Here is a 57671-nt window from a genome sequence, read left to right on the forward strand (position 1 = left end):
CGCGATCGCACTGCACACCTTCGATCCCGTACCGCCCGCGGTACCGGACTACGACAGCACGATCCGGTTCTTCGCCAACCCGAACGCGGCCCAGACGAGCGCGCACTACGTGATCCGGTCCAGAGACGGTGATATCACGCAGATGGTGCAGAATCAGGATCGAGCCAATCATTTGCGCGGTCATAACGGCAACACGATCGGCATCGAGCACGAGGCGACCAGCCGCGAGGAGAAGTGGTACACCGACATCATGATGCGTTCGTCGGCCGCTTTGGTGCGCGATCTTTGTGAACGTTATCTGATTCCGAGAACAGGCAGTTCCGACCCGGACGAGCAGAGCGGCGGGATCAGAGGGCACAACCAGTTCTCCGGCCACGAGGGCAACTCCGATCCCGGCAAGTTCTGGTACGAACGGCACGAGGCTTATCTGCAGAAGGTCCGCGGGGGCAAGCGGGACGCGGCCGTGCCGTTCGGCGGGCAGTACCAGATCTTCCAGCGTCAGCGGGACCACAGTGTCCATCAACGGGTATGGGACGGTTCGGCGTGGCGTGGCTGGGCCGACCTCGGTGGGTCGTTCGCGGGCGAGCCGGCCGCTGTCGCGTTCGGGCGGCAGATGCACGTCTTCGGTATCGACAGGGAGACCCGTCAGCTGCGTACCCGATACTGGGATCCGTCCGGGGGCTGGTCGAACTGGGCGGAGCCTGGTGGAACACCGGCCCGGCTGCGGGGCAACCCGTCCGCGGTCGTGATCGGCCAGAACCTCCACGTCTTCGCCCGTGGCGAGAACAACCAGGTCTACGAGGCACGGTGGTCCGGTGGCGCGTGGCGGTGGACGAACCTCGGGGGCACGGTCGTCGGCGATCCGGCCGCACTCGATTTCGGCGGGCAGGCCCAGGTGTACGCGCTCGGCTCCGACCAGCGGCTGTACAGCAACGTACTCGGTGGCTCGGGATGGGGTGGCTGGTCGAAGAGCGGAGAGCCCGGTGCGCGGTTGACCGGTACGCCTTCGGTGATTCGTTTCGGAGATCAGGCGCAGGCGTTCGTGCAGGGCCTCAACGGCAATGTGTATCAGGCCGTGTGGAACCGGGAAGGTGGTTGGAGGTGGCACAACCTGGGCGGCGCGATCTTCGGTGACCCGTCCGCCACGGTCGTCGGATCCACGGTCCGGGTGGCGGCACTGGGCACCGACAGCCAGCTCTGGACCGCTTCCTGGTCGGCGAACGGCTGGACCGGCTGGCAAAAGGCGGCAGGCGGGCCGTCGGGCGGGCTCACCGGGACGCCGACCGCGATGGCCTTCGGGAATCAGCTCCAGGTCACCGTGCAGGGCCTGAACGGGCGGGCTCACCAAGCCGCCTGGCAGCCCGGAAGTAACTGGTGGTGGGCCGATCTGGGCGGTACGGCGGCGAACTAGCGGGCGAGGGGTGCAGGCCTGTTTGATCCGATTGGCGGGTTTTCCGTACTGCACATCGACAACATCATGGAAACGGTGCGACAAGGCGCTGCGGGCAAGCAACCGCAGGGGGGAGCCAGGGTGCTGCGGATTCACTTCACCGACGCGGATATCTCTCGGATCACCATCGCGGAGGACGTCGACGCCTCATGGGAGACGCTGTTCAGTCTCCATCTTTTACAAGAACCGGACGAAATCCTCACTTTCGATCATTGGCGGCGCCGGATCAGGGCGGAACTTCCCGCCTGGATTCCGCTTCTGCTGGAGTTGGCGCCGCCCCGCGGCTATTCCGCGGACTTTCTCACTCCGGGGCGTGGAGAAGCCGACTCGGATACGGTGATCGATCGGATAATGTCCACTCCACGCCGTCGGTTGCGGGACGACGTGGCCTGTCTCGCGGATCGACGGCCACCGACGCCGTGGACGCGCAAGCTGGCGGACGGCGATGTCACCGCCGTGCGGCAACTCGGTACCGCTCTGGACCGGTACTACCAGCATGCGGTCGCGCCATATCGGGGGCGGTTGCGCGCGCATGTCGAAGCCGACCGATCGCGGCGCGGCAAGGCGTTGCTGACCGGTGGGGTCGATCGGCTGCTCTCCACCCTTCATCCGCGGGTCGACTGGCGGCCACCGGTGTTGCAGGTGCACGACTACGTCGACCAGGACCTCCATCTGCACGGCAGAGGCCTGGTGCTCCTTCCGTCGCATTTCTGCCGCCACCATCCGGTCACCCTGAAAGACGCCGATCTGCCCCCGGTGCTCGCCTATCCGGTGAGCTCCGGGTTCGCCTGGCTCACGCCGGACAGGTCGGCCGCGCAGGATCCGGTGACCACCCTGTTGGGCCGCACCCGCGCCGCCACACTCCGCGCCAGCACCACAGCGGTCACCACGACGGACCTGGCCCGCCGGATCGGGCTGTCCCCTCCCAGCGCGAGCAAGCACGCCAGGGTGCTGCGGGAGGCCGGCCTGATCACCACCCAGCGCGATGGCGGCGCCGTCGTCCATCAGGTGTCCGGCCTTGGCGTGGCGGTTCTCAACGGCGAGTTGCCTGCCTGATATCGCGTTCCCCACGGACCGATACGCGAGGCTTCATGGGGCGAGTGGGGATTCACACGCCGTCCGCGGAATGGCGGCAACGGGTCGGGGGGCTCCGCCAATGGTAGGAATGCCTGGTGACCGAACCGAATTTGATCGAAGCAGCAGCCGAAGAGGCAGTCACCCTCACCAGTGAACTGATCCGCATCGACACCACCAACACCGGTGACCCCGACACGCTGGTCGGTGAACGCGCCGCGGCGGAGTACGTCGCCGAGAAGCTCACCGACGCGGGCTACGAGATCACCTATGTCGAGTCCGGTGGCAAGAACCGCCACAACGTGATCGTCCGGCTGCCGGGCGCCGACCCCTCGCGCGGCGCGCTCCTGATCCACGGTCATCTCGACGCCGTCCCCGCCGACGCCTCGGAGTGGTCGGTGCACCCGTTCTCCGGCGCGATCCAGGACGACTACGTCTGGGGCCGCGGCGCGGTGGACATGAAAAACGTGGTTGCGATGGCGCTCGCTTTGGCCCGTCACTACAAGATCAACGGCATCGTTCCGCCGCGTGACCTCGTCTTCGCCTTCCTGGCCGATGAAGAGGCGGGCGGCAAGTACGGCGCACAGTGGCTGGTCGAGAACCGGCCGGAGCTGTTCGAAGGTGTCACCGAGGCGATCAGCGAGGTCGGCGGCTTCTCGATCACGCTGAAGGACAACGTCCGCGCGTATCTCATCGAGACGGCGGAAAAGGGCATCCGCTGGATGAAGCTGCGGGTGCGCGGCACGGCAGGCCACGGCTCGATGATCCACCGCGACAACGCCGTCACCAAGCTGTCCGAGGCCGTCGCCCGGCTCGGCAACCACCGCTTCCCGCTGGTCATGACCGACTCCGTCCGCGAGTTCCTGGACGGCGTCACCGAGATCACCGGCTGGGACTTCCCCGAGGACGACATCGAGGGGTCCGTCGCGAAACTGGGCAACATCTCCCGGATGATCGGCGCGACCCTGCGCGACACGGCGAATCCGACCATGCTCACCGCGGGGTACAAGTCGAACGTCATCCCCTCGGTCGCGGAGGCGTCGGTCGACTGCCGGATCCTCCCCGGCCGTCTCGAGGCGTTCAACGCCGAACTGGAGGAGATCCTCGGCCCGGACATCGAGAAGGAGTGGATGGAGCTGCCGCCGGTCGAGACGACCTTCGACGGCGCCCTGGTCGATGCCATGACCAGCGCGGTGCTCGCCGAGGACCCGGGCGCCCGCACGCTGCCGTACATGCTCTCCGGCGGCACCGACGCGAAGTCCTTCCAGTCGCTCGGCATCCGCAACTTCGGGTTCGCACCGCTGCAGCTGCCCGCGGACCTCGATTTCTCGGCGCTGTTCCACGGAGTCGACGAGCGTGTCCCGGTCGAGGCGCTGAAGTTCGGCGTGCGCGTGCTCGACCGCTTCCTCCGCTCGGCCTGATGCCTGGTCTGCTGGCCGCCGACGGGACACCCCTGCACTTCGAGCGCTGGGGTGATCCGTCGGCGCCGGTGACCGTCGTCCTCCTCCACGGATACGCCCTCGACAGGCGGAGCTGGCGCGCCATCGCGCCGGTGCTGGCGGAAGCGGCGGAGCAACCGGTCGCGGTGCTCGCCTACGACCAGCGCGGCCACGGCGAATCCGGTGAGGTCCGGGCCGCGTCGGCGACCATGGGACAGCTCGCCGACGATCTGGCCGAGGTGCTGGAGAAGGTGATTCCCGGCGGCAAGGTCGTCCTGGTCGGCCACGACATGGGCGGGCTCGCGATCCTGTCGCTCGCTCAGCGCCACCCGGACGCTTTCGCGGCGAGGGTGGCGGGAATCGGGTTCCTCGCCATGTCGGCGGGCGGTGTCACCCCGGACGCGATCTGGCCGAACGCGCTCGGCAAGCTCGGCCGTGACCTGGAGATGGTCTTCGGGGCCAAACTGATCGGCCTCGTGCGGGAGCACACGAGCAAGGCGGTGACCGCCGGGCTGCGGTGGTGGCTCTTCGGGGACGACCCGGTGCCCGCCGACGTCGAACTGACGGTGCGGATGATCCGCGGCAACTGGCCGCAGACGGTGTCGGCGTTCCGTCCGGCCTTGGACGCCTACACGCGGGAATCCGCGTTGTCGCAGGTGGGCGCGGTGCCGGTGATCGCGATCGTGGGGGAGCGCGACAAGCTCGTGCCCACGGCGGACGTCGAGGAGCTGGCGGGCGCGGTGGAGAACGGGACGTCCGTGGTGCTGCCCGGGGTCGGGCACGTCGTCCCGCTCGAGGCGGCCCCGCAGGTGGTGCCTCGCCTGCTGGCCCTGGCGAACCGGGCTCACCGACAAGACTGACATCCTTGACAAAAACTCTTTTCGGTGACACCTTCGTGTCATGTTCTCCGTTGCGGTGATCGAGGACGCGGAAGCGGCCGAAGTGTCGCTGGATCCGGTCCGGGCCAGGCTGCTCGCCGAACTCGCCGAACCGGCGTCGGCCACGATGCTGGCCGCGCGGGTGGACCTGCCGAGACAGAAGGTGAACTACCACCTTCGCGCGCTGGAGAAGCACGGGCTGGTCGAGCTCGTCGAGGAGCGGCGGAAGGGCAACGTCACCGAGCGCATGATGCGCGCGACGGCGTCCTCGTACGTCATCTCGCCGACGGCGCTCTCGGCGGTAGAGCCTGATCCGGCGCAGTCACCGGACCGCCTGTCCGCGCGCTGGCTGCTCGCGGTGGCGGGCAGGCTGGTACGCGACGTCGGCCTGCTGATCACCGGTGCGACCAAGGCGCGCAAGCGGGTCGCGACCTTCGCGATCGACGGCGAGGTGCGGTTCTCGTCCGCCGCGGACAGGTCCGCGTTCGCCGAAGAGCTCACCATCGCGATCACGAATCTGGTGAGCAAATACCACGACGAAGGCGCCGAACAGGGTCGCGATCACCGGATCGTCGTCGCCGTCCATCCGAGCGTCAAAACCGAGCCCGAGGAGCGCTGAGTGGGTCACGAGTTCGAGATCACCGACCGCCTCGAGGTCGACGCGACGCCCGAACAGGTCTGGGACGCCATCGCGACCGGACCGGGGATCACGTCGTGGTTCATGGGACGTAACGAAGTCGAAGGCGGTGTCGGCGGAACCGTGAAGACCGCGTTCGGCGCCTACGAACCCACGTCGGCGATCACCTCGTGGGACCCGCTGGAGCGGCTCGTCTACGGCACGGAACCCGCGCCGGACGGACGGTTCGTCGCCTACGAGTTCCTCATCGAGGGCCGCTCCGGCGGCAGCACCGTGCTACGGACCGTGACCAGCGGCTTCCTGCCCGGCGACGACTGGGAAGACGAGTTCGAGGCGATGACCGCCGGTGGTGAGCTGTTCCTCCGCACCCTCGTCGAGTACCTCAACCGGTTCGCCGGCCGGAAGGCCGTGCCGGTGACGGTGTTCGGGCCGATGATCGGGGACTGGGACAGCGCGTGGCTGACGCTGGGCCGGGAGCTGGGCCTGGCGGGGCGGCCGGAGACGGGGGACCGGGTCCGGCTTTCCACCGACTCCGTGTCCACCGTGGACGGCGAGGTCTATCTCGCGAACGCGCAGACGGTCGGGATCCGCACCGCGGACGCGTTCCTGCGCTTCGTGCGCGGGTTCGCCGGGCCGATGGTCGCGATGCACCACCTGTTCGGCGACGTCGATCCCGCGGAACAGGACGGGCTCTGGGCGGACTGGCTCGGCCGGGTGTTCAAGAGCTGAAGGGGCCTTACGCGCGGCTTTCGTCCTCAGTTCGTGTCCGTGAAGACATCCTTGAGGGACTTGTCTTTGTTCACCCACCAACGTGTTCGGCGGACGAGTGCCCCCAATGTGGCATTGGGGACGCTGAGCGTCTCCGATGCCACATTGGGGGCGCCGACTGGGGGCCTGCGTTGTCTCGGCGCCGGATGGAGCAGCGACTCTGGGCAGGCTGGTAGTAGGTAAGTAAATGAAGGCCTCCTTGAGGGACTCTGGGTCCCTCAAGGAGGCCTTCACAGCCTTGCTGGTCGCCACATGCGACCCACCTGCACCGGCAGTCACGCACGGCACGTGTGACTGCTGTGGTGGCTGGTGTACCTGGGGTGAGTGTGGCTCATCGTGTCCGTGAAGGCCTCCTTCGCTACCTTCAAGGTAGGCAAGGAGGCCTTCACGGACCTGCATGCAATCAGCCGCAGGAAATCCAGTAGGTACTTAGAAGCCGTCGGCCCTAACGACCCCCGGCGAGAACCGTACGTGGCACCGACCAGCGCTTACACGACTTTGCCGGGCCCCTGGTGCCAGACGCAAGGAAGGGGCCGTCATGTGCTGCAGGCGAGCACGGACGCTGGCACGGAGCCGGTCGGAACGGCTCAGGTGATGAGGCCGGGCAGGGGTGTGGCGGTGCGCTTGCGGCGCAACCACACCCTCCGGGTCCCATCCGAGTAGAGCCGGACGGTCGAAAGCTCCCAGCCGGCGAACTCGGCGTGGATCGACAGCTGCGTCGCCGCCGCCCGCCGGGAAACACCGGGAGGCAGCTGCAGCCGCCGGTACTCCCAATCCCCTTCGACCACCGCCTCGTCCACCACTGTCATGGCGTGATCACCTGGATCCCTTCTCCGATGGCCGAGCCGACGACCACACGGCCGCCCTGCTCGTCGACGGTGACCGAATCTGGCTGCCGCACGGTGGGGAACCGGTACTTCTCAATCGGCTCTCCACCGCGGACGTCGAAACCGACGACCTCGTTGCGTTCGGTGAGCGTGACCCAGGCGAGGCCGCGGGTGCGGTCGTAGGCGATGCCGTACGCCCCGCCGGGAACGGGATAGCGCTGGCGCAGCAGCAGCGGTGTGGTGGAGAACGCCAGCAGGGCGCCCGCGCGCGCGTCCGTGACGAAGACGCGGCCGAGATCGTCGGTGACCGCGTTGGCCGCGCCGTCGCCGGCGCGCAGGCCCTCGCCGATCTTGCCCTCGGTGAGGTCGACGGCGAACAGGGCGGTGCGGAGCTTGTCGAGCACGACCACGCCGTCACCGGTGCTCAGCACGTCGTCGGCGCTGTAGATCTGCCCGGTGATGGTCCTCGGTCCCGCGTTCTTCGACAGCACCTCGACGGCCTTGCGGTCCCGGACGGAGACCAGCGTCGCCTCGCCGTCGGCGAGACCGGCCGACGGCTGCCCTGCGACCGGGACCGTCTCCAGCGCGCCACCGGGCAGGGAGACCTTCGCCAGCAGGCTCTTGCCGGGAACGCTGGCGAGCACCTGGGAACCCGAGACCGTGAGCCGCTCGGCCGGTCCTGGCAAGGCCACCGTCTTCTTCGGGGCGTCCAGGACGGCGAGATCGTAGATGCGCAGCGACGGCGGCTCCGAAACGGCGACGACCAGCGATTTGCTCGCCTCGTCGGTCACCAGCGCCGTCACCCCCGGCACCGCGAACACCGAACCGGCAGGCTTGACGGTCACGGCGGGGGAGACCGCCGCGGTCGCCGCGACGGGGTTCTGCACGATCTGCAAGGAGTCGTTAGGCGTGTCGTCCGTACTACAGGACGAGAGCACCAGGACACCGGCGAGCGGGATCGCGATCCGGGAAACGGCGGACAGCCGACCCACCTTGGTGCCTCCACCTGCTACTCGTCGAACGGACTTGTCCAGCATCCTCCTGGAACTCCACCACGTCACGTCAGCGTCACCCAACAGTCACCTAATCCAGTATTCGAGACGGCTCAGAGGCCGCGTTCCGGGTACCCGACCTCGATCGCGCTGACGTCGTCGAGCGCCGAGCGGATGGCGGGCGGGAGCGTGATCTCCTCCGCCGTGAGCGAACCGGTCAGCTGACCGGTGTCACGGGCTCCGACCACGGGCGCGACCACTCCGGGCCGGTCGCGGACCCAGGCCAGCGCGACGGCCAGCGGCGACGTGCCGAGGCCGTCCGCGGCCGTCGCGACCGCCTGCACGATCCGGGCCGCGCGATCGGTCCGGTGATGTTCGACATAGCCCGCGAAAACACTCGAAGCGCCGCGCGAATCGGCGGGGGTACCGGTGCGGTACTTGCCGGTCAGCACACCCCGGCCGAGCGGCGCCCACGGCAGGAGTCCGATGCCGTGGTGTTCCGCCGCCGGGACGACTTCGCGATCGACCCCGCGCTCCAGCAGCGAGTACTCGACCTGCGTCGAGACCAGCGGGGCGACGGCGGAACTGCGGGCCGCGGCAGTCGCCAGCTGCCAGCCCGAGTAGTTGGAGACGCCGACGTAGCGGGCCTTTCCGCTGGTCACGGCGTATTCGAGGGCGGCGAGGGTCTCGTCGACCGGCACGGTGGTGTCCCAGGCGTGCAGCTGCCACAGATCGATGTGGTCGGTGCCGAGCCGCCGCAGCGAGCCTTCGAGCGCGCTCAGCAGGGCACCGCGCGAGGCTCCGCCCCCGAACGGGCCGTCGGTGCGGCGGGCGACGGCCTTGGTGGCGAGCACGATGTCGTCACGGGGGACCAGGTCGCCGAGCAACGCGCCGAGGACGCGTTCGCTCTCTCCCTCGCCGTAGATGTCGGCGGTGTCGACCAGGGTGCCCCCGGCGTCGACGAACGCGACCAGCTGGCTGGCCGCCTCCTCCGAGTCGGTGTCGCCACCCCACGTCATGGTCCCGAGGGCCATCCGCGAGACCCGAAGTCCCGACCGGCCGAGCTGTCGCTTTTCCACGACGGGCGAGCCTAGCCGGAAGGCAAGTGCGGGTCGCGGAGCAGGTGAGCGTGTCGTGATCGAGTACCACCGTGCGGGTCATCGGCTGTCAACACCCTGAACGGAGGAGTGACACTCCGATGGATACATTCACGCCGTGCGACTCGGACTGAACTTGGGCTATTGGGGCGCGGGGAACGACGCGGCCAACCTGGCATTGGCGAAGAAGGCGGACGAACTGGACTACGCGGTCGTCTGGGCCGCGGAGGCCTACGGTTCGGACGCGCCGACGGTGCTCTCATGGGTGGCGGCGCAGACCTCACGGATCGACGTGGGCAGCGCGGTGTTGCAGATCCCCGCGCGGACACCGGCGATGACCGCGATGACCGCCGCGACCCTGGACACGCTTTCCGGCGGCCGGTTCCGCCTCGGCCTCGGTGTTTCCGGCCCGCAGGTGTCCGAGGGCTGGCATGGCGTGAAGTTCGCGTCGCCGCTCGGCCGCACTCGTGAATACGTCGAGATCGTTCGCAAGGCGCTGAGCCGCGACCGGGTCCGGTACGACGGCGACCACTTCCAGCTGCCGCTGCCCGGCGGGCCCGGCAAGGCGCTGACCCTGACCGTGCACCCCGTGCGCGACGAGATCCCCGTGTACCTGGCCGCCATCGGCCCGAAGAACCTCGAACTGACCGGTGAGATCGCGAACGGCTGGCTGCCGGTGTTCTACTCGCCGGAGCACGCCGGTGAGCAGCTGAAGCTGATCCAGGCCGGGGCGGACCGGGCCGAGCGCTCCCTCGACGGCTTCGACGTCGTCCCCACCGTCCCACTCGTGGTCGGTGACGACTGGAAGGCGTGCGCCGACGCGGTCCGCGGGTACGCGGCGCTGTACATCGGCGGGATGGGCAGCCGGGAGAAGAACTTCTACAACCAGCTCGCCTGCCGGATGGGCTTCGAGCGCGAAGCGGCCGACGTACAGCAGAAGTACCTGGGTAAGGACTACGAGGGAGCCATGGCGGCCGTCCCGTTGGAGTTCATCGACGCGACGTCACTGCTGGGACCCAAGGAGCGCATCGCCGAGCGGATGCAGGCCTTCGCGGGGTCCGGCGTCACGACGCTGACCGTCGCACCCGCCATGCCGGATTCCGAGGGCTCCGCACACGCCCTCGAAGTCGCCGCCGAAGCGATCGAATCGGCCGGTGTCGCCTGATGGGATGGTTCGAAGCACTGGTCCTCGGGCTCGTCCAGGGCCTCACGGAGTTCCTGCCGATCTCGTCCAGCGCGCACCTGCGGATCACCGCGGCGCTCGCCGGCTGGGACGACCCCGGCGCCGCGTTCACCGCGGTGACCCAGATCGGCACCGAACTCGCGGTCATCCTGTACTTCTCGGCGAAGATCGGACGGATCCTCCGCGCCTGGTTCTTCTCGATCTACAAGAAGGACTGGCGGCAAGACCCCGACGCCCGGCTGGGCTGGCTGATCATCGTCGGCTCGATGCCGATCGTGGTGCTCGGCCTGCTGTTGCAGGACGCCATCGACGAAACCTTCCGTGACCTGCGGATCACCGCGACCACGCTGATCGTGTTCGGCCTGATCCTCCTGGTGGCCGACCGCATCGGGAAGCAGCAGCGCACCCTCGACCACCTGACCGTGCCGCACGGCCTCGGCTTCGGGTTCGCGCAGGCGCTGGCGCTGATCCCGGGTGTCTCGCGCTCCGGTGGCACCACCAGCGCCGGGCTGCTGCTCGGCTACACCCGCGCCGAGGCGGCGGAATACTCCTTCTTGCTGGCGCTGCCCGCGGTGTTCGGCTCGGGCCTGTACAAGCTGACCGACATCGGCAAGGACGGCGCTCCCGCGCAGTGGGGGCCGACGATCCTGGCGACGCTGGTCGCGTTCGGCGTCGGGTACGCGGTCATCGCGTGGCTGATGTCCTACATCAAGACCAAGAGCTTCGTGCCGTTCGTGATCTACCGGCTCGTCCTCGGCGCGCTGCTCTTCGTCCTGATCTTCGCCGGTGTCCTGGACCCGCAGGCGGGACCGCACCTGTAATCCCGCGCATCCAGAGGACGAAACGCGGGAGCGGGCAAAGCACGGCACGTAGGGTGGGCCACGTGAGTACTGTGATCCTCCTGCGCCACGGCAAGTCCACGGCGAACGGTTCGGGTGTCCTGGCCGGGCGCACGCCCAAGATCGGCCTGGATGACACCGGCCGGGCGCAGGCGGCCGCGCTCGTCGACCGGCTGGCGCCGGTCCCGCTCGCCGAGCTGGTGGTCTCGCCGATGCTCCGTTGCCGCCAGACGGTCGCGAAACTGGCCGAGGCACGCGGTCTGGACAAGGTCAAAGAGCCCGGTTTGTCCGAAGTGGACTACGGCGAATGGACCGGGCGCGCGCTCAAGGATCTGTTCTCCGAACCCCTCTGGCGGGTCGTGCAGGCGCATCCGTCGGCCGCGGTCTTCCCCGGCGGGGAAGGGCTCGCCGAGATGCAGGCCCGGTCGGTCGCGGCGGTCCGGGCGCACGACGCGCGGATCACCGCGAAGTACGGCGAGAACGCGGTTTGGCTCCTCTGCAGCCACGGCGACGTGATCAAGGCGATCCTCGCCGATGCGCTCGGCCAGCACCTGGACGCGTTCCAGCGGATCGTGGTCGACCCGGCGTCGATCTCGGTCGTCCGCTACACCGAGACTCGTCCGTTCGTGTTGCGCGTCAACGACAACGGCGGCGATCTCGCCGGTATCACCCCGCCGCCGCCCAAGGCCAAAACCAAGCGTGGCAAGGGAAAACAGAGCTCCGACGCGGTGGTGGGCGGTACCACCGGAGCGTGACCATCCCTTGTCCGCGGTGTCACGCCACGGACGGCATCCACCGGCCCCTCACTGCCCGTAAGGTGGCCTGAACAGCAGATTCGACGACCCGGGAGCAACACCGATGATTTCGCAGGACAACCCGTTCGCCGCGCCGAGTGAGCTGCCCTACGCCCTTCCGCCGTTCGACCGGATCGCCGACGAACACTTCCTTCCCGCCTTCGAGGCGGGCCTCGCCGAGCACGCCGCCGAAATCGAGAAGATCGCCGGCTCGGCCGAGCCGCCGACCTTCGAGAACACCATCGTCGCGCTCGAGAAGTCCGGCAGGTTGCTGTCCCGCGTCTCCAGCGTGTTCTTCAACCTCGCCGGATCGAACGCGAACGACGAGATCCAGCGCGTGCAGGCCGAGATGGCGCCGCGGCTGGCCGCGCACGCCGACGCCATCAACCTGAACCCGGCGTTGTTCGCCAGGATCAACTCCTTGTTCGAGCGCAAGGACGAACTCGGTCTCGACGGCGAGTCGCTGCGCCTCCTGGAGCGTCACCACACCGACGTGCGCCGGGCCGGCGCCGGGTTGGCCGAGGCCGACCAGAAGCGCCTGCGCGAGCTGAACGAGCAGCTGTCGACGCTGTCGACCCGCTTCCAGCAGAACCTGCTCAAGGACACCAACGAGCTCGCCGTCGTGGTCGACGACGTCGCGGAACTCGCGGGACTGGGCGAAGACGAGATCGCCACGGCAGCCGAAACCGCCGGCGAAGAAGGCAAATACGTTCTGAAGCTGACCTTGCCCACGGCACAGGCCGCGTTGGCCTCGCTGGAGGACCGCGCGTTGCGCGAGCGGATCTTCACCGCGTCGGTCTCCCGTGGCAACCGGGGCAACGAGTCCGACAACAACGAGATCGTGGCCGAACTGGTCCGCCTGCGGGCCGAGCGGGCCGCCGTGCTCGGCTTCCCCGACCATGCTTCGTACGTCATCGAGGACGAGACCGCGAAGACCGCACAGGCCGCTGTCGGGCTCCTGGAACGTCTCGCGCCGGTCGCGGTCGCCAACGCCAAGGCGGAGGCCGACGAACTGCAGCGCTACCTCGAAGCCGACATCCCCGGCGCGATCCTGCGGCCGTGGGACTGGGCGTTCTACGCCGAGCGCGTGCGCAAGGACCGGTTCGAGGTCGACACCGCGGCGCTGCGCCCGTACTTCGAGCTGAACCGGGTGCTGACCGACGGCGTCTTCTTCGCCGCGTCGAAGCTGTACGGCCTGAGCTTCACCGAGCGGGAGGACCTGCCGAAGTACCACCCCGAGGTCCGGATCTTCGAGGTCTTCGACGCCGACGGCTCCGAACTCGGCCTGTTCCTGCTCGACTACTACGCCCGCGACTCCAAGCGCGGCGGCGCCTGGATGAACAACTTCGTCGACCAGACGAAGCTCCTGGGCACCAAGACGGTCGTGGTGAACGTGCTCAACGTCGCCAAGCCGCCGGCGGGCGAGCCGACCCTGCTGACCTTCGACGAGGTCGTCACCGCGTTCCACGAGTTCGGGCACGCGCTGCACTCGCTGCTTTCCGACGTCGAGTATCCGATGTTCTCCGGTACCAACGTCCCGCGTGACTTCGTCGAATATCCCTCGCAGGTCAACGAGATGTGGATGCTGTGGCCCGAGGTGCTGGCGAACTACGCGAAGCACCACGTGACCGGCGAGCCGCTGCCGCAGGAGCAGATCGACAAGCTTCTGGCCTCCCAGCAGTACGGCGAGGGTTTCTCGACCACCGAGTACCTCGCGGCGACCCTCCTCGACCAGGCGTGGCACGCGCTGGGCACCGAGGACAACGTCGACGACGTCCAGCGGTTCGAGGCCGAGGCGCTGACCAAGGCCGGTGTCGCGCTGGAGGCCGTGCCGCCGCGCTACCGCACCACCTACTTCGCGCACATCTTCAGCGGCGGCTACAGCGCCGGGTACTACTCGTACATCTGGAGCGAGGTCCTCGACGCCGACACCGTCCAGTGGTTCCGCGAGAACGGCGGGCTCACCAGGGAGAACGGCGACCACTTCCGCCGCGAGCTGCTCGGGCGGGGCGGCAGCGTCGACCCGATGGCCGCCTTCCGCGCGTTCCGCGGCCGCGACCCGGAGATCGAGCCGCTGCTGAAGCGCCGCGGCCTCGCCGGGGCCTGACCCTCCTGACGGTCTCCCCGCCCGGACACCCCCAGTGCCCAGGCGGGGAGACCGCGCTCAGGCGGCGAGTTCGGCGACGGCCGCCGCCACGTCGTCCACTTCCCGCTCGGTGTTGTAGTAATGCGGGCTCAGCCGCAGGCACCAGTCGACGTCCTTGTCCCCGAAGTCGAACTGCGCGAACTCCCGGTAGCTGAGCGCCGAGTTGATCCGCCTGGCGTCCATCGCCTCCTTGAAGGGCACGGCTTCCCAGCCCTTGATGGAGAACGTCACCAAGGCGCCCAATTCCGGGCCGCGGTCGAGCACTTCGACGCCCGCGATGGCACCGAGACCGTCCCGCAGCCTCGCCGCGAGCGCGGGGGTGCGCCGTGAGATCGCCTCCAGGCCGACCTCACGGGCATACCTGGCCGCGGCGGCGCAGCCGAGCACGGTGGCGTAAGGGAATTCCCATTCTTCGAACCGGGAAGCCGACCTCGCGGGTTCGTACGTGCCGGGCGCGCTCCAGCGGGCTCCGTGCATGTCGATGAACAGCGGCTCGTGCCCGGCTTCGAGGAACCGGTCGGAGACGAACAGGAACCCCGAACCGCGCGGACCACGCAGGAATTTGCGGCACGTCGAGGTGAGCAGGTCGGCGCCGATCTCTTCGACGTCGATGGGGTATTGGCCGATCGATTGGCAGGCGTCGACCAGGTACAGCAAGCCGAGCCGCCGGCAGTGCCGTCCGATCTCGGCGACCGGCTGGACGAGCCCCGAGTTGGTCGGGATGTGAGTGGCGGCGACCAGCTTCGGTTTCCTCGTGCGCATCAGGGCCGCCATGGCCTCGACGTCGACGCCGCCTTCCCGGGTGTCCGGTGCGTGCACGATCTCGACACCGAACCGCTTCCGCAGCGACAGGAACGCGATCTGGTTGGAGATGAAGTCGTTGCGGGTGGTGAGCACGACGTCGCCGGGTTCGAAGCGGATCGAGGAAAGCGCGGTGGAGTAGGCGTGGGTGGCGCTCGCCGCGAAGGCGAGGTTGCGGGGCCGCGCGTTGATCAACGCGGCGATCTCGCGGTAGAAGCCCGCGACCTGGTCGGACCGTGCCGCGGCGGCCTCGTAACCGCCGATCTCGGCTTCGAGATTCAGATGATCGAGCATGGCGGCCAGCACCGGCTTCGCCAGGAGTCCGCAACCCGCGTTGTTGAAGTGGACGACCTTCTCGCTGCCCGGCGTATCGGCCCGCAGGGTGGGAACGTCGAGTAGTGATTCCGCGCGATTCCCAGTAGCACTATCATGTTCCTTCATGTCGGATAGTAGCACTTCCGCACTCGTGCTCCAGCTGCGTTCGCTCATCCGCGCGGCAGCCGCGGGGGACCGGTTGCCCAGCAGCCGTGAGCTGATCGAGCGCTACCGGGTCGGTCCGGTGACGGTCTCGCGCGCGATCGCTCTGTTGGCGGCCGAGGGCGCCGTCGTGACCCGCCCCGGAAGCGGCACGTATGTGGCGGCCAGGCCGTCGACAGCGGACAGCCCACTCGACACGGCTTGGCAGACCGTCGCGCTGACCGACCGCAGCGTCGACACCACATCGCTCACCGGCGTCCTCGGTCCGCCACCGGAGGGCGCGATCCTCCTCGACGGCGGGTATCCGCACCGATCACTGCAGGCGACCCGATTCCTGAGCGCGGCTCTCGCGCGGGCGGGGCGCCGTCCGGACTCGTGGGATCGGGCCCCCGCCGCCGGTCTGGCCGCGTTGCGGTCGGTGTTCGCGGGGCCCGCCGGTGCGTCACCGGACGACGTCCTGATCACCGCCGGCGGCCAGAGCGGGCTCTCCATGGCGTTCCGGGCGATCGCGGCGCCCGGAAGCCCGGTCCTCGTCGAATCGCCGACCTATCCGGGAGCGCTCGCCGCGGCGCGGGCGGCGGGGCTCCGCCCGGTGCCGGTCCCGATCGACGACGACGGGGTCCGGCCGGACCTGCTGGCCGAGGCGTTCGCGATGACCGGCGCCCGGCTCTTCTACTGCCAGCCCACCTTTCACAACCCGACCGGCACCGTGCTCACGCCGGAACGCCGCACTCAGGTGCTGGAGGTGGCGCGGGCGGCGGGTGCCTTCGTGCTGGAGGACGACTTCGCCCGGCACCTCTCGCATGGGCCCACGGCACCGCGTCCGCTGATCACCGACGACCGCGACGGCACGGTCGTCCATCTGACGTCGGTGACCAAAGCCGCCGCGCCGAGCCTCCGGATCGGGGCGTTGATCGCGCGTGGACCCGTCCTCGACCGGATGAAGGCGATCCGGCGGGTCGACGACTTCTTCGTCTCCCGCCCCCTGCAGGAGGCGGCCCTCGAACTGCTCAGCGCGCCGTCCTGGGAACGTCACGTGCGGAAACTGGGCTCCGAACTACGGCAGAGGTGCGGAGCCGCAGCCGCGGCGCTGGCCGGGGAGTGTCCTGAGTGGACTGTCGCGCGGCGGCCGGAGGGCGGGCTGCACCTGTGGGTGCGGCTGCCGGCGGGGAGTGATGCGAACGCGGTCGCCCGTGCGGCGAGGGAGCGGGGAGTCGTGGTCGGGGCGGGGGACCGGTTCTTCGCCGCCGAACCATCCGGACCGTTCCTCCGGCTCGGCTTCGCCGCCGCGGCCGACGTCGCCGAACTCGCCGAAGGCATCCGGCGACTCAGCTGAATGTATAACGACCTATACCGCGTGGCTCAGGCCAGAACCGCGTCGGCGGGTCCCGGGGGCCTCCGTGGACAGGGTCGGATCGCGCGTGTTCTCCTCGGGAATCGTGGCCGGAGCGGCTCCTGCCGGACTCGCGTCCGGCAGGAGCGGAGATCATCGTTCCAGACCTCGGCGGCCTGCCCGCGCGAGGATGTCCTCGCCCGCCGGCACCGCCCGGACGGCGTCTTCGAAACTCTCCTTGGACAGCACCGTGTTCCCGGCCACGGTCACCGTCTCGGGTGGGGTGTCGTAGCCGTCGGGCAGGGCGTCCCAGAAGTTGCCGACGAAGGCGACGTTCTCCAATGGCGGCCCTACCTGGAGCACGATCGGGGTGTCGGCACGGTGGACGATGTTGCCGAGGACGGTGATCCAAGCCGCGCCATAGTCGGTGTAGAGGCCGAAGTTGTACGAGGTGAGGACGTCGCGGATGACGTTGCCGCGGACCATCGCCCCGCCCGCGAACGACGAGCCCTGTGGTGCCGACAGGTAGATCCCGCCACCGTCCATGAGCTTCCCCATACTGCGTTCGACGAGGTTCGAGATCACCTGCGTGTCCTTGGCGCGCTCGCCGCCGGTGATCACGATGCCGTTGTGCGGGACGTCGTGGATCTCGTTGTGTGCCACGGTGGTCTCCACCGACTCGACGACGAGGACACCGGGCGAACCGCGGTACTCGGTGCCGATGTGGTGGACGAGGTTGTCTTCGACCGCGACCCGGGTGCTCGTGTGGACGGCGATCCCGCTGCCCGAGATCTCGTCGAAGACGTTCGCCACGATCCCCACGTCGGTGGCGTCCTCGATCAGCAGGCCTCCCGCGCCGAGCCGGGTGAAGTGGTTGCCCTCCAGGACGACCCGGCTGACCGACGTGAGGCTGACGTTGGCGGGCAATTGGGCCGGCTCCGCGGGTACGTGGACGTAGCCCATGCCCGCGCCGAGGTCGATCTTCTGGAAGCCGCCCCGCTCGTGGCGTGCGTTGCCGTGATAGTGCAGGTAGCCGCCGGTGCGGGTGGGGCCGGACCAGGTCGCGTCGGTGAAGGTGAAGCCACGGAGTACGAGGTCGTGCACACTTTGTCCGCTGATGAGCGTTTCGAGCACCGGAGCGACGACGGTGGTCTTGCCGATCTCCTCGTCGGGACGCGGGCGGTAATGCAGGACGTGGTCGCCCGCCTCGGTGCGGCTGACGGCGAAGGTTCCCGGTTCGGTCAAGAAGGCCACGTTGTTCTCGAGCGTGGACGGTGCGGCGAGGCCGTCCCAAGTGCCGTCGCCGCCGTCGCCGTGCCACTTGGCGTCGTAGAGGGATTTGGCGTTGTCGAAGGCGGGCTGAGCCATGGTGATCGTGGTCGAGGAGGCGTCACCGGAGATCGACGCGACCGCTAGCCGGGCTTCGGACCACGGGTAGACGCCCGGGTACACGAACTCCAGCCCGGAGGGGTCCGGCCACGCCTGAGGCTCCGCACGGTCCGTGACGTAACCCGCCGCTGTTTTCGTCACGGTTCCGGGAAGCCCGTCCGTGCGGGCAGCCCGTGCCGCGGGGCGGCCGCCGACGGTGAGCCGTCGCGGTGTCAGGTCGCCGATCGGCGCGGTCCAGAGGCCGTCGTCGCCCGTCGTCCAGCCGGTGATCTCGCGGCCGCCGCTCAGTTCGACCTTCGCTTGGGTGGCCGTTCCGTAGCCGTGTGCCTGGTAGATCACGCGGAAGCCATTCGAGCCGGAATCGCCCTGTGTGTCTGCGAAGACAAGGGATTCGTCCAGGCGATGGACGCCTGTCATGAAGGAGACGATGACGTCGCCGGTCATGTTGGCGGTCGCGGCGCGGACGGCCTTCTGCGCCGCTTTCGGGGTGGCGAACGGCTGGTCGGCGGTACCGGGCCAGTCGTCTCTGCCGCCCGGGGATACGAAGAACCTGATTTCGGGCATGCTGAAGCGCTCCTGCGGGTTGTATATGGGATATACTGAGGTTTATCAGCTAAACACGAACGAGCGAAGAGCGTCAAGGGAGTAGCGGGTGTCGGAAGACGACGCGCAGCCGGATCCGGAGCGCGCGATCGAGCTGTTGTGGGGAACGTCCGAGCCGGAGCGGCCCGGGTTGAGCCTCGGCCGGATCGTCGCGGCGGCCGTCGAGGTCGCGGACGCCGAAGGGCTCGCCTCGCTGTCGATGCGCAAGGTCGCGGAACGATTCGGCACCACCACCATGTCGCTCTACCGGTACGTACCCGGCAAGGCGGAACTGGTGGAACTCATGCGTGACGCGGTGTACGGCGAGTTCCCGATGGGGCCTTCGGACGGGCTCGGCTGGCGAGCGGGCCTCGAACGCTGGGCGCGGCGGGCCAGGGAGAGGTATCACCGGCATCCGTGGCTGGTCCACAGCGCCGGAACCCGCCGCCTGCCGGGGCCGAACATCATGGCCGGCTACGACCAGGCGCTGGACGTGGCCTCCCGTAGCGGGCTGGCGCCGGAGCAGGTGATCGCGGTGGTGAACCTGGTGGGCGGATTCGTCGAGTCCGCCGCACGTCAGGCGGGGGAGGTCGAGGAACTCCAGCGGCGCACGGGGATGTCCCATGAGCACTGGTGGAGCGAACGCGAGTCCCTCTTCGAGCGCCTGGACCGCTATCCGGCGCTGGAGCGACTGTGGAAGGCCGGGGGAATGGATGCTCCGCTCGACGCCTTCGAATTCGGGCTGCGGCGGACCCTCGACGGTATCGAGGCGCTCATTCGAAGCCAGGGGAGTGAGGTAATCAGTGACGAAATCGGGGGAGGGGAGTGCGTCGTCTGCGGCAAGCCCTTGGACGGGGGAGGGCGGGGCAGGCCACGGGACTACTGCTCAAGGGCGTGCCAGCAGCGCGCTTACCGGCGCCGCCAGGCTCAGTCGGATTGATCTGGTCGATCTCAAAGTGTATAACGACCTATTCAGTCGGGCGATGGACAAGATCAAATTCAAGCCGACGAGGAAACCCGCAAAGACTGTCGGGGGCGCTGGCTAGGGTTGCCCGGTGAGCACCGAGGTCGTACTGGAGCAGCTGGAAGAGGACGTCCGGACACGGGTGCTCTTCCAGGGATTTCTGGAACCCGGAGCACAGGCCGCCCAGGCGCTGCTCGTGCTGGGGAAGGTCGCGCGCACGCGGTTCTGGATGCCGCCGTCGATGGTGAACCGGCTGATCGCCGAGTCCGATCCGGTGTTCACCGCGGATCGGACGACGCTGCGCGCGGAAGCCTTTTCGCCGTGCTGTGGTCTGTACGTCAGGCTCGACTTGCCGGACGTGGGCGGTCTCGGCGAAGGATGCACGAACGTCGATCTGTCCGAGGCGACACGGACCGTCCTGGCCGGGGTCGTGGCCCAGGATCCGTTGCATTTGACCGTTCGTGGCGAGGGAATCCGGCTCCGCACCCTCGACGGGCACAACGACGAGTCCGTGGTACCGCTGCCGGATCGCTGGGTGGCGGGGTTCGCCGAGGTCGCCGCTGTCACGGCGGGAGCGGTCGAGAAAGCGGAGCTGGACAAAACGGAGACACGGAACTTCCTGCGAAGACTTCCCACTTCGGTCGGCAAGTCGTGGGCGGTGGCGTCGGGCCGCGGGCTCCGGTTGGCGTCGCGGCAGGGACGGGACTCGATCCCGGCGACCGGGCTTCATCGGTTGCGGGTCGTCGAGCCGCTCATCCGATTCGCCCACGGGCTGACCGTCTACACGCGACCGGACAGCGAGGTCGCGACTTGGGTGCTCCGGTTGGAGCGAGCGCGGCTCGTCGTCACGTTGTCCCCGGAGCCGGCCCGTGGCTTCTCGGGTGAAGGCGGCTGGCTGAACGCGCTGGCGGCGGGTCTCGAAGCGCCGGAGCTCGTCGCGGGTCGCGCCGGTCACGACGTCGTGGAGGGCACGTGGTTCCCGCGTGAGCTCCCGAGCGGGGCCGCTCCGGCGAACGGCCGGCTGGCGAAAGCCCGTGAGCTCGTCGCCGCCGGGGCCGTCCGGAGGTTGCCGGACGGTGGCTACGAGATCACCCGTGCCGGCTCGGTGCAGCGCGTCCGACTTTCGCCCGCCGGGTGCACGTGTGCGTGGTGGGCCAAGCACCAGGAGAACCGGGGGCCTTGTTCGCACGTGCTGGCGGCACGGATGTCAGCCGCTGAGTCGTGACGCCGCCTTCGCCGCTTTCGAACTGCCCTTGAAGCTTGTGAGCCACTCCTTCGTTTCGGCGCTGATCGTGCCCGCTCCGCGGTCCACGAGGTCGGCGGCGAGCTCCAGCAGCGCGAAGATGCCGCGTTGGGAGGGCGCCAGCTTCGGCAGCAGGGTGTCCAGTGTGGACAGAACGGCGATCGGGTGTTCGTTCGCGATGACCGAGAGCCGGGGAGCCAGCCGCGTGATGACGAGCTGCGGGACGAGTACGCCCAGCGCCGCACCGAGTGCGCGGGGGCCGAGCATCCGCCGGTCGAGCAGGGTCAGTACGGCGTCCGTGCCGAGCTGGACGGCGGCGGGGCGTTTCAGCGTGAGCGTGGTGGCGAGGAGTGTCGTACCGGGGAAGCCCGGGACCGCGGGGCTGTCGAGGAACGGAGGCAGCGCGGCCTTCTCCACGGGATAACCGACTTCGATGTCGTTGAAGTACAGGTTTCCGGCGACGGTGGCTTCGAGGTGGTCGCGGTCATACGGGGAAGAGACGGCTTCGTGGCATTCGGTGAAGCCGAGCCAGTCGGGGGCCCCGCGGTCGAAGGGCAAGCCCAGCCAGGGAACTTCCGGTGCGACTGGCTCCGGGGTTTGCTCGATGTCCAATGTGTTCGAGCCGTAGTGGGTAAGGCCGGCTTTCGCCGTCCAGGTGATCGGCGGTCCCGGTTCGCCGCGGAGTGCGGCGGCGGGATCGGCGGATTCGGGGTGCCGGGCGCGAGCCGCGGCGAGGGCGGTCCAGCCTGTGTCGTCGATGGCCGGTCCGCCGAGGGCGTAGCGGATGGTGTCGGCGTGCGGTCCGGTGAGTTCCGTGGCGAGTGCGCGGGCTTCGGGCCTGGTGTCCGGGGCGAGCCGGAGCAGTGCGTCGGCGACGTCGTCTTCGGCCGCGTCCGGGTGTTCGAGCATACGGGCGACGAAGACGACGGGGTCGAGCCAGCCGCCTTGGTGGGTGGCGGCGGAGACGGGGACGGCGGTGCCTTCGAGCAGGGCGGTGATCCGGTGGTGGAGGGGGCGGCGCCAGCCGTCGACCTGCGGTGGGTGGGCCACCTCGCGGCCGGCGAGGCCGAGGACGAGGGTGGCGATCATCTTCGGCACGGCCGCGCTGTACGTCTGGTCGGCGATCCTGGCGGCGCGTTTCACCAGCGGTTTGAGGGCGTCTTGGAGTTCGCCCGCGACACGATGCGCGCCGTCGAGGACGGCGAGGAGGAGGTCGGCCTGGTCGGGGTCGGCGAGCAGGGAGGAGAGGGCTTCGGCGAGCGCGGCCGGGGTGTCGGGGATTTCGAGCGGGATGGTCAGTGCCTTGCGCTGGTCCCAGGGTGTTCGGGTGGGTTCCGGGTACTCGGCGGTCTCGACGGCGGGTGCCGTGTCAGGGGCGACGCCGAGCCGGGTGGTGGCGATGGCGCGGACGTCGGAGGCCTCGTGGGTGAGTGCCGCTTCGAAGACTTCGTTGGCGAGGTCGGTGAGTTCGGGTCGCCGGTCGGTGATGCGGCCGGCGAGTTTGAGGGCGAGTTTCGCGGTGGCGGCGCCGCGTCCGGCCGCTGCGGCGGGGAGGTGCTGGAGTGCGACTTCGTCATCGAGCGTGCCCTGTTTGTCCACAAGGGATAGTGCTTTGACGGCGAAGGAGACGGTGCGCGGGAGACCGCTTCCGCACAGCCGGGCATAGCGGTGCTGGGCCGCTGTGCGTTCGTCCGGGGTGGGGGTGAGCGCTTCGTGGAGTGCGGCGTACCACTGGGCGCGGAAGGCGGCGAAGTCGCGGGCGAGGACGTCGAGGGTGAGCTCGAGGAGCCGGGTGCGGTCGAGTTCGCCGGTTTCGGTGAGTTCGAGCAGCGCGGTGGACCATTTGTCCTCGTCGCGGACGTACTTGTCGAAGGCGGCGAAGCTGCCGTCGCCGTTGCCTTCGATCGTGAGCAGTTCCCAGAGTTCGGTGAGGGCTTCGGGTTCGGTCCGGAGCCGTTCGGCCAGTGGTTTTCCGCCGAAGCGTCCGGCCCAGCGGAACCAGCCGGCGTGGTACTCCGGTGTCCGGATGGGTTCGAGGTCGCCGTCGCGGATCATGCGGCGGATGGCTTCCCAGGCGGTGTGGTGGCCGATCATGCGCAGCGCGATCGTCTTGCGTTCGGTGAGCGAGCGGTCCTGCAGAACGCGTTCGAGGATCGTGGGCGAGGCGATCCAGAGTCTGCGGAGCAGGGGGTCGCTCGCGGGGAGGACGGCCCAGAGGGCGGTCGCGGCTTGCTGTCCCCTGAGCGGGTTGCGGGCGCCGTAGGTGTTGGGCTCGATCTCGATGAACTCGCTGCTGTCCTTGAAGGCGGCCAAGAGCTCGGGGAGGAGGGCTTTCCGCTCGGTGCGGGAGAGCTCGAGGGTCCTGGTGAGGACTTCCGAGGGCTGGCCGGTGAGGAGCGCGTTCAGGTGCACGGGCCCATTGTGTCGTGCGTGTTTCGGGTCGCTAGAGCCAAGGGTTCCCCAGTACATGAAGGCCCCCATCCTTGCGCCTGAGTACAGGAAGGGGTCCTTCATGTACAACCCGCCGGGAGTTCCGGTCTCAGCGGGCGGCGAGCCTGGCGAACCCGTCTTCCCCGTGCCCCGCGTCGATGGCTCGCCGCACTTCGGCGCGGGCGGCGGACAGGACGCCGTTGTCGAGGTCTTGCGCGCGGATCGCGTCGAGGATGTGGTCCATCGTCGCGGCGGTGGAGGTGAGGGTGCCGGCGTCGCCGGAGTAGTTCTCGGTGGCGACCTGTTCGGCGAGCAGGTCGATCATGTCGGGGAAGAAGCCGAGGAGCGCTTTGGCGTGTGCGGCGATGTCGGTGGCGGCGATGTTCTCCGCCTTGGCGAGCGCGAACATGTGGATCACTCCGCTCATCGAGGTCCAGAGCATGTCCTGCAGTGACGCGTCGAACGCGGCGGCCCGGCCGGGGGCGTCGCCGACGTACTGCGCGTTCTCCCCGAGCGCGGCCAGCGTGGGCCGGTGTGTTTCGTAGACGTCGGCGGGGCCGCTGAAGAACAGGGCCGCGTCCGGGCCGCCGATGGCGTCGGTCGTGGCCATGATGACGCCGTCGAGGTAGTCGATGCCGTGCTCGGCTGCCCATGCCGCCATCGTGCGGGCCTGTTCCGGTGATCCGCCGCTGAGGTTCACCAGGGTGCGGCCTTTGAGTGCGTCGGTGTCGAGGATCGACCGCGCGACGGTGTAGTCCCGTACGCAGACGATCACGAGCGGGCTGGCCGTGATCGCTTCGGCGGCGGTGGCGGCGACGGCGGCGTCGAGGCCGTTTTCCTTGCCAGGAGTGCGATTCCAGACGGTGGTGGGGTGGTCGGCGGCGGTGAACGCGGCGGCGAGGGCGTGTCCCATGGGGCCGAGTCCGAGGACGGTCACGGTGGTCATGGCGGCTAAGCTAAACCTTGACATTGACGTGAGAGTCAAGTCTGGAGTGCGGATGCGGATCGGGGAACTCGCGCGGCGGACCGGCGTCAGCGAGCGCGCGCTGCGGTACTACGAGGAGCAGGGACTGCTCACCCCGGAGCGGCGTCCGAGTGGCTATCGCGTCTACGGGGACGCCGACGTGGCGGCGGTGCGGCGGATCAGGATTCTGCTCGCGGCCGGGCTGAACACCGCGCAGATCCTGGAGATCCTGCCCTGCATCGTCGACGAGGACGGCTGGTTGACCCCGGATTGCCCGGAGCTGGTCGACGCCCTGCGGCAACAGCGTGCCCGGATCGACGACGCGATCGGCGAGCTGGAGAGCACTCGCGCGAACCTCGACACGATCATCGGCCGCGAAAAGGCGGCCGTGTCCCGGGGGACACGGCCGCCTTCGTGAGGTGGTTCAGGCTCAGATGAGGCCGAGCTTCTTCACCGCGTCGCGCTCTTCGGCCAGCTCGTTGACCGAAGCGTCGATGCGGGCGCGCGAGAAGTCGTCGATCTCCAGGCCCTGGACGATCTTGTACTCGCCGTTCGCGGCGGTGACCGGGAACGAGGAGATGAGGCCCTCGGGGACACCGTAGGAGCCGTCGGACACGACAGCCGCCGAGGTCCAGTCACCCTCCGGGGTGCCGTTGACCCAGGTGTGGACGTGGTCGATCGCCGCGGAGGCGGCCGACGCCGCGGAGGACAGGCCGCGCGCCTCGATGATCGCCGCGCCGCGCTTGGCGACGGTGGGGATGAAGTCGTCGGTCAGCCACGCCTCGTCGGTGATGACCTCGGTCGCGGCCTTGCCGGAGACCTCGGCGTGCGCGATCGACGGGTACTGGGTCGCGGAGTGGTTGCCCCAGATCGCGACCTTCTTCAGCTCGGTCACCGGTACGCCCAGCTTCTTCGACAGCTGCGCGAGCGCGCGGTTGTGGTCGAGGCGGGTCATCGCGGTGAAGCGGTCGGCCGGGACGTCGGGCGCGTGCGCCTGCGCGATGAGGGCGTTGGTGTTGGCCGGGTTGCCGACCACGAGGACCTTGATGTCGCTCGCCGCGCCGGCGTTGATGGCCTCGCCCTGCGGCTTGAAGATGCCACCGTTGGCCTCGAGCAGGTCGCCGCGCTCCATGCCCTTCGCGCGGGGACGGGCGCCGACGAGCAGGGCGACGTTCGCGCCCTCGAAGGCCTGCTTCGGGTCGTCGAAGATGTCGATGCCCGACAGCAGCGGGAACGCGCCGTCTTCGAGTTCCATCGCGGTGCCCTCAGCCGCCTTGACCGCCTGCGGGATCTCCAGGAGCCGCAGCTTCACCGGGGTGTCCGGGCCGAGCAGCTGACCGGACGCGATGCGGAAGAGCAGCGCGTAGCCGATCTGGCCGGCCGCACCGGTGACGGTGACGTTGACAGGGGCTTGGGTCATTGCGGTTCTCCAGCTTGAGGCGACATCGACTTGTACCGCGATGCTAGTCCTGTCCCGAGTCGCCGTTCGGGTGCGTCCAGTCACTGTTTTCTTGATCGATGCCGTCCGCGGCGACGTTCGCGGCGAGTCGCGAGAGCAGCCCGGCCAGCGTGGTGATCTCTTCGGCGCTGAACCCGGCCCGTATCCGTTTGTCGTGCGCGATCGCCGCCTTCGCCAGCCGGTGGAAGACGGTTTCACCCGCGTCGGTGAGTTCGACGACATGCACCCGCCGGTTGTCGGGATCGCGCCGCCGGGTGATCAAGCCCGCACTTTCCATGGCGTTCAGATGATGGGTGAGCGTCGCGCCCTGGATGCCGACCGCGGCCGCGAGCTCTCGCTGGTTGGCCACGCGGCGGGTCTTCAGCGTGATCAGGATCTGCCAGACGGGCTGGGAGCCGCCGTCGGCGGCCAGCGCCTGATCGAAGGCGCGCCCGACGGATTTGGCGGTCTTGGCGAGGACGACGCCGATGGGTGCCGCGGTGGGTTTCTGCACGTCCGGAGCATAGCGCATCAATCTAAGGGTTTGACATCGAACCGTTCGATATCTAACGTTATTGAGGTCGAACGAACCGGAGGAACGCCATGCGCAGTACGGAGAGCGAGATCCGCGACCTCGGGGCCCGCTGGGCCGACGCCGAGGTCCGCGGCGATACGGAAGCACTCGGCGCGATGACCACCGCCGACTTCACCCTGGTCGGGCCACTGGGCTTCGTGCTCGGGAAACCGCGGTGGCTCCAGCGCTACCGCGGCGGCGACCTGGTCACCGAGAAGCTGGACTGGGCCGAGGTCGACGTCCGCGATTACGGCACGGCCGCCGTGTCCGTCGGCGTGCATGCCCAGGAGGGCACGCATCAGGGGAACCGGATCGACGGCCGGTTCCGCGTCACCCACGTGTTCGTCCGCGACGACGACCGCTGGCTCATCGCCGGCATCCACCTGAGCCCGATCGGCGGCCCTGAAGCACCCGGAAGATGAGGAAGATCATGCGGATCAGTGTCAGTGTCCCCGCGCTCGGTGCCGGACTGCCAGAAGAACTTCACCCGCCGGTGCGATGAGCTCGCGTTCTGGGGGCTGGACCACGTCGTGGTGATCACCTCGGGTCCTTGGAAGCCGGAGGCGGTGGCCGTGCTCGGCGAAGCCGCGAGCCTGGTCGCCGGGCCCGCCTGTCTCCGCGGAATCGTCAACGGCGAATCCGCGAAAGCATTTTTCATATCGTGCTAATCGAATGGTGTTTTCCGGGGCCGATGGCGTTCTCATTGGCCTCGGAAAACGGTTACAGTCCATAATATGTTTTCATGAACCGATTGCCGATGCGGTTTCGTCCGATCGGCGGGCGGCATTGTGATGATCATTTCGCTAGCATGAGTCCGCCCAGTTCCCCGCCCCCCCGTGTGGAAGTTTTTGGGAAGGACCCCATGCTCAATGCAGTGGTTGCCGCCGTATCTCTTTTCTCGTCGATAATAACGCCTAACAGTATGTCCCCGCCGCCTGTGCCGCCGCCCGACCGGGTCGTCATCGACGTCGTCACCGTCAACGGGTCCGGCTGTCCTCCGGGTTCCTCCGCGGTGGCGGTCGCCAGGGACAACAGTTCCTTCACGGTCACCTACAGCGAATACACCGCCCAAGTCGGCGTCGGCGCGAAACCCACCGACTTCAGGAAGAACTGCCAGCTGAACCTGAACATCCACGTGCCGCAGGGATTCACCTACGGTATCGCCAGTGCCGATTACCGCGGTTTCGCCTACCTCGAATCCGGCGCCAAGGCATTGCAGCGGGCGAATTACTACTTCCAGGGGAATTCGCCGACCGCGCAGGTGAGCCATCCCGTCAACGGGCCGCTGTCGGACAACTGGCAATTCCGCGACCAGGCCGAAGGCGGTGTCATCATCTACAAGCCGTGCGGCGAGGACCGGAACCTCAACGTGAACACGGAACTGAGGGTCAGCGCGGGTTCGTCGGATCCGAAGAAGACCACCAGTTTCATCACGATGGATTCGACCGACGGCGCGTTCAAGACCACCTACCACTTCTCGTGGAAGACCTGCCCGGCCTCCTGACCTCTCCTCCAGGGTGACGGCCTGCTTCCCGGCCAGGAAGAAGGCCGTCCCACCCATGTCCGGTCAGGGCCTTGGCCGCTCTGACCAATGACTTCACCGCTCGTCGCCGCCCTGCCCGGCGGCGGCGAGTCTTCTCGACGACCCCATTTTCGGCGGTCACCCCTGTGTCCGGTGACCGAAACCGTTTTCGTCCGATCGGCGGGCGGCCGGGAGAGATCGTCTCGCTGACCTCGAATCCGCCACTTCCCGCCGTGTGGAAGCTTTGGGAAGGATCCCATGCTCAACGTGCTGGTCGCTGCCGCAACGCTGTTCTCCTCGGTCGTCACCCCGAACGCCTGGGTGCCGCCCCCGTTGCCGGCCGACAAGATAGTCATCGACGTCGTGACGGTCAACGGAACCGGATGCAAACCAGGTACGGCGGCCGTTTCCGTCTCACCGGACAACACCGCGTTCACCGTCACCTACAGCGAATACACCGCTCAGGTCGGCATCGGCGCGAAGCCGACCGATCTGCGCAAGAACTGCCAGCTCAACCTCTATGTCCACGTACCGCAGGGATTCACCTACGGCATCGCGGGCGCCGACTACCGCGGTTTCGCCTCCTTGGCCGCGGGAGCCACCGGACTGGAACGGGCCAACTACTACTTCCAAGGCAATTCGCCCACGGCATACGTGAACCACAACCTCAAAGGCCCGTTCGAGGACAACTGGCAGTTCACGGACAAGGTCGAGGTAGGCGCCATCGTCTACAAGCCCTGTGGTGAGGACCGGAACTTCAACATCAACACGGAACTGCGGGCCGCGGTCGGCACCTCCGATCCGAAGAAGACCACCAGCTTCGTCACCATGGACTCGACCGACGGTTCCATCAAGACCGAGTACCACTTCTCCTGGAAGAACTGCCCCAAACCGAAGAACTGACCTCTCGTCCGTGAAGGCCTCCTTGAGGGACTCTGGGTCCCTCAAGGAGGCCTTCACACCATGCCCAAGTACATGAAGGCCCCCTTCCTTGCGCCAGACGCAAGGAAGGAGGCCTTCATGTACTTCAGGCGAGACGGGCGCCCGAGCCGGTCCGGTCCCTCGTTCGTGGAAGGACGGCAAGGCTAACGTCGTGCGGGGCGGCTCGATCGGTGTCCCGCCGTGTTTGCCTTACCTCCCAATCCCTGACCCTCACGGCTTCCCGGACGGCTCCGGATCCGTGGCCTCCACCCCGAACACCCGCCCCAGCGCGATCACCGTCTCGTCGAGGTGCCCGAGACTGGTGAGCACCGAACGCGCCCGCGGATCGTCGATCCGGTCCGCCACCGGCGTCCCGTCGTCGCGGACGAGCGTCCCGTGGCCAGAACCGCCGGGATCACCGATCGCCTCCCGCAGTACGGCGATGTTCGCCCGGATCCGCCCGGTGTACAGCAGCAGCCGGTCCGCCTCGTTGAGCAGCAGCCCCGGCTGCGACCGTGCGGCGACGTGCCGGGCGCGGAAGGCGATCGTCTCCACCGTCGTGAGCACGTGCCAGCCGTAGTCACGACGGCTGCTGAGGTTCACCGGATGGGTCAGCGGCTCGATCGTCGTCCGGACCTTGTCCACCGCGCGGTCCAGATCACGCGACTTCTCGATGACGCTCACGTTCTCCGCGCCGGACAAGAGGCCTGCGGTCTTCTCCACGAATTCGTCGAGTTCCTCCAGCAACGCCGAAACGTCGTCGAGCATCACCGCGCGCGTGCGCACCGGCACGATCACCACCGCGGCCAGCACCCCGGCCGCCGCGCCGACAGCGGTCTCCGCGACCCGGATCCACAGCACTTCGAGACTGAACGTCCCCAGCAGGCTGTACAGCAGCCCGAGCATGCTGGTGATGAAGAACGCCATGATCACCTGCGACACCCGGGCCATGTAGACCATGCCGAACACGCACACCAGGATCAGCGCCAGCGTCGCCGGCACACTGCCGGACACGAGCAGCGTCAGCACCAGCCCGCCCACGATCCCGATCAGCGTGCCGCCGATGCGCCGGACACCCTTGACGAACGTCGCCCCCGCGGTCGACGAGCCGATGAACACCACGAACACGGTCAGCACCGCCCAGTACCACCGCTGGCTCGACACCAGCTCCCCGCCGAGCACGGCGAGCCCGCCGCCCACCACGGCCTGGATGGCGCTGCGCGTTTGGTTGTCGTAGGCGAACGCCGACGATTTCTCCTCGTCGGGGTCTTCGGGATCGTCGACGGCATCGGAGACGTCGTGCTCGGCGACCCGCTGCGCGCGGACGTCGGCCAGCGCGAGTTCGGCGAGCGCGCGCCGGACGCCGTCACCGGGCGCGGCGTGCTCGTCGATCCGGCTGCCCTCCACCAGCATTTTGCTGAACTCTTCGGTCTCGCTGATCAGCGGCAGCTCCCGCGGGTCACGCTCGATCAGGGACCGGAACCGCCGCATCCGCGCGATCAGATCGTCGCGGACGTCCTCGTCGAGGTCTTCGGCGCAGGTGCGCTGCACCGTGATCGTCAGCCACTGCACCGCCAGCTCGACCTCGATCGCCCGGCGGCGCAGCCGGTTCACCGAATCCGCGCCGGTCACCTCCGGTGCCGTGTCCTCGATGAGCAGCACGGACTCGTGCATCCGGGCGTTCGTCGTGCGGAGCCGCTTGCGGGTGCGCTCGCTGCCGCCGACCGCGAGGTGGTCTTCGGCCGCGCGCACCACGGCGGCGAGCCGGGCCCGGAACGCCCGCCGGATCCGCAGGAACTCCGCGTCGGTATGCCTGCGCACCAGGACGAACCGGACCACCGCGTTGGCCGCGATCCCGATCGTCAGCGCCAGCAGCAGCACGGGGACCTGCTTCAAATGCGTCTGCAGGAACATCGCGAAGAAGAACAGGAAGAACGACAGCGAACCCAGCGCGATCCCGCGCGAACCGAATCGCTGCGCGTAGACCGCGACGAAGATCAGCAACACGAACACGATGCTGTCCAGCGGCGGCACCGCGGAACCCACACTCGCCGCGGTGAGCGACGCCGCGCCGAGCACCAGCCCCAGCGCGAGCGTCACCGCCTGCTGTCCCGGGGTCTCGTCGTTGACGGTGAAGGCGGACGTCATCGCGGCGATCGCGGCGACGAGGATGACCGTGAGCGGCTGGTGGAACGGCAGGATGGCCAGCACCGCGACCACGATGCTGAGCACGGCCGAGAAGCCGAGCCGGAGCCGGACCAGGCCGGGATCGGAGGCGACCAGACGGTCGGTCGTGGCCTGGGTGATGCGGGAGATCATCGGGCGAGCAGCTCTCCTTGGGCGAGGGTGACCCGCCGGGCGGTGGACGAGGTGACGCGAAGACGGTATCGGGCGTACCTCACCGGCCCGGCGAGGGCGAACGGCCGCGTCTGACGCCGCCAGCGGAACCGCTCACCTTCCCGCTGGTCCAGCAGTGTCCAGTGCTCGCCGTCGTCGGAGCCCTCCAGGACCCATGAACGCGGATCACCCCGCCGGCTTCCCGAGGTCAGCGTGTACATCACGACCTCGCGTGAGGCGTCCTCGACAGGGAACTCGATGACGGGTTCGCGCCCGGGGAAGGTGACCTCGGTCTTGGTGGTGTCGTCGAACAGGGGGCCGTCGGCCACCGTGATATCCGTGAGCGGATTCGGGGCGGCGGGCTCGGCGGGGGAGCGGCCCCACTCCGACGGCCGCTCGCCCATCGTGAACTTCAGCACGGCGCCCTCGGCCAGTGCGGAATGCGCGAGCGTGCTGCTCTCGTGCGGCCGTCCGTCGATCGTCAGCCCCTGGACGTACACGGTGTCTTCCGTGTTGCCGGGCGCCTCGATGACCACGTCCTTCCCGTTCTCCAGATGGACGGTGGCCTTCGTGAACAGTGGCGAGCCGATCGCGTACTCGGGGCTGCCCATCGCCAGTGGGTAGAACCCGAGCGCGGCGAAGACGTACCAAGCGGACATCTCGCCGTTGTCCTCGTCGCCCGGATAACCCTGACCGAGGTCGCTCCCGACGTAGAGCCGCCGCAGGACCTCCCGCACGATCCGCTGCGTCTTCGACGGCGCGCCCGCGTGGAGGTAGATCCAGGGGATGTGGTGGGAGGGCTGGTTGGAATGCCCGTACTGTCCCATCCGGACGTCGCGGGCCTCGGTCATCTCGTGGATCAGCCCGCCGTAGGAACCCGGTTTGCGGCCGGTCTCCGGGGTCGCGAAGAAGGTGTCCAGTTTGGACTCCAGCGCTTCGGTGCCGCCGTGCAGAGCGGCGAGCCCGGCGCCGTCGTGGGGCACGGAGAACGCGGTGTTCCAGGAGTTCGTCTCGGTGAAGTCGCCGCCCCACGCCTCAGGGTCGTAACCCGCGGCACCGAAATGACGGCTCCCGTCGCGGTTGCGGCCCTGGAAGAACCCGATCAAGTGGTCGAAGTGGTTCGCGTACTGCCGCGAGCGCTGCCGGAAGTACGCGGCGTCGTCGCTCCGTCCGAGCGCCTCGGCGAAATTGGCGAGGCCGAAGTCGTTGACGCAGCCCTCCAGCGCCCACGAAAGGCCCTCGTGGACCGACGTCGGCGTGAACCCGAGGAAGATCGACTCGTGCAGCCCCTTCCGGCCGACGCTCTGGCCGGCCGGTGTCACGGTCGCGTTCTTGAGCGCCGCCTCGTAGGCGGCCTCGACGTCGAAGCCCCGTACGCCCTTGAGGTACGCGTCGGCGAACGCCACGTCCGAACTGGTGCCGGTCATGAGGTTGGCGTAGCCGGGGGAGGACCAGCGCGAGATCCAGCCGCCCTCGCGGTACTGCTGGACGAATCCGTCGATCATCCGCCCGCACCGGCCGGGGCTGAGCAGGGCGTACGCGGGCCACGTGGTGCGGTAGGTGTCCCAGAAGCCGTTGTTGACGTACATCTCGCCATCCACGACCTTCGCGCCGGTCCTGGTTCGCGTGCTGGGCCACCACCGCCGGATCACCGGACTCGCGTGACGGACACCCTTCGGCGTGTCCTCGTGCGCGGAGTTCGGATACAGGAAGAGCCGGTAGAGGTTGGAGTAGAACGTGGTGCGCTGGTCCTCGGTCGCGCCCTCGATCTCGACCCGGTCCAGCACCTCGGACCACCGCGCGCGGGCCTGGTCACGGACCTGCTCGAAGCTCGTGCCTGCGGGGATCTCCTGGTCGAGGTTCCGCTTCGCCTGCGCGAGGCTGATCAGCGACGTCGCGATCCGCATCGTCACCTCGCCCGCGGCGAACTCCAGGAACCCGGTCACCGTGCGCCACACCGGACGCCGGATCCTCCCGCCGCGTTCGGCGGGGACATCGAACTCGGCGTACACGAACATCCGCCGCGCCCCCGCCGACAACCGGCTGCGGACCCAGGTGTGGCCGGTGACCACGCCGTTCGCCGCGTCCAGGCGCAGTCCGCCCCGGTTGCGGGCGTTGTCGAACAGCAGCCAGCCGCGATCCGCCGGGAAGGTGAAGCGGAACAGCGCCGCATGATCCGCCGGGGCGATGTCGGTGGTGACGCCGTTGGCGAACCGGACACCGTAGTGATGCGGCCGGTCGACCTCGTCGTCATGGGAGAACGCGAGCGCGCGGCGTGCCCGGTCGGCCTCCACCTGCCCGATCCCCGGCATCACCTGGAAGGTGTGCCGGTCGCCCATCCACGGGCTCGGCTGATGCGACAGCGCGAACGCCTGCAGCGCCGGACGGTTCGCGGCGTCGTTGTGCCGGTGGTAGCTGTAGAGCCAGTCGGTGGCGCTCGCGTCGGTGACCGGGGTCCAGAAGTTGAAGCCGTGCGGGATCGCCGTCGCGGGGAAGTTGTTGCCCCGAGAGAACTTGTCGCTGGAATGCGTGCCGCGGGTGGTGCGGACGTGGTCGACCGGGTCCCGGATCTCGATCGGACGCTCGGTGAGCCGGACGTCGTCCACCCAGCCCGCGCTGTCGCCGTCCGGCGGTTCGCTGACCAGGACGATCCGGGTGACCCGCCGTCCGGCGAACTCACCCAGCCCGCGGCGCACGAGGTTCCACTGGTCCACATACAGCGTCTTGTCCAGACCCTGCTCCGTGGCGCTGAACCCGGCCGTCGTCCCGTCGTCGAACTCGACGTCCAGCGCCACGAAGGTGCTGCGATAGCTCGGCACCGAGTCGCGCTCGGCCTCGGGGAAGACCACATAGGACAGTTCAGTGTGGCCGGTGACCTCGACGTCCACTTCGAACAGCGTCGCGCGCAGCGTGTTCTCGTAGCGGAGCGCGTGCGCGCCGGTGAACCCGACGCCGGGCTTCGCCGTCGGCGACGAACGCGGCCCGGTGCCGACGCGCAAGGCCGGATCCACCGGCTGCGGATCACCTGTTTCGAAGGAGGAGAAGAACCCGGTGATCGTCACCAGGCCACCGTAACTCCCGCGCGTGAGCCCGGCTCGGTGTGCCGCATCCAGAGGACTAAACGCGTGAGAGGAACTCCTCGAAAGTGCCCACACCGGTCGCGTTCTCCGGCGTCAGGTTGCCGCCCGCCCGGAACGCCCTGGCTGCCTTGCCCGGCAGCCACAGCGACACGATCGGCTTCCGGCGTCCCACCGAGCGCTGATAGGCCTCCGCCAGGTCACGCGCGCTCCGGACCTCCGGGCCGCCCATGTCCGGCACCCGCCCCGACGGCTCACCGGACGCCAGCGCGACCAGCCTGTCCGCGACGTCGCCGGTGCTGACCGGCTGGAATCGGAAACCCGACGGCATGATCGTCACCGGCAGCCGCCGCTGCGCCGACGACGCCCGCGCGACCAGGTCGTGGAACTGCGTCGCGCGCAGCACCGTCCACGGCAGACCGGATTCCTCGATCACCCCCTCCGAGGCCAGTTTCTCGTCGTAGTAGAAGAACCGGATCACGTCGATGCCGACGATCGAGATGTACACCACATGCGGATTTCCCGCCCGCTTCGCCGCCTCGACCAGGTTCCGTGTCACCTGCTCGTCCCCGCGGCCCAGCGTCGACGCGCAGTGGATGATCGTCGACACACCGGTGACCGCCTCGGCGAGACCGTCACCGGTCTTCAGGTCGCACCGCACCCACTCGTGCCGCTCGTCCGCGGGCCGCGGCCGCCGGCTCATGACGCGGACCTGCCGATCTTCGGCCGCCAGCCGCCGCACCACCTCGCGGCCGAGGTCGCCGGTACCGCCGGTCACCAGAATCGGGTTCGCCACCTTGGTCCTCCTTCATGAGAGCTTTCACCCTCAAGAACCGGCGGGCCATCAGGAACGTGACAGCTGCCCCGAGAGGAACGCGAGCTTGTCCGGATTGCCGACCGCGCGCAGCCCGCGGATCCGGCCGTCCACCACCTCGAACCCGAGGATGCCGAACAGGACCCCACCGGCCGTCGCGACCACCGCCGGGCCGCCGTTGACCTCGAGGATCTCGATCGACACCTGGCCGGCACCGGCGAACATCCCGGCGTACAGCCGCGCGACCTTGGCCGCGCCGTGCACCGGACGCCGCGCCGCGGTGACCTTGCCGCCACCGTCCGACCACGCCGTCACATCGGCGGTGAGCAAACTCTCCAACGCGGGCAAGTCACCGTCCCGCGCCGCGGACAGGAAGCTCTCGACCAGTTTCTCGTGATGTCGCGGGTTCGAAACCCGTCGCTCCTCCGTACGGTCCAGTGCCTTTCGCGCTCGGCTGTGCAGCTGACGCGAGTTGACCTCGGAGACGTCGAGGATCCCGGCGATCTCGCGATGGCTGTACGCGAAGGCCTCCTTCAGCACGAAAACCGCGCGCTCCACCGGGCTGAGCTGCTCCAGCAACACCAGCATCGCCAGCGACACCGAATCCCGCTGCTCCGCCGTCTCCAGCGGACCGAGCACATCGGTCGAGGTCAGGACCGGTTCGGGCAACCACGGCCCGACGTACCGCTCACGCTGCGCCCTGGCGGAGGTGAGCCGGTTCAGACAGAGATTGGTGACCACCTTCGCCAGCCACGCCCGCGGCGATCCGATCGACTCGCGTTCGGCACCCGCCCACTTCGGATAGGCGTCCTGAACGGCGTCTTCCGCCTCCGCCGCCGAACCGAGCAGGCGATACGCGAGCCCGAACATGGCCGGCCGCAGCCGCTCGAATTCCGTGGCGCTGTCCATCGTCCCCTACGAATCCCTCTTGAATCCACTGTGGACACCATCGTGCCAGGGGTACCGCTCACCGGGATTGCCGTACCTGATCGGCGCTGACGTCCACTGTGACTGTATCGGTACGAATGGAACGTCTGCGTCACCACCGAGAGAGGGGTCTGGAGTGACGTCACGTTCGTCGCGTTCGCGTGCCTCGCTGTGCGCCGCGACCGCCATCACCGTATTAGCGCTGGTCACAGCGCCCCAAGCCGGTGCGGCACCGGCACCGGGCGCCGTGCACACCACACCCGACAGATCCGGGAAGGACGTCGATGTCCGTGACACGGCGAGAACCAACCCGCGCGTCCTGGCCGCGCGGGACCGGCTCGCCGCGTCGCGGGCCGATTCCGTCGCGACCGCGCGTGCGGAACTGGGCAACCAGGCCCTGCTCGACTTCGACGAGCTGACCGGCACGCCCCGGGTCCTGGCCCGCACCGACGGTTTCCTCACCGGACCGAGCGGGAAGGCACCCCGCGACATCGTCCTGAACTACCTGCGGGAGAAGGAAGGCCTTGTCGGCCTCAGCGCCGGTGACACCGCGAAACTGAACCTGCGCAAGGACTACGTCGACGTCGAAGGCACACACCATCTGTCCTTCACCCAGTCCGTCGGCGGGATTCCCGTATTCGGCAACGGGCTGAAGGCACACGTCACCAAGGACGGCAGGCTGATCCAGCTGGACGGCGCGCCCGTGCGCGACCTTCCCACCTCGCTCGGCGCGGCGACGCTGGCCGCACCCGGCCCCGACTCGAAGCAGGTCGCGTTCCTGACCGGCGACGGGATCCGTCCCGCCTGGTACACGCTGGCCAAACCCGCCGTGGACCAGATGTTCCAGGAAGTGACCGACGCCGGCACCGGCAAACTGCTCTACCGCAAGAATCTGGTCAACCACGCCAACGACGCCGATGGCGCCAAGGGCCTCGCCTGGGAAGCTCAGCCCGGCCCCCAGAAACAGGTCAACCTGAGCCAGAAGGGCTGGCTGCCCGCCGACGCCAAGACCCTTGACGGCAACGTCGCGCACGTCGCCGCCGACGTCAACGGCGACCAGAAGTTCCAGCCGCAGGAAGAGATCGGCCGGAACACCGACGGCACCTTCCGCTACAAGTTCACCGACTTCAACGCCGCCGTCGGCCCGCCGTGCTCGACGGCGAGGCCCTGCTCCTGGGACCCGAAGACACCTGGTTCGTGGGCGAAGAACCGCGAACAGAACGCCGTGCAGGCACTGGCCTACGTCGGCAGCTTCCACGACCACCTCGCCTCCTTCCCGATCGGCTTCACCCGCCAGGCCGGCAACTTCGAGAAGGTCGACGGCGACGCCGTCCAGGTCCACACCCTGCTCGGCGCACAGACGCCGGGCTACTACGACAACGCGTTCATGGGCACCCCGCCGGACGGTCAGCCGCCGACGATGGGCATGTTCCTGTTCCACGACCCCAGGGACCCGACCGACCCGTTCCTCGCGGCGAACTCGGCCGACGACGCCACGATCATCCACCACGAGTACACCCACGGCCTGTCCAACCGGCTCGTCGTCGACGCGCAGGGCAACTCCACACTGAGCTCCCTGCAGTCCGGCTCGATGGGCGAAGCCTGGAGCGACTGGTACGCCTTCGACTACCTCGTCGGGCGCAACGCGATCAAGGACACCTCGGAACCCGGTGAACTCCTCGGCGGCGACTACGTCAGCAACGGTGTTCCCCTCGCCCGCACCCAGCCGCTGGACTGCCCCGTCGGCGCCGGCGCGCCGCAGTGCCCCGGTACGCCGGGAGCCGGGCCCGGTGGTTACACCTACGGCGACCTCGGCCGGATCATCGGCTTCCCGGAGGTCCACGCCGACGGTGAGATCTGGGCGAGCACGCTGTGGGACATCCGCGAGGCGCTCGGTGTGCAGCTGACGCGGGCGCTGGTCACCCGCGCGATGGAGCTTTCGCCCGCGTCGCCGTCGTTCCTGGACATGCGGAACGCGATCCTGCAGGCCGACACGGTGATCAACGGCGGCCGCGCGCACGCCAAACTGTGGAAGGCGTTCGCCGCGCGCGGCATGGGCTACTTCGCCGCGTCGATCACCGGCGCCGACACCGCGCCTGCCGAGGACTTCTCCACCCCGCCGCCCGCAGGCACCCCGACCGGAACCGTGACCGGCAAGGTCACCAACCGGGAAAGCGGCACCCCGATCGCGGGCGTCGCGGTCCGGTTCAGCGGGCACGACTCCGGTTTCACCGGCTCGCTGTCCGCGGTCACCGACGCCGCGGGCGGCTACACCATCCCCGGCGTGCTCCCCGGCACCTACCCGAAGGTCTACGCCTTCGGAGGCGGCGCGGACAGCGAGACCCGCGCGGTCTCGGTGCGGTCGGGAACGACCAAGGTCGACTGGGCGCTGCGGTTCAACTGGGCGTCCGGAGCCGCGGGTGCCGGCGTCACCGCGTTCAACGGTGAGGACTTCACGCCGTACGGCTGCGGGCCCGGCGATCTCGTGACCTCGTCGGCGCTCGGCGGCGGTGGCTGGTCGACCGACAAGGTGATCGGCCCCGACGGCAAGATCGAGACGCGGTTCGTCACGATCAAACTGGGCAAGCCGGTCAACGTCAGCGCCATCGAGATCGACCCAGCCAATGTCTGCGGCGACGATCCGCCCGCCGCGGCCAAGGACGTCACGGTCGAGACCTCCGTGGACGGCACGACCTGGGTGAAGGCGGGCACCGGCGACTTCAAGCCCGCCGACCTGAACAAGCTCACCGCGCTCCAGCTCGCTCCGGGCAGCGCGACCGGGGTGCGGTTCGTGCGGCTGACCGTTTCGTCCAACCAGCTGTCGTTCTATCCGGACAGGACCTGTTCGCCGCAGCCGACGACGGCCGGGTGCCTGTACATGGACGTGCAGAAACTGGCGGTGCGGGGCGCCGCCGCCTGACCGATCGACCTGCTGGCGTGGTGGAGCCGATGTCGGCGAGTGTGGAGGATTCGGGACGCTCAACGTCCCAAATCCTCCACACTCGACCGTGCCACCGAGAGATTCCACTGTCATCGAACTCCGAGACCGACGCCCCGTCGAACGACCGCTGACCTGCTGCGCCCCCGGCCCTTGTTCCCAATGTCGCATTTGAGTCACTGAGCGTCTCAAATGCGACATTGGGAACAGTCGAGGCCAGACCGGCCCTGGTGGCTCCTTACCGCTCACGAGTGCTCTAGGATGGAGGCATCGGGGTAGAAACGTGCTCTCCTCGCTGAGCACGCGCATACGCGGTATCGGATGAACCGTCACTCCTTCTTTTCGAAGGAGTCGACCTTTGCGTTCCCCTGTTCAAAGCCGTTCCCTCGTCGAAGCGTGGCCCGCGCTGGCCGGGCTTTCGGCCGTGTTCCTGTTCGAGATGCTCGACAACTCGATCCTCAACGTCGCCCTGCCGACCATCGGCCGCGAGCTCTCCGCCTCGACGACGACTCTGCAATGGGTCACCGGCGCGTACTCCGTCGTGTTCGGTGGCCTCATGCTCGCGTTCGGCGCGCTGGCCGACCGGGTGGGCAGGCGCAAGATCATGCTCACCGGTCTCGTCCTGCTCGGCGTGGCGAGCCTGGCCACGATGTTCGTCACCGCCGCGTGGCAGCTCATCGCCGTCCGGGCGCTCATGGGTGTCGCGGCCGCGATGACGACGCCGGGTTCGCTCGCCCTCGCGTTCCGCCTGTTCGACGAAGACGTGCCGCGCGTCCGCGCGACCACACTGATCTCGACCGTGGGCCTCATCGGCCTCGCCGTCGGCCCCACCGCCGGAGGGCTGGCGCTCACCGTCGCGCCGTGGCAGGCGCTGCTGCTGGTGAACGTGCCGGTCGCCGCGCTCGCGTTCCTCGGAATTCGGACCGGCATCCCCGCCGACGATCCTGCAGGCCTGCACCGCGAACCGATCGACATCGCGGGAGCGGTCCTGGGAACCGGGACGATCATCCTCGCCCTGCTCGCCCCCACGTTCTTCGCCGAAGTGGGCATCGCCTCGGCTCTGCCCTGGGGTGCCGCCGCGGCAGCCCTCGTCGCCGGGATCTGCTTCGTGCTCCGCGAGAAGACGGCCCGGCACCCTCTGCTCGACCTGGAACTCGTCGCCAGGCCACTCGTGTCCAGCGGCCTGGCGCTGAAGGCCGCGGCCGGATCGGCGACCGCCGGGCTGAGCTACCTCGTGACGTTGCACCTCCAGTTCGGCCTCGGCTGGGCGCCCGCCCAAGCGGCGCTCGGGATGCTGCCCCAGGTCGTCGTCCTCATCGCCGGTGGCGCCCTCATCACCCCGCTGATCACCCGCGTCGGACTCACCAAGGCCGCCTGGCTCAGCGCCACCGCGGTCGTGTGCGGACTCGCGGTCTACACCGTGTTCGGCGGGCTCGGCTATGCCTGGATCGCCGTCGCGCTCGCCCTCGTCGCGGTGGGGATGCGGGTGGTCGGCGTCGTCGCGGGCACCAACGTCATGCGGGGCCTGCCCTCGAACCGGACCACCATCGGAGCCGCGCTCGTCGACACCGCCGGTGAAGTCACCACCGGGGTCGGCATCGCGTTGAGCGGCACGATCCTGGCTCTGATCTTCCCCGGAGCGCTGACCGCGGCTCTGCACTCGACCGACTTCCTGACGGCGACCACGTACGCGGGTCTCGCCCTCACGGTGCTGTCCGCGGCGCTGGTCGGCTTCGGCATCCTGCGCGGCAGGAACAGTCATGCAGCGTGAAGGCCCCCTTCCCTCGGCTCAGCCGAGGGAAGGGGGCCTTCACGCGCTACCGGAGGACTACAGCTTCGCGCACTGTCCGGCGGCCGGGCCGCGGACGGTGTTCTGCAGGTCGTAGTCCGTCGGAGCGGGGGAGTTGGCCGCGCACGCCAGAGGTCCGCCGATCGTGCTGGAAGTCAGCACCGGACCCTGGTTGCCGGTCAACGCCACCGGTCCGCCGATCTCGGTCAGCTCGATCGAGACCGTCCCGGTCGTCCCGGTGATCGCCACCGGGCCGTCCACCTTCGTCCGGTCCAGCACGACCTGCGCCGCGCCGTTCGCGGTCACCGGCCCGGAGATCGAGCCGCCGCGAACGATCAGGCTCGCGCCCGCCGCCACCGACACCGGACCGGACACCGTCGCACCGTCCACACAGGTCACCCCGTTCCGCACGGTCAGCGGGCCCTTGCGTTCACCCGTGATCGTCTGGGCGCACGCCGCGTCGGGTTTGCCGAGCACCTCGAACTCCGACAGCGACGCCTCACCGCCCGTGGTCGCGGTGACCTCGAGCCGGTAGTAGGCGTAATGCGCCGGGTTCGCGATCTTGAACGCCCTGGTCTGCTGCCGCCACGAGAACTTCTGATCGGTCCGCTGGTCCGCGACCGCCCAGTTCTTCCCGTCGTAGGAGCCCTTCAGCACCCAGCTCTTCGCGTCGCCCGCACCCTTGCCCGAAGTCAGCGTGTAGAACGAACCCGCCTCGTTCGTCGAGGGCACCTGGTACTGGATCGGCGCCTTGACCTTCGCCTCGGTCCGCGACGTGTTGTCGAAGAACGCCGCGTCGCCACCGGAGACCGGCTTGGTCAGGTCGTGCACCGGGGTCGGCACCGCGTCGCCCTTGGTGATCGACTTCGGCGCGTCGTCCGGGCCGGTGCCCCACGACGACGGGTTCGGGCCCATGTCGAAGTCGAGCGTCCCGCCGTTCGCGATGGCCGAATGCGGTAGCGACGTCGACGTCTGCGCCTTGCCGTTGACCTTCAGGCCCTGCACGTAGACGTTCTTCGCGCTGTTCTTCGGCGCGTTGACCACGATCTTCTTGCCGCCGGGCAGGTTCACGGTCGCCTTGGTGAACAGCGGCGAGCCGATCGCGTAGTCCGAGCTGCCGACCTGCAGCGGGTAGAAGCCCAGCATGCCGAACAGCCACCATGCCGACTGCTCGCCGTTGTCCTCGTCGCCACCGTAGCCCTGGCCGAGCTCGCTGCCGACGTACAACCTGGCCAGCGCCTCGCGGACCTTCGCCTGCGTCTTCGACGGCTGGCCCGCGTAGTCGTACATGTAGAGCGTGTGGTGCGCGGCCTGGTTCGAATGCGCGTACATGCCCATCCGGACGTCCCGGGCCTCGGTCATCTCGTGGATGACGCCGGGGTAGGTGCCGAATTTGAGCCCCTGCTCGGGTTTGGCGAAGAATTCGTCCAATTTGGACGCCAGTCCCGCCTTGCCGCCGAAGAGGTTCGCCAGGCCCTGTCCGTCCTGCGGAACCGAGAACCGCATGCCGTACGCGTTGGTCTCGGTGTAGTCGATACCCCAGACCTCCGGGTCGAACTGTTCCTTGCTCCGGGTGAACTTGCCCGCCGCGTCACGGCCCTGGAAGAAGCCGACACTCGGATCGAACACGTTCACGTACTGCGTGGCCCGCTCGGTGAAGTACCCGTAGTTGTCCAGGTACTCCTGCTTGCGCGGGTCGTTCGCCGGGGCCTCGTCGTAGAGCTTCTTCGACATGTTCGCGATGGCGTTGTCGTTGACATAGCCCTCGATCGCCCACGAGAACCCGTGGTCCGCGGTGTTCGGCGCGTACCCGAGGAACGTGCCCTCGTCGATGCCCTTACGGCCGACCGCGCCGTTCGGCGGGGTCACGGTGGCGTTCTTGATCGCCGAGTCGTAGGCCGACTGGACGTCGAAACCCTTGACCCCCTTGAGATAGGCGTCCGCGAACGCGGCGTCCGAACTCGTCCCGGTCATCAGATCCGCGTAACCGGGGGAGGACCAGCGCGAGATCCAGCCGCCGTCACGGTACTGCTGCACGAAACCGTCGACGAGCTTGCCGGTGGTCTCCGGGCTGAGCAGCGAATACGCCGACCACACCGTCCGATAGGTGTCCCAGAACCCGTTGTTGACGTAGAACTCACCGTCGACCAGTTTCGCCCCGGTCTGGGTCGGCGTGTCCTGGCCGGCCTTGGGCGACACCGGGCTCGCGTACTTCTTCACCGGCTTCTCGACCGTGCCGACGTTCTCGAAGCCCGAGTTCGGGTACAGGAACAGGCGGTAGAGGTTGGAGTACAGCGTGATCAGCTGGTCCTTCGAGGCCCCTTCGACCTCGACGACCTTGAGCTTCTGGTCCCAAGCGTTCTGCGCGGCGTCGGCGACGGATTCGAGAGTCGCGTTCGGGGCGAGCTCCTGTTCCATGTTCTTCTTCGCCTGGTCCACGCTGATCAGCGAGGTCGCGATCCGCATGTTCACGGTCTTGTCGGCACCCGCGTCGAACTTGAGGTAGCCGAGGACGTTGTCCCGCTTCTGGTCACCGGAACCGGTGGACAGCTTCGAACCGGCGGTCACCGGCTTGTCGAAGGTGGCGTAGACGAACATCCGGGTCGCACCGGCCGACAGCCCGCTCTTGACGTCGCTGTAGCCGGTGATGGACCGGCCTGCCGGGTCGAGGGTGAGCCCGCCGTTGTTGTTGACGTTGTCGAAGATCAGGTTCGAGTCCGCTCCGGGGAACTTGAAGCGGTACAGCGCGGCGTGATCGGTCGGCGCGACCTCGGTCTTGATCCCGTTCTCGAAGTCGACACCGTAGTAGTGCGCCCGCGCCGTCTCGTTGGAATGCTTGAACGGCAGCTTCCGCGCCTCACGGTCCGGGTTCGGCACACCGCTCGCGGTCGAGGGCAGGAACTGGAAGGTCTGCCGGTCGGCCATCCACGGGCTCGGCGCATGGCTCGCGGAGAACGCCTGCAGCGCCGGGAGGTTCTGCTCGTTGTTGCGCGAGTGGTAGGAGTACATCCAGCTCAACGTGCCCGCGTCGGTCGTCGGGATCCAGAAGTTGAACCCGTGCGGGACCGCGGTGGCGGGCATGTTGTTGCCGCGCGAGAACGACCCGTTGGACAGCGAACCGCGCGTGGTCAGCACGTTGTCGGACGGGCGCAGGCTCGCCGGCGGCGTCGGGGTCGCCGACACCTTGATGTCGTCCAACCAGCCCTGCAGCGAACCCGGCCCGTCGGCGTTGTCGTAGCCGACCAGGATCCGGTCGATCGTCTTGCCCTTGGCGACCACGCCGATCTGCGAGCGCACCAGGTTCCACTGGTTGGTGTAGAGCACCTTGCTCGCGCCCTGGCCCTGCGGGGAAAGACCGAAACCGTACTGGTCGACCGCGCCGAGCTGGCTCAGGTAGGTGCCGTCGGTGAACGCCAGGTCCACCGCGACGTTCGTGCTCGGGTACTTCAGGTCGCCGCGGATGAACTCCGGCTGCACCTTGTACGACAGCTCCGAGGTCGCCGCCACCGGGATGTCGACGTCGAAGATCTTGTTGTACGACCAGCCGTGCCCCTGCGCCTTGTGGCTGCCGGAGTAGCGGAACGCGCGCAGGCCGGTGAAGCCGACCCGGTTCTTGCTGGTGTAGCCGCTGCCCGGGCCGCTGTCGGTGAAGCTGCGCATGTTCGGCAGCGCAGGCGGGGCCGGGTCGTCGTTCGCCAGCAGCAGCTCCGAGAGCTGCATGATCGGGCCGCCGTTGTTCTTGGTGATGTCGAGCCGGAAGAACTTGTACGCGGCACTCGCGGCGGCGAGGCGGTACTCCTTCGTCTGGAACGGCTCGCTGAACTTCTGCCCGGTCTGCTTGTCCAGATCGGTCCACGACTTTCCGTCGGCGGAACCCTGAAGCGTCCAGTCCTGCGGGTTGCGGTTGTCGAAGTCGTTCGCCGAGGACAGCGCGTACCGGGTGATCGACGTCGGCTCGGACAGCGTGATCTGCGCCCAGCCGGTCGGGGTCCAGGCCAGCCACTTGGTGTCGGTCGAACCGTCGACCAGGTTCGCCACCCCCTCGTTCGGGGTGTTCTCGCTGTTGGCGGTGGTCTCGGTGACCTTGCCGCGGATGTCACCGGGGATGGTGGTGGCGTTCGCGCCGTCGACACCGAACGCCTTCGGCTTGCCCGACGGGTCGACGTCGACGGTGTCGCTCCACGTCGGCTCCGGCTCGCCTTGTTCGAACGAAGAGTAGAAGTCCGGTGGGGCTTCCTCAGCCGCGGCCGTGGCGGGGAGGGCCACCACCCCGGACGCCACCACCGTGGCACTCAGGAGGCCGCAGACCCAAGGTCTGACGCTTCGGGGCATCGTTGCACCAATGCTTTCTCGCGGGGGCATGCTGGGCGCCGCTCAGGCAGGGGACCGGTGGCGCCAAGAGAGAAAAGCTCGGCTGTGACATCGATGTCAAGACACTCGGACAAACCTGGCCCGAACTGGACAACCCGGATACCCGGAAACCTGGTGGACAACGGACAGACACGGGGCCAGGGTTGAAGACACGACTGAAGCCGATCCGGGAAACTGGGGTGGGGACATGCGGCGGTTGTCCATGCTCGGCGTGGCAGCGCTCATCACGGCAGGCTCGATACTCACGGCGCCGGCGGCCACCGCCGGCGAAACGACGTTCCGCCCGGTGCGCACCTGCGCCGAACTGGTGCGGACCTATGACGTTCCCGGCGCGATCACGCACGTCGAGACCGCGACGGTCGTGCCGGCGACGGCGACCGAACCGGAGAACTGCGACGTCCGTGGCTACGTGGAACCAGCGGTGCGGTTCCAGCTGCGGCTGCCGACCAAGACCTATGCGGGGCGGTACCTGCAGTTCGGCTGCGGCGGCTTCTGCGGGGTGGTCTCCAGGCCGTCGTTCGCCGACTGCGGTTTCCCGCACGGGGGCGACGTCGCCGTCGCGGCCACCGACGACGGGCATGTCGGCAAGACCCCGTTGGTCGTCGACGACGGCAAGTGGGCCGAGAACAACCAGGCCGCCCGCGACGACTTCGCGTTCCGTGCGCCCCACGTGGTCTCGAAGGCGTCCAAACGGCTGATCACGGCGTTCTACGGCGCTCCGCCGAAGAAGTCGTATTTCAGCGGCTGCTCCGACGGCGGCCGCGAGGCGCTGCTGCTCGCGCAGCGCTATCCGCACGACTTCGACGGCATCATCGCGGGCGCACCGGCCGGCTACTGGGGGCCGCTGGTCGGCGTATATCAGACCTGGCTCGCCAGGGTGAACACCGGCGCCGACGGCAAGCCGATCCTGACCGCCGACAAGCTCCCGGCGTTGCACGCCGCCGCACTGTCGTCTTGCGACAAGTCCGACGGACTCGGCGACGGAGCCATCGACGACCCGCGCACCTGCCGCTTCGACCCGGCCACGATCGCCTGCCCGCCGGGCACCGACAACGCGGGCTGCCTCACCGCGGCGCAGGTGGACGCCACGAAGAAGATCTACGCGCCGCCGACCGACGAACGCGGCCGCAAACTGTACCCGGGCGGCCAGACTGTCGGTTCCGAACTCTCGTGGTACGGCTGGATCATCCCGTCGCCGGAAACAGGCGGCGTCCCCTTCGCCCAGGCGCTCGCCGACAACTACCTGAAGTACATGGCCTACCCGATCGGCACACCGCATTCGTCGGTCGAGAAGTTCGCCTTCACCTCCCGCGAATTCGACCGGCTGACCCCGGAAGGCATCCGCTCCAACGCGATGTCGACGGATCTGCGCGAATTCCGGCGGGCCGGCGGGAAACTCGTGATCTGGCACGGCTGGGCGGACCAGGCGATCCCCGCCGCGGGCACCACCGACTACTACGAGCGGCTCACCCGCGCCAACGGCGGCCCGGCCGCGACGCGGAACTGGGCCCGGCTGTTCATGGTTCCCGCGCTGTACCACTGCGCGACCGGCGACAAGCTGACCGAGTACGACCCGCTGAAGGAGCTGGTGTCCTGGGTCGAGCGCGGCACCGCGCCGGACCGGACGATCGCCACCGGCCGCGACGCCGACGGCAAGGTCTTCCGTACGCGGCCTGTGTTCCCGTATCCGTTGCAGGCCAAGTACGACGGCACCGGAAGCGTCGACGACGCCGCGAACTTCGTGCCCGCCCCGCCTTCGCGGCCTTCGCACGACCTTGTGAACTGGGCGGGGAACGGGCTGTACGACAAGGCGGGCCCGGTCGCTCCGTAAGCATCCCCGGCCTCGCGCCAAGTGTCATGAAAGGGTCGTTCAGGACGAAAGATGTCCTGAACGACCCTTTCATGACATCCGGAAGCTAGGAAAGAACGCCGTCCAGCAGCCGTACCCGCCGGTCCGCGATCCGGTGAACCTCGTCGTCGTGCGTCGCCACGATGACCGCGGCGCCCTCTTCGGCGCAGCGCCGCAACAGCCGCAGCACCCGCGGCGTGCTCCCCGCGTCCAAGTGCGCCGTCGGCTCGTCGGTGAGCAGGACCCGGGGCCGCCCGCTGACCGCCCTGGCGAGCGCGACCCGCTGCTGCTGTCCGAACGAGACTTCGAGCGGGTAGCGGTCGCCGAGGTCGCCGATCCCGAGTTCCTCCAGCAGTTCCGAAACCCGCGCGTGGATGTCCTTCGCGCTGGGCTTGGGAACGTCGGACCGGAGCCGCAGCGGCAGCGCCACGTTCTCCGCGATCGTCAGTTCGTTCGCCAGGCCGAGCGCCTGTGGCAGGACGGCGCAGGTGTGCCATGGCGGCGCGCCCGCTATCGGGACGCCGTCCAGCAGGACACTGCCGGAATCGGGCGAGTCGAAACCGCACAGCAGGGCCAGTAGCGCGCTCTTGCCGGAGCCGGACCGGCCGGACACGGTGACGAGCTCGCCCGCGGCCACGCGCAGTTCGAGCCCGCGCAGGACTTCGACGTCCCCGCTGGGATGGGGGAACCGGCGGCGTAACCCGACGGCCTCGAGGGCGGGTTCCGCCATCACGGCACGACCTCCCGTTCTTCGACCTTCTCCAGTCTGCCCTTGTGCATCCGCGCCACCCGGCTGCCGAGTTCGATGAGCCGATCGTCGTGCGAGGCGACGATGACGGCGAAATCCTGACCCGCGAGGTACCTCAGGGTGTCGAGCACCCGGTCGGCCGAGGCTTCGTCCAATTGGGACGTCGGCTCGTCGGCGAGCACGACGGTCGAGCGACGAGCGAGCGTGCAGCCGAACGCGAGGCGTTGCTGCTGCCCGCCCGACAGCGCGGAGATCCGCCAGCTGCCGGTTCCGCCGAGCCCCAGCTGATCGAGGATGTCGTCGGGAAGGCATTCGGTTCCGGCCGATTCCGCCGCCGCGCGGAGATTGTCGGCGACGCTCAGATACGCGAGCAGGTTGTCGGTCGGGTTCTGGAACACCAGGCCGAGGTGGTGCCGCCGCAGTGCCCGCCGGTCCCGATGCCGAAGCTTCCCGGTTTCGGTGCCCTGGAAGGAGATCGTGCCCCGCGCCGGCTGCTCGAACAGGCCGAGCGTCCGCAGGAGGGTGGACTTCCCGGAGCCGGACGGCCCCGCCAGCACGGTGATCCCGCGCGCCGGGATGTCGATGGTGACGTCGTCGACGCCGGTCACGGTGCCCGCCGGCGTCTGGTAGTCGACGCCGATCCCGCGCAGCCGGAAGATCGGTTTCTCAGGCACGGATCAACTCCGCGGTCCGGGCGGTGCGCACCGAGCGCATCGCTATCCAGCCCGCCAGCGCCACGACGAGCACACCGACGGCGAGTACGGTCAGGGCGAGCGGGGTCGGGTCGGGCAGTGCCGACTGTGGCGGGAGGAATGTCGCCGGGTCGAAGCGCGGCACCGAGAGTCCCGCGACCGACACACCGCACACGACGCCGATCACCACGGCGAGCCCGCTGAGCGCGCCCAGTTCCATCAAGTGACTCGCCAGCAGGGCACGCGGGCGCATCCCCATCCGCAGCACCAGCGCCCCGGCCAGCGCGTTCTGGCGACGGCGGACTTCGACCGCGACCAGGAGCGACAGCACCGCCACCACCCCGAGCACGGCACCGAGCAGGGCCATGAACGAGAACGTCCACGACACCACGTAGAACGGAAGCGCGTCCAGCGCGGACTCGCGGGTGACGCGGTTGACCGCCGTCATCACCCCCACGGAGGCCAGCGCCTCGGTCACCTGCGTCATCGACGAGCTGGACAGCAGGCTCCACTTGGGCACGGAGCGGAGCTGCGCCTCGCTGAGCGAATCCCGGGAGACCACATACCCGGCCTTGGTGCCGATGATCGGGAACATCGGCAGCTCGCCGACCGTCCTGGCGTCCCCGAGACCGGCGGGCAGCGTGGCTTTCTGGGCGGGGTCGTTCCCGATCCGGATCGCCGGGACACCGGCGCCGGGGCTCGACAGGCCGCCCAGCAGCCGGTCGACCTCGGCTTCGTCGAGCGGGCCGAACGTGGCCGCACGCCGGAACGTCCGCGGATCCACGACCAGCACGACATTGCCCGTGCCGGTCAGCTCGCCGACGATCGCCGTGCTGTCGGTGATCGAGGCGGGCAGCCCGACCTTCCCGGTGCCGACGACGCTTTCGGTGTCGACCCTGGTCTCGGCTCCGACGAAGATGGCGGACTTCGTCTGCAGCGCCTCTTCCTGGCCTCGGGCGATGCCGATCCCCGTGGCCAGCGTCCCGATGGCCAGCGTGCCGATCACGAGCACGCCGGTGACCGGCGCGCGGGCGCTGGCGAGCCGCCGGATGGCCAGCTGCAGCGCGGGCCGGGACCACAGCCGAGCCCGATGCGACGCGTGCAGGGCGAGCCAGGCCAGCCGTGCGGCGACGAGCCCGACGGTGAGCACGACGAACACCGGGTATGTGAGCGCGAGCGGGTCGACCTGGGGGAGCGGGTTGCCGATCCGTGATCCCTTGCTGTAGTCGACGAGCCGGTTCCAGCCGAGCAGGGCGATACCGGCGGTGAGCAGCTCCCACGGGAAGAAGGCCAGGAGCTTCACCTTCTTGCGCCCTCCGGAGCGGACCCGGCCGAGTTCGAACTCCCGATGGGTGCGGACGGAGATCACGCCGGCGAGCAGCGCGAGCGAGATGAGCAGGATCGCGGCCGCGACGAGCGACCCCCACAGTGTCGCGCCGTCGTCCAGTTCACCGGGTGGCCCGTACATCCCGAGCAACAGCCGGGCGAGCACCGCGCCCGCCACGCCGCCGACGATGATCGGGAGCCCGAGCTCGGCTACCGCGAGCAGCCCGAGCGCCCCAGGACCGCTACCGCGAGCCGACAGCAGCCTCAGCTGCGGATGCCGCCGCTGGTACCACTGCAGGGCGACAGTGCCGATCCCGGCGCAGCCGACCAGGATGCTGATGGCCGCGAGCGGCAGGATCGAGATCAGGACGTTCGATTCCGCCTGGTTGCTGATCTCCACGGAGCGTTCGAACGGCAACGACCCGATGATCGCGTCGCCGAGGCCGCGGGAACCCAGATCCGCCTTGACGGCCGCGATGAGCGCCTTCCCGCGTTCCTGACGATCCTCGGCCTCGCTCACGGTCTTGGGCGGGGCCTCGTAGAACGACATGTGGAGCGTCTTGATCGTCGGGACCTGCAGCGCGCGGACCGTGTCGTCGAAGGTCTTGCCGTCGTTGGCGAACATGACGGAGTCGAGAGGGTCGTTGGCGAGCCTGCTGACGACGGCGTTCCGCTGCTGCGAGCACCACCAGCGCGGCGCCGGGTCGGGAAGGTCGCGATACAGCCCGGTCACCGGAGGTATCGGGGTGCCTTTGATGCTCGGGGTGGCGCCGACCTTGATGTTCTCGGCCCCGGCCACGACGGTGCCGAGCAGGAATCCGCCACCCGTCGATCCGCCCGCAACATCGAGATGGCCCTGGAGCGCCTGGTCCCGATGCGCGAGGACGACCTTGTAGTTGGGGTCGCCGTTGAACTCGGTGCCGAAGAGGTACGGCGTGTAGCGGGAGGTGACCGGCGCGGGGAAACCGTGCGCCGGCGCGTTGCGGCGGACCGAGTCGATCACCTGCGGAGCGACCGCGGCGGGGACGTTGTCCTTGCTGAACACGGGCCCGTAGTAGTCCGGGCACACGATGTCGGACTGATACGTGACGGCCGCGCCGCCCGCGGCCGAGGCCTGCAGGACGGCGGCGGTGCCGAGGAAACAGGCCAGCAAAGCGGTCACCGCGGCGATGATCAAAGTCAGGGGACTGGTCAGTGCCGCCCTAGGAGCCGCTCGCCACGGCATTGTCACCCTGGGCCCGCCGGGAGCCCCCCACCTCACCCGCATGGATACGCACGCTACCGGTCGAGGCGCCCGGACGACAGAAAGAAATCACCGTTTGTTGCTGACGTGAAGTAAGGCATGGTCCATTGTGGTGATACGGGTGCCTGGCTACTGACTGTCCGTCACCAGCTGATCGATCGGGATGGCCTCGCCCGCCACGCTCTCCGCCGAGAATGCGGTTTCTCCGATCGCCGCGACGACGACGCCGGTGATCCGGTCGACGTCGCCGCGTTCGGCCTTCGGCAGGGGAGCACCCACCGAGCGGCGGGAAGCCGCCGCGGCGCCCAGCAACCGCGCGGCCAGGTGATGCGACCCGGCCGCCGCTTCCGCGCCGGCGAGACCTTCGAGGCCGAGCGCGATCGCGCGGGGATCCTCGCTGTCGCGTGCGATCGCCAGGCCCTCGAGCTGGAGTCGTTTCGCCGCCACCGCGTCTCCGCGCTGTTCGGCGATGAACCCGAGCTCGGCGAGCACCAGGGTGCTGCCCGCCTCGGACTCCACCCGGCGATGCCAGTCCAGTATGGACAGCAGGCGCCGCTCGGCCTCGTCGAACAGTCCCTGGCGGCGAGCGCCGAGCGCGAGCCCTGTTTCGGCGTAGACCTCGCCGGGTTTGAAGCCGTGTTCGACGGCCAGCGCCCTTGCCCGCTCGTGGAACTCCTTCGCTTCGTCGAAGCGGCCCATGAGCAGCGCCGTCCGGCCCAGCCAGGACAGTTTGTAGGCGACCTCCGGCCACAGCTCGAGCTCTTCCGCGCGGCGAAGGCTTTCCCGATGCACGCGGGCGGCATGCTCGTAGTCCCCGGCGATCGACGCCAGCATGCCGATGACGAACGACGCCTGCAGCCAGCCCCAGCGTTCGCCGAGTCCGTCGAAGATCGCGGCGCTCTGTGCGGCGATCCGGCCACCTCCGGTGAGGTCGCCGCCGGAGATCAGATGGGACGCCCGGTCGCTCAGCGCGGCCGCGGCGCTCCAGTCGTCGCCGATGTCGCGGGCGGTTTCCAGCGCGTCGAGCGTGAGCCGCTCCGCCCGGCACAGGTCGCCGACCGTCGACCACGCGTAGCCGAGGAACCACGACATCCGCGCCCGGACACCGGGATCGGCGATACCCCGCACGATCTCTTCGGTGGTGGCGTCCGTGCCGGTGCCGTCGAGCACGGCGATCCCGGTGCGCCAGCCGAGAGCCTGCGCGTACTCGTCGCCGGCGTCGATCCCCGTGCCGAGCACGAGATCCAGCGAGCGCCGGGCCTCGGTGAGCCGCCCACGCAGGAACCAGAACCAGGTCGTCGCGTTCACCAGCCGCGCCGCGAGCCGTTGTTCTCCTCGCCTCAGCAGCGTTTCCAGCGCTCGCCGGGTGTTGGCGCCTTCGGCGTCCAGTCTGTCGAGCCAGCGGCGCTGTTCCCTGCCGCGCAGCTCCGCGTCACCGCGTTCGGCCAGCTCGACGTGGAAGCGGGCGTGCCGCAAGTACAGGTCGTCGAGCTCGCCCGCTTGCCCGGCATGGTCCAAGGCGTACGCCGAAACGGACTCCAGCAGCAGGAACCGCGGTTCGCCGGACCTGCCCGGCCTGCTGACCACCAACGACCTGTCGACGAGCCGGGACAACAGATCCAAGACGTCGCCGGCGGCGATCTCGCCGCCCGCGCAGACCGATTCGGCGGCGTCGAGCCCGCAAGCCTCGGCGTGGACGGCGAGCCTGCGCAGCACGATCTGCTCGGGCTCGCTCAGGAGGCTCCAGCTCCAGTCGATCATCGCGCGGAGGGTCTGCTGGCGGCGCGGCCCGCCTCGCCTGCCCGATGAGAGCAGGCCGAACCGGTCGTCCAGGCGGGCGAGGAGTTCGTGCACGCCGAGCGTCCGGACCCGGGTGGCGGCGAGTTCGAGCGCCAGCGGGATTCCGTCGAGGGTGCGGCAGATCCTGGCGACCACCGCCGCGTTCTCCGCGTCGAGCGCGAACCCCGGCGCGGCCGCCGCGGCACGGGCGGCGAACAGCCGGACCGCGCTCGATTCCCGCACGGCGGCGAAATCCGGCTCCTCGGGCAGTTCGAGCGGCGGCACCGCCCAGACGTTCTCCCCTGGCAGCCCGAGCGGTTCCTGGCTGGTGGCGAGCACACGCAGCCGCGGCACCGCCGCGAGCAGCCGTTCCACCAGTGTCGCGACCGGTTCGACGACCTGCTCGCAGTTGTCCAGGACGAGCAGGATCTCCTTGTCCCGTAAGGCCGCGGCCATCGACTGTGTCAGCGTTCCGGTGGAGGTCGCCTCCTCTCGAAGATCCAGCACGGCCGCGACGACGACGGCGACGAGATCCTCGGGCGGGCACGTCGGGCATTCGACGATGTCCAGGCCCGCCAGCTCGACGAGCCAGGTGCCGTCGGCCATCGCGAGCTTCGACGCGGCCTCGATGGCGAGCCTGGTCTTGCCCACACCGCCGGGGCCGGTGAGGGTGACCAGCCGGGCGTCGGTGACAAGGGCCTCGACCTCCTTGACCGCGGTCGTGCGGCCGATCAGCTCGGTCAGCGCCGCCGGGAGATTTCCGCGCACCGGCTCGGCGGCGCGAACCGGCTCGAGCTCCGGGCTGCGGGTGAGGATCGCTTGGTGCAGCGCCGCGAGGTCCGGGCCCGGTTCGAGCCCGGACTCGTCACGCAGGCGGGTGCGCAGCTCGGCATAGGTTTCGAGCGCCTCGCTGTGCCGCCCGGCCGCGTACAACGCGCGCATCAGCAGACCGCGCAGCCGCTCTCGCAGCGGATTCCGCGAGACCAGACCGGCCAGTTCCCCGGTGAGGACGCCGTGTTCGCCGAGCGCCAGCCGGGCTTCGGCTCGCTCCTCTTCGGCGAGCAGCCTCTCCTCCTCCAGCCGCTGAGCAGCGGCGACGGCGAAGGGTTCGTCCTCGAAGCCGGCATAGGCAGGCCCTCGCCACAACGCCAGCGCGTCTGCCAGCAGCGCCGCACGAGCACGCGGGTCGGCGGCGTCGCGGGCGCGGGCGGTGAGCGCGCGGAACCGATGGACGTCCAGCTCGCCGGGCTCGACGGCGAGAACGTATCCGGCCGGTTGGTGCGTCACGAGCTCCCTGGCGCCCGGCTCGGCCCGGTCCAGGGCGCGGCGCAACTGGGAGACCTTGGTCTGCAGGGTGTTGCCGGGATTGCCCGGCGGGTGCTCACCCCAGAGATCGTCGGTCAACGACGACACCGACGCCGCCCTGCCCTCGCGGGACAGCAGCCCGGCGAGCAGGAGACGGACCTTCGCCTCGGGCACGACGACGGGCTCGCCCGCGGTCGTCCACGCGGCGAGCGGCCCAAGCACTCCGAAACGCACGAAAACGACGTTAGCGCGGACCACCGACAAGATCGTGCGTGAACCCGCAGCGATCCGTGCGCGGGCCGCGTCACGGTGGTCCCATGAGCGAACACGGCAAGACCCCGGTGACGGTACTGGGGCTGGGCGCGATGGGAACCGCGCTCGTAGAAGCACTACTGGCGGCCGGCCATCCGGTCACCGTCTGGAACCGGACCGCGGGCAGGGCCGAGGCGGTGGCGGCGAAGGGAGCTTCGGTCGCTTCGAGCGTCTCGGAGGCACTCGCGGCGAACACGATCGTGATCGCCTGCCTGCTCGACTACGACTCGGTGCACGAGGTCCTGGACCCGGTGGCTGCCGGGCTCGAAGGACGGCAGCTGATCAACCTGACCAACGGCACCCCCGGCCAGGCGCGCGAAATGAGTGCTTGGGCGGAAGGATTGGGCGCGGCCTACCTGGACGGCGGGATCATGGCCGTCCCGCCGATGATCGGCACGCCGGCGGCGTTCATCTTCTACAGCGGATCGGGCACCGTCTTCGGCCGGGCCCGTACCGCGCTCGACACCTTCGGCGGCGTCAACTATCTCGGCGCCGACCCAGGACTGGCGCCTCTGCACGACATCGCGCTGCTCAGCGGGATGTACGGGTACTTCGTCGGCGTCATCCAGGCGTACGCGCTCGTCGGCTCGGCCGGCGTCAAGGCACGGGAATTCGCGCCGATGCTCCGCGGCTGGTTGGACGCGATGAGCGGCTTCTTGGAGCGCTCGGCCGAACAGATCGACGACGGCGACTACGTGACCGACGTCGTGTCGAACATCGGGATGCAGGCCGGGGCTTACCCGAACCTCGCCAAAGCCGCGGCGGAACAGGGCGTAAGCGCCGAACTGCTCACCCCGCTGCAACCGCTGATGGACAAGCGGGTCGCCGACGGACACGGCGCCGAAGACCTGATCAGCGTCATCGAACTCCTCAAGAAGTAAGGGAAACACAATGATCACCATGATCGGGCTCGGCCCGATGGGACAGGCCATGGTCCGGGTGCTCCTGGAGAACGGCCACGGAGTGACCGTCTGGAACCGCACCGCCGCCCGCGCGGACGGCGTCGTCGCCGCCGGTGCCGTGCGCGCCGAGACACCGGCGGACGCGGTTTCGGCGTCGGAGCTGGTGCTGCTGAGCCTCACTGACTACGCCGCGATGTACGACATTCTCGGCAAGGCCGAGGACGCCTTGGCGGGCAAGGTGATCGTCAACCTCAGCTCCGACACCCCGGAGAAGACCCGCGAAGCCGCCGAGTGGGTCGAGGCCCGCGGTGCGCGATTCGTCGCCGGCGGAGTGATGGTGCCCGCCGAGCTGGTGGGCAAGAACGAGGCTTACGTCTTCTACAGCGGCCCCACCGAGGTGTTCGAGAAGCACCGCGAAACCCTGGCGCTGATCGGGCGACCGGACTACCTCGGCGAGGACGTCCGGCTGGCGCAGCTGTTCTACCAGGCGCAGCTGGACATCTTCTTGACCTCGCTTTCGGTGTTCCTGCACGCGAGCGCGCTGGTGCGGTCGGCAGGGGTGCCGGCGGAGAGGTTCGTCCCGTACGCCAAGGACAACTTCAAGATGATGGATTTCTACCTGGACGCCGCGGCCGAGCAGATCGAAAAGGGCGATCACCCCGGCGACGACGCCAACGTCACGATGATGGGCGCGACGGCCGACCACATCGTCCAGGCGAGCCGGGACGCGGGGGTCGACGCGCTGCTGCCGGAGGCGGTCAAGTCGCACTACGACCGGGCGATCGCCGCGGGCCACGGGCGTAGCTCGTGGACCAGCCTGTTCGAAATCATCAAGGCGGACCGCAAGTAGGGCGGCCCAAGTACATGAAGGCCCCCATCCTTGCGCCTAAGTACAGGAAGGGGGCCTTCATGTACCTCCACTTTCGACACCCAGCACCTCCAGGAATGCCTTCGCCGCCGGAGTGACGGTGAAGCGGTTCCAGACCAGGTGCTCGATCCGCGCGGGCGCGTCCCGGACCGGCACGGTGACGACGTCGGTCAGGTTCGGCACGTACTTCGACGGCAGCAGCGCGACACCCAGTCCCTGATGGATGAGCCGCGCCATGAAATCGGCGGCCGTCACCTCGAACGCGACCTCCCTGGTCACTCCCGCCGCGGCGAAGGCCTGGTCCGTCTGGGCCCGGCCCGCCGATCCCGACGGGAAGTCCACGAACACTTCGGACGAAAGCCGCTTCAAGTCCACTTCGGACTCGACGGCGAGTGGATGCCCGGGAGCCACCACGGCGATCAGATCGTCGCGGCCCAGTTCGCAGGTGCCCACCCCGTCCGGCCGATCGGTCACCGGGAGGCCGAGGAACGCCACCTCGATCGCGCCGTCCTTGATCTGCTCGACCAGTTGCCCGCTCGCCCCGACCCGCAGCCCGATCCGGACGTGCGGGTACCGGCTGCGGAACGTCTGCAGGGCGGCCGGGACGTCGACCGCCGCGACGGTCGGGATGATCCCGACGGTGAGCCGCCCGCGGATCTCGCCGACGGCGGCGGCGACCTCCGAACCCGCCCGTTCGGCGGCCTCGAGGCATTGCCGGGCGGCGGGCAGGAACGCCTCGCCCGCGGCGGTGAGGCGCACCCGGCGGCTCGTGCGTTCGAACAGCCGCGCGCCGAGTTCCCGTTCCAGCCGCGCGATCTGATGACTCAGCGCCGACTGCACGACGAGGCACCGCTGCGCGGCCCGCGTGAAGCTGTTCGTCTCCGCCACGGCCACGACGTACCGCATCTGCTGAAGCTCCATGGATCCATCTTGAATCACGATGGATCAAGTGACAAACATGTGTTGGACTCATTGATCGGCAGCGTCGAAGCTGAGAAGCGTGAAAACGCTGACGACCACACCGCTCGCCGCCGGTCTCGCCGGTACCGCGCTGACCGCCTTCGCTCCCATGGTCTGGGGGACGACCTACGTGGTCACCACCGAACTCCTCCCGCCGGGGCATCCGTTGTTCGCAGGGCTCATGCGCGCCCTGCCCGCCGGGCTCATCGCGCTCGCCATCACCCGCACCCTCCCGCGCGGGACCTGGTGGCTGAAGGCCGCCGCGCTCGGTGTCCTCAACATCGGGATGTTCTTCCCCCTGCTGTTCGTCGCCGCCGAACGGCTGCCCGGCGGAGTCGCCGCCACGCTCGGCGCCGCCCAGCCGCTGCTCGTCGCGATCCTCGCCGTGGCCGTGCTGCGTCAGAGCCCGTCGGCGTGGCGGTTCGCCTGGGGGATCGTCGGGATCGTGGGTGTCGGGCTGGTGGTGCTCGGACCGGCGGCGGGCTTCGACGTCCTCGGCGTGATCGCCGGACTCGGCGGCGCCGCGACGATGGCGCTCGGCGTCACGCTCACCAAACGATGGGGTCGTCCGGCGGACGTCGGGCCGACGGCGTTCGCCTCATGGCAGCTCACCGCGGGCGGGTTGTTCCTGGTGCCGGTGACCTTCCTGTTCGAAGGAGCCCCGCCCGCCAT

The 57671-nt window shown here is 68.9% G+C and carries 43 protein-coding genes (2 of these 43 running past the window's edge); 24 read left to right on the forward strand and 19 right to left on the reverse strand.

Going from position 1 to position 57671, the window contains the following annotated elements; translation table 11 throughout:
* From ACIBTM_RS25965 to ACIBTM_RS25990, 6 genes are all read left to right on the forward strand, one after another.
* Window positions 1–1411 carry the 3' portion of an N-acetylmuramoyl-L-alanine amidase gene (locus ACIBTM_RS25965; RefSeq protein ID WP_395879723.1) on the forward strand. The gene continues 170 nt to the left of window position 1, outside the view, so 1411 of the gene's 1581 nt are visible here — the last part of the coding sequence; the start codon falls outside the window, past its left edge; the stop codon is at window positions 1409–1411.
* Window positions 1412–1531: 120 nt separating this feature from the next.
* Window positions 1532–2506: an ArsR/SmtB family transcription factor gene (locus tag ACIBTM_RS25970; RefSeq protein WP_395879724.1), complete on the forward strand. Its 975-nt coding sequence runs from the start codon at window positions 1532–1534 to the stop codon at window positions 2504–2506.
* Between the two features lie 116 nt (window positions 2507–2622).
* Complete coding sequence (locus ACIBTM_RS25975) at window positions 2623–3945, forward strand: M20/M25/M40 family metallo-hydrolase (protein ID WP_395879725.1); 1323 nt, start codon at window positions 2623–2625, stop codon at window positions 3943–3945.
* Complete coding sequence (locus ACIBTM_RS25980) at window positions 3945–4823, forward strand: alpha/beta fold hydrolase (RefSeq protein WP_395879726.1); 879 nt, start codon at window positions 3945–3947, stop codon at window positions 4821–4823. The genes ACIBTM_RS25975 and ACIBTM_RS25980 overlap by 1 nt, the downstream gene beginning before the upstream one ends.
* Window positions 4824–4863: 40 nt before the next feature.
* Window positions 4864–5460, forward strand: a complete 597-nt coding sequence (locus ACIBTM_RS25985) for a winged helix-turn-helix domain-containing protein (RefSeq protein WP_395879727.1) — start codon at window positions 4864–4866, stop codon at window positions 5458–5460.
* Window positions 5461–6207, forward strand: coding sequence for an SRPBCC domain-containing protein (locus tag ACIBTM_RS25990; RefSeq protein WP_395879728.1), 747 nt, complete (start codon window positions 5461–5463; stop codon window positions 6205–6207). It abuts the gene before it with no gap.
* A gap of 626 nt (window positions 6208–6833) precedes the next feature.
* Here the strand turns inward: ACIBTM_RS25990 and ACIBTM_RS25995 are convergent.
* The 3 genes from ACIBTM_RS25995 to ACIBTM_RS26005 all read right to left on the reverse strand — a co-directional run bounded on the left by ACIBTM_RS25995 (window position 6834) and on the right by ACIBTM_RS26005 (window position 9144).
* Entirely contained in the window at window positions 6834–7055 is a 222-nt protein-coding gene (locus ACIBTM_RS25995; protein ID WP_016334446.1) for a DUF5703 family protein, read from the reverse strand.
* The gene (locus ACIBTM_RS26000) at window positions 7052–8065 is read right to left on the reverse strand and encodes a YncE family protein (RefSeq protein ID WP_395879729.1); all 1014 of its coding nucleotides are present in this window, start codon (window positions 8063–8065) and stop codon (window positions 7052–7054) included. The genes ACIBTM_RS25995 and ACIBTM_RS26000 overlap by 4 nt, the downstream gene beginning before the upstream one ends.
* Window positions 8066–8178: 113 nt before the next feature.
* On the reverse strand, window positions 8179–9144 hold the full coding sequence (locus tag ACIBTM_RS26005) for an aldo/keto reductase (protein WP_395879730.1): 966 nt from the start codon (window positions 9142–9144) through the stop codon (window positions 8179–8181).
* Window positions 9145–9280: 136 nt separating this feature from the next.
* On the opposite strand from ACIBTM_RS26005, the gene ACIBTM_RS26010 reads away from it, so the two are divergent.
* From ACIBTM_RS26010 to ACIBTM_RS26025, 4 genes are all read left to right on the forward strand, one after another.
* Window positions 9281–10327: an LLM class F420-dependent oxidoreductase gene (locus ACIBTM_RS26010; protein WP_395879731.1), complete on the forward strand. Its 1047-nt coding sequence runs from the start codon at window positions 9281–9283 to the stop codon at window positions 10325–10327.
* Window positions 10327–11166: an undecaprenyl-diphosphate phosphatase gene (locus ACIBTM_RS26015; RefSeq protein ID WP_395879732.1), complete on the forward strand. Its 840-nt coding sequence runs from the start codon at window positions 10327–10329 to the stop codon at window positions 11164–11166. The genes ACIBTM_RS26010 and ACIBTM_RS26015 overlap by 1 nt, the downstream gene beginning before the upstream one ends.
* A gap of 62 nt (window positions 11167–11228) precedes the next feature.
* A complete protein-coding gene (locus ACIBTM_RS26020) occupies window positions 11229–11939 on the forward strand; it encodes a histidine phosphatase family protein (protein ID WP_395879733.1) in 711 nt (236 codons plus the stop codon).
* Between the two features lie 103 nt (window positions 11940–12042).
* On the forward strand, window positions 12043–14085 hold the full coding sequence (locus ACIBTM_RS26025; protein ID WP_395879734.1) for a M3 family metallopeptidase: 2043 nt from the start codon (window positions 12043–12045) through the stop codon (window positions 14083–14085).
* A gap of 57 nt (window positions 14086–14142) precedes the next feature.
* Here the strand turns inward: ACIBTM_RS26025 and ACIBTM_RS26030 are convergent, their stop codons facing one another.
* A complete protein-coding gene (locus ACIBTM_RS26030; RefSeq protein ID WP_395879735.1) occupies window positions 14143–15366 on the reverse strand; it encodes an aminotransferase class V-fold PLP-dependent enzyme in 1224 nt (407 codons plus the stop codon).
* Here ACIBTM_RS26030 and ACIBTM_RS26035 point away from each other — a divergent pair.
* Window positions 15365–16738, forward strand: coding sequence for a PLP-dependent aminotransferase family protein (locus ACIBTM_RS26035; RefSeq protein WP_395879736.1), 1374 nt, complete (start codon window positions 15365–15367; stop codon window positions 16736–16738). The genes ACIBTM_RS26030 and ACIBTM_RS26035 overlap by 2 nt on opposite strands.
* A 150-nt stretch (window positions 16739–16888) precedes the next feature.
* On the opposite strand, the gene ACIBTM_RS26040 is transcribed toward ACIBTM_RS26035, so the two are convergent.
* Window positions 16889–18688, reverse strand: coding sequence for a right-handed parallel beta-helix repeat-containing protein (locus tag ACIBTM_RS26040; RefSeq protein WP_395879737.1), 1800 nt, complete (start codon window positions 18686–18688; stop codon window positions 16889–16891).
* An 88-nt stretch (window positions 18689–18776) separates the two neighbouring features.
* Between ACIBTM_RS26040 and ACIBTM_RS26045 the strand changes: the two genes are divergently transcribed.
* Both ACIBTM_RS26045 and ACIBTM_RS26050 read left to right on the forward strand, forming a co-directional pair.
* Window positions 18777–19646 (forward strand): TetR/AcrR family transcriptional regulator C-terminal domain-containing protein, encoded by an 870-nt coding sequence (locus ACIBTM_RS26045; RefSeq protein ID WP_395879738.1) that lies wholly within the window; start codon window positions 18777–18779, stop codon window positions 19644–19646.
* Window positions 19647–19761: 115 nt separating this feature from the next.
* A complete protein-coding gene (locus ACIBTM_RS26050; protein WP_395879739.1) occupies window positions 19762–20895 on the forward strand; it encodes an SWIM zinc finger family protein in 1134 nt (377 codons plus the stop codon).
* Here ACIBTM_RS26050 and ACIBTM_RS26055 read toward each other — a convergent pair.
* Both ACIBTM_RS26055 and ACIBTM_RS26060 read right to left on the reverse strand, forming a co-directional pair.
* Entirely contained in the window at window positions 20878–23325 is a 2448-nt protein-coding gene (locus ACIBTM_RS26055) for a DUF6493 family protein (protein WP_395879740.1), read from the reverse strand. The two genes, ACIBTM_RS26050 and ACIBTM_RS26055, sit on opposite strands and share 18 nt — an antisense overlap.
* A 127-nt stretch (window positions 23326–23452) precedes the next feature.
* On the reverse strand, window positions 23453–24289 hold the full coding sequence (locus tag ACIBTM_RS26060) for an NAD(P)-dependent oxidoreductase (protein WP_395879741.1): 837 nt from the start codon (window positions 24287–24289) through the stop codon (window positions 23453–23455).
* A gap of 52 nt (window positions 24290–24341) precedes the next feature.
* Here ACIBTM_RS26060 and ACIBTM_RS26065 point away from each other — a divergent pair, with 52 nt between their 5' ends.
* Window positions 24342–24725, forward strand: coding sequence for a MerR family transcriptional regulator (locus ACIBTM_RS26065; protein ID WP_395879742.1), 384 nt, complete (start codon window positions 24342–24344; stop codon window positions 24723–24725).
* Between the two features lie 12 nt (window positions 24726–24737).
* Here the strand turns inward: ACIBTM_RS26065 and ACIBTM_RS26070 are convergent, their stop codons facing one another.
* On the reverse strand, window positions 24738–25727 hold the full coding sequence (locus tag ACIBTM_RS26070; protein WP_395879743.1) for a malate dehydrogenase: 990 nt from the start codon (window positions 25725–25727) through the stop codon (window positions 24738–24740).
* Between the two features lie 43 nt (window positions 25728–25770).
* Window positions 25771–26259 (reverse strand): MarR family winged helix-turn-helix transcriptional regulator, encoded by a 489-nt coding sequence (locus tag ACIBTM_RS26075; RefSeq protein ID WP_395879744.1) that lies wholly within the window; start codon window positions 26257–26259, stop codon window positions 25771–25773.
* An 89-nt stretch (window positions 26260–26348) separates the two neighbouring features.
* On the opposite strand from ACIBTM_RS26075, the gene ACIBTM_RS26080 reads away from it, so the two are divergent.
* The 4 genes from ACIBTM_RS26080 to ACIBTM_RS26095 all read left to right on the forward strand — a co-directional run bounded on the left by ACIBTM_RS26080 (window position 26349) and on the right by ACIBTM_RS26095 (window position 28744).
* Entirely contained in the window at window positions 26349–26741 is a 393-nt protein-coding gene (locus tag ACIBTM_RS26080; RefSeq protein ID WP_395879745.1) for a nuclear transport factor 2 family protein, read from the forward strand.
* Between the two features lie 18 nt (window positions 26742–26759).
* Window positions 26760–26987 (forward strand): hypothetical protein, encoded by a 228-nt coding sequence (locus tag ACIBTM_RS26085; RefSeq protein ID WP_395879746.1) that lies wholly within the window; start codon window positions 26760–26762, stop codon window positions 26985–26987.
* A gap of 194 nt (window positions 26988–27181) precedes the next feature.
* On the forward strand, window positions 27182–27823 hold the full coding sequence (locus tag ACIBTM_RS26090; protein WP_395879747.1) for a DUF4360 domain-containing protein: 642 nt from the start codon (window positions 27182–27184) through the stop codon (window positions 27821–27823).
* Between the two features lie 276 nt (window positions 27824–28099).
* Window positions 28100–28744 (forward strand): DUF4360 domain-containing protein, encoded by a 645-nt coding sequence (locus ACIBTM_RS26095; protein ID WP_395879749.1) that lies wholly within the window; start codon window positions 28100–28102, stop codon window positions 28742–28744.
* A gap of 249 nt (window positions 28745–28993) precedes the next feature.
* Here ACIBTM_RS26095 and ACIBTM_RS26100 read toward each other — a convergent pair whose 3' ends face one another.
* The 4 genes from ACIBTM_RS26100 to ACIBTM_RS26115 are packed head-to-tail and all read right to left on the reverse strand — an operon-like array spanning window position 28994 to window position 35899.
* Window positions 28994–31081 carry an FUSC family protein gene (locus ACIBTM_RS26100; RefSeq protein WP_395879750.1) on the reverse strand — a complete coding sequence of 696 codons (2088 nt, stop codon included), beginning with the start codon at window positions 31079–31081 and terminating at the stop codon, window positions 28994–28996.
* Window positions 31078–34161 (reverse strand): GH92 family glycosyl hydrolase, encoded by a 3084-nt coding sequence (locus tag ACIBTM_RS26105; RefSeq protein ID WP_395879751.1) that lies wholly within the window; start codon window positions 34159–34161, stop codon window positions 31078–31080. Before ACIBTM_RS26105 ends, ACIBTM_RS26100 begins: the two co-directional genes overlap by 4 nt.
* Window positions 34162–34216: 55 nt before the next feature.
* On the reverse strand, window positions 34217–34972 hold the full coding sequence (locus ACIBTM_RS26110; protein WP_395879752.1) for an SDR family oxidoreductase: 756 nt from the start codon (window positions 34970–34972) through the stop codon (window positions 34217–34219).
* 48 nt (window positions 34973–35020) lie between these two features.
* Window positions 35021–35899: an RNA polymerase sigma-70 factor gene (locus ACIBTM_RS26115; RefSeq protein WP_395879753.1), complete on the reverse strand. Its 879-nt coding sequence runs from the start codon at window positions 35897–35899 to the stop codon at window positions 35021–35023.
* A 154-nt stretch (window positions 35900–36053) separates the two neighbouring features.
* Here ACIBTM_RS26115 and ACIBTM_RS26120 point away from each other — a divergent pair, with 154 nt between their 5' ends.
* Together ACIBTM_RS26120 and ACIBTM_RS26125 are read left to right on the forward strand one after the other, a co-directional pair.
* Window positions 36054–38837 carry a M36 family metallopeptidase gene (locus ACIBTM_RS26120; protein WP_395879754.1) on the forward strand — a complete coding sequence of 928 codons (2784 nt, stop codon included), beginning with the start codon at window positions 36054–36056 and terminating at the stop codon, window positions 38835–38837.
* 376 nt (window positions 38838–39213) lie between these two features.
* A complete protein-coding gene (locus ACIBTM_RS26125) occupies window positions 39214–40626 on the forward strand; it encodes an MFS transporter (protein ID WP_395879755.1) in 1413 nt (470 codons plus the stop codon).
* A 57-nt stretch (window positions 40627–40683) separates the two neighbouring features.
* On the opposite strand, the gene ACIBTM_RS26130 is transcribed toward ACIBTM_RS26125, so the two are convergent.
* On the reverse strand, window positions 40684–44976 hold the full coding sequence (locus ACIBTM_RS26130) for a GH92 family glycosyl hydrolase (RefSeq protein WP_395879757.1): 4293 nt from the start codon (window positions 44974–44976) through the stop codon (window positions 40684–40686).
* A 226-nt stretch (window positions 44977–45202) separates the two neighbouring features.
* Between ACIBTM_RS26130 and ACIBTM_RS26135 the strand changes: the two genes are divergently transcribed.
* The gene (locus ACIBTM_RS26135; RefSeq protein WP_395879758.1) at window positions 45203–46846 is read left to right on the forward strand and encodes a tannase/feruloyl esterase family alpha/beta hydrolase; all 1644 of its coding nucleotides are present in this window, start codon (window positions 45203–45205) and stop codon (window positions 46844–46846) included.
* An 85-nt stretch (window positions 46847–46931) separates the two neighbouring features.
* Here the strand turns inward: ACIBTM_RS26135 and ACIBTM_RS26140 are convergent, their stop codons facing one another.
* The 4 genes from ACIBTM_RS26140 to ACIBTM_RS26155 all read right to left on the reverse strand — a co-directional run bounded on the left by ACIBTM_RS26140 (window position 46932) and on the right by ACIBTM_RS26155 (window position 54191).
* A complete protein-coding gene (locus ACIBTM_RS26140) occupies window positions 46932–47594 on the reverse strand; it encodes an ABC transporter ATP-binding protein (protein WP_034318501.1) in 663 nt (220 codons plus the stop codon).
* The gene (locus tag ACIBTM_RS26145; RefSeq protein WP_395879759.1) at window positions 47594–48286 is read right to left on the reverse strand and encodes an ABC transporter ATP-binding protein; all 693 of its coding nucleotides are present in this window, start codon (window positions 48284–48286) and stop codon (window positions 47594–47596) included. Before ACIBTM_RS26145 ends, ACIBTM_RS26140 begins: the two co-directional genes overlap by 1 nt.
* Window positions 48279–50855 carry an FtsX-like permease family protein gene (locus tag ACIBTM_RS26150; RefSeq protein WP_395879940.1) on the reverse strand — a complete coding sequence of 859 codons (2577 nt, stop codon included), beginning with the start codon at window positions 50853–50855 and terminating at the stop codon, window positions 48279–48281. Before ACIBTM_RS26150 ends, ACIBTM_RS26145 begins: the two co-directional genes overlap by 8 nt.
* A gap of 147 nt (window positions 50856–51002) precedes the next feature.
* Window positions 51003–54191, reverse strand: a complete 3189-nt coding sequence (locus ACIBTM_RS26155) for an AfsR/SARP family transcriptional regulator (protein ID WP_395879760.1) — start codon at window positions 54189–54191, stop codon at window positions 51003–51005.
* 83 nt (window positions 54192–54274) lie between these two features.
* Between ACIBTM_RS26155 and ACIBTM_RS26160 the strand changes: the two genes are divergently transcribed.
* Together ACIBTM_RS26160 and ACIBTM_RS26165 are read left to right on the forward strand one after the other, a co-directional pair.
* Window positions 54275–55150 (forward strand): NAD(P)-dependent oxidoreductase, encoded by an 876-nt coding sequence (locus ACIBTM_RS26160; protein WP_395879761.1) that lies wholly within the window; start codon window positions 54275–54277, stop codon window positions 55148–55150.
* A 10-nt stretch (window positions 55151–55160) separates the two neighbouring features.
* The gene (locus tag ACIBTM_RS26165; RefSeq protein WP_395879762.1) at window positions 55161–56021 is read left to right on the forward strand and encodes an NAD(P)-dependent oxidoreductase; all 861 of its coding nucleotides are present in this window, start codon (window positions 55161–55163) and stop codon (window positions 56019–56021) included.
* 57 nt (window positions 56022–56078) lie between these two features.
* On the opposite strand, the gene ACIBTM_RS26170 is transcribed toward ACIBTM_RS26165, so the two are convergent.
* A complete protein-coding gene (locus ACIBTM_RS26170) occupies window positions 56079–56960 on the reverse strand; it encodes a LysR family transcriptional regulator (protein WP_395879763.1) in 882 nt (293 codons plus the stop codon).
* Between the two features lie 79 nt (window positions 56961–57039).
* Here ACIBTM_RS26170 and ACIBTM_RS26175 point away from each other — a divergent pair, with 79 nt between their 5' ends.
* Window positions 57040–57671, forward strand: the 5' portion of a protein-coding gene (locus ACIBTM_RS26175) for an EamA family transporter (protein WP_395879764.1). The gene runs 259 nt beyond the window's last position; 632 of the gene's 891 nt are visible here — the first part of the coding sequence; it begins with the start codon at window positions 57040–57042; its stop codon lies beyond the right edge, outside the window.

It is taken from the genome of Amycolatopsis sp. NPDC049868 (assembly GCF_044461365.1).
In the GTDB taxonomy this organism is placed as follows: Bacteria; Actinomycetota; Actinomycetes; order Mycobacteriales; family Pseudonocardiaceae; genus Amycolatopsis.

Excerpts from the sequence above, each read along its gene's own strand:
- ACIBTM_RS26115 (WP_395879753.1), bottom strand. The coding sequence starts at position 35,899 with ATGGACAGCGCCACGGAATTCGAGCGGCTGCGGCCGGCCATGTTCGGG.
- ACIBTM_RS26060 (WP_395879741.1), bottom strand. The coding sequence starts at position 24,289 with ATGACCACCGTGACCGTCCTCGGACTCGGCCCCATGGGACACGCCCTC.
- ACIBTM_RS26140 (WP_034318501.1), bottom strand. The coding sequence starts at position 47,594 with ATGGCGGAACCCGCCCTCGAGGCCGTCGGGTTACGCCGCCGGTTCCCC.
- ACIBTM_RS25985 (WP_395879727.1), top strand. The coding sequence starts at position 4,864 with ATGTTCTCCGTTGCGGTGATCGAGGACGCGGAAGCGGCCGAAGTGTCG.
- ACIBTM_RS26065 (WP_395879742.1), top strand. The coding sequence starts at position 24,342 with ATGCGGATCGGGGAACTCGCGCGGCGGACCGGCGTCAGCGAGCGCGCG.
- ACIBTM_RS26080 (WP_395879745.1), top strand. The coding sequence starts at position 26,349 with ATGCGCAGTACGGAGAGCGAGATCCGCGACCTCGGGGCCCGCTGGGCC.
- ACIBTM_RS26150 (WP_395879940.1), bottom strand. The coding sequence starts at position 50,855 with ATGCCGTGGCGAGCGGCTCCTAGGGCGGCACTGACCAGTCCCCTGACT.
- ACIBTM_RS26015 (WP_395879732.1), top strand. The coding sequence starts at position 10,327 with ATGGGATGGTTCGAAGCACTGGTCCTCGGGCTCGTCCAGGGCCTCACG.
- ACIBTM_RS25980 (WP_395879726.1), top strand. The coding sequence starts at position 3,945 with ATGCCTGGTCTGCTGGCCGCCGACGGGACACCCCTGCACTTCGAGCGC.
- ACIBTM_RS26025 (WP_395879734.1), top strand. The coding sequence starts at position 12,043 with ATGATTTCGCAGGACAACCCGTTCGCCGCGCCGAGTGAGCTGCCCTAC.
- ACIBTM_RS26100 (WP_395879750.1), bottom strand. The coding sequence starts at position 31,081 with ATGATCTCCCGCATCACCCAGGCCACGACCGACCGTCTGGTCGCCTCC.
- ACIBTM_RS26135 (WP_395879758.1), top strand. The coding sequence starts at position 45,203 with ATGCGGCGGTTGTCCATGCTCGGCGTGGCAGCGCTCATCACGGCAGGC.
- ACIBTM_RS26165 (WP_395879762.1), top strand. The coding sequence starts at position 55,161 with ATGATCACCATGATCGGGCTCGGCCCGATGGGACAGGCCATGGTCCGG.
- ACIBTM_RS26040 (WP_395879737.1), bottom strand. The coding sequence starts at position 18,688 with ATGCCCGAAATCAGGTTCTTCGTATCCCCGGGCGGCAGAGACGACTGG.
- ACIBTM_RS26030 (WP_395879735.1), bottom strand. The coding sequence starts at position 15,366 with ATGAAGGAACATGATAGTGCTACTGGGAATCGCGCGGAATCACTACTC.
- ACIBTM_RS26090 (WP_395879747.1), top strand. The coding sequence starts at position 27,182 with ATGCTCAATGCAGTGGTTGCCGCCGTATCTCTTTTCTCGTCGATAATA.
- ACIBTM_RS26070 (WP_395879743.1), bottom strand. The coding sequence starts at position 25,727 with ATGACCCAAGCCCCTGTCAACGTCACCGTCACCGGTGCGGCCGGCCAG.
- ACIBTM_RS26170 (WP_395879763.1), bottom strand. The coding sequence starts at position 56,960 with ATGGAGCTTCAGCAGATGCGGTACGTCGTGGCCGTGGCGGAGACGAAC.
- ACIBTM_RS26160 (WP_395879761.1), top strand. The coding sequence starts at position 54,275 with ATGAGCGAACACGGCAAGACCCCGGTGACGGTACTGGGGCTGGGCGCG.
- ACIBTM_RS26035 (WP_395879736.1), top strand. The coding sequence starts at position 15,365 with ATGTCGGATAGTAGCACTTCCGCACTCGTGCTCCAGCTGCGTTCGCTC.
- ACIBTM_RS26095 (WP_395879749.1), top strand. The coding sequence starts at position 28,100 with ATGCTCAACGTGCTGGTCGCTGCCGCAACGCTGTTCTCCTCGGTCGTC.
- ACIBTM_RS25995 (WP_016334446.1), bottom strand. The coding sequence starts at position 7,055 with ATGACAGTGGTGGACGAGGCGGTGGTCGAAGGGGATTGGGAGTACCGG.
- ACIBTM_RS26130 (WP_395879757.1), bottom strand. The coding sequence starts at position 44,976 with ATGCCCCGAAGCGTCAGACCTTGGGTCTGCGGCCTCCTGAGTGCCACG.